Below are 53,917 nucleotides of genomic sequence, written 5' to 3'. Positions count from 1 at the left end.
GTGCGCAGTCCGAGCCGGACGCGCCCGTGCGCATCGGCTACCTGCCCATCACCGACGCCGCGCCGCTGCTTGTGGCGCACAACAATGGCTTGTTCGACAAGGCGGGCGTCAAGGCCGAAAAGCCCGTGCTGCTGCGCAGTTGGGCGCAAGTGATCGAAGCCTTCATCTCCGGTCAGGTGAACGTGGTGCATCTGCTGTCGCCGATGACGGTGTGGGCCCGCTTTGGCAGCAAGGTGCCCGCCAAGGTGGTGGCCTGGAATCACGTTGGCGGCTCCGGCCTGACCGTGGCGCCCGCCGTCAACAGCGTGAAGGAACTGGGCGGCAAGACGGTGGCGATCCCGTTCTGGTATTCCATCCACAACGTCATGCTGCAGTACCTGCTGCGCGAAAACGGCCTGACGCCGGTGGCGCGCAAGGACGGCGCGCCGGCCGCCAACGAAGTGAACCTGGTCGTCATGGCGCCCGCGGACATGCCGCCCGCTTTGGCGCAGCAGCGCATTGCGGGCTACATCGTGGCCGAGCCGTTCAACGCGGCGGCTGAAACCCTGGGCGTGGGCAAGGTGCTGCGCTTCACCGGCGACATCTGGCGCAACCATGCTTGCTGCGTCGTCTTCATGCACGAGCGGGACCTGACGCAGCGGCCGGAATGGTCGCAGAAGGTGGTGGATGCCATCGTGCAGGCGCAGCTCTGGATCCGCGACAACCGGGCCGAGACGGCGCGGCTGCTCTCCAAAGAGGGCATCAACCGCTACACCCCGCACACGCTGCCGGCGTTGTCCAAGGTGCTGGCGCCGCCGCCCGAGGACCGCGAGCAGTACCTGGCCAGCGGCGCGATCCGGCATGCTGATTGGGACGAACGCCGCATCGACTTCCAGCCGTATCCGTTTCCCAGCTACACCGAGGAACTGGTGCGGCGGCTGCGCGACACGCTGATCGAGGCGGACCGCGGATTCCTGGCCGACCTGGATCCGGCGCGTGCGGCGGCCGAACTGGTGGACGATCGCTATGTCCGGCGGGCAATCGAATCGGCCGGTGGCCTGACGCGTTTCGGCTTTCCCGACGCGTACAGCCGGACCGAGCTGGTGCAGGCGTGACGGGGCGCGAGTCCGTGGCGCCGGCGCCGCCCGACGTGCAGCGGCAGGCGGCGGTGCCTTCCCGACGCACAAGGGCGGCTGGCCTGGGTCTGGGCGCTCGCTACGCGCTCGGCCTGGGCGGGTTGGGGCTCCTGCTGGCGCTGTGGTGGCTGGGTACGGAAGTCCTGGCGCCGGCGGGCGGCATGGCCCGGCGCTTTGCGCCCGGACCCACCTTCGTCAGCCTGGGCGAATTGCTGTCCGGCTCGGACCTGCCGCACCACATCCTGGTCAGCCTGCGGCGCATCGCGGTGGGCTTGGGGCTGGCCTTGGCGATCGGCGTGCCGCTGGGCCTGGCGATCGGCAGCTGGCGCCGGCTGGAGGCGGCAGCCTCGCCCGCCATGCAATTCCTGCGCATGATCTCGCCGCTGTCGTGGATGCCGATCGCCGTCATGGTGTTTGGCGTCGGGGACGATCCCGTTTACTTCCTGCTGGCGTTCGCGGCGGTCTGGCCGATCGTGCTGAACACGGCTGCCGGCGTGCAGCAGCTTGATCCGCGCTGGCTGCAATTGGCGCAGAGCGTGGCAGCGACCCGCTGGGAGACGCTGCGCAGCGTCATCCTGCCCGGCGTGATGGGTCACATCTTGACCGGCGTGCGGTTGGCGATCGGCATCCTGTGGATCGTGCTGGTCCCGTGCGAAATGCTGGGCGTGTCGGCCGGCATGGGGTATTTCATTCTGGACACGCGCGACCGGCTGGCGTATTCGGAACTGATGGCGATGGTGCTGATGATCGGCGTGCTGGGGTTCCTGCTGGACGCCGGCGCCCGGGCGTTGTACCGCTACTGGCGCGGCCAGTAGCGACCCGGGGTGGCTACCCCTTTGCCACCCGCTACTTGCGCGCGCTTTTGCCGTTTGCCGCGCACACCAGGTCCCGCAGCCGCCGCTGCACCGGGTCGCGCGTGACGGGCGCGTTGCGGATGCCCGCCACCGGGATGGACTCCACGATCGCCCCGGTGGCGTCGTTGCCCGCGTGGTGCAGAACCTGGGTGACGGTATAGGTGTCGGCGGCGCAGTTCAGCGTCACCGGCTGGGTCACCGAGCCGTAGGGTTGGCCATTGGCCTCGGAGATGCGCGGCTGCGCGTAGAACCAGGCCACCGTCACCGCGCGTACCGTTGGGCTTTCGGACACGGTGCGGATGGAATTGCTGTCGTAGAACACGCCCGGCATCGTCTGCGGGTCGACCGGCACCCAGGCCGGATCGTTGGCGGCGGCGCCATGCGCCATCGGGCCGCCGCTCGCCCCGACAAACAGGGCCAGGGCGAGGAGGGCAGAAGGAGGCCTTGCGGTCATGGGCGATTCCGTGGTGTCGGGGCAGGGGCGCGCGTCCGGTAAGACGTGAGCATGCGTTACGCCAGTATAGAGAACCGGGCGCAACGCGCTATAGTTCCGTCCGTTCGATAAATGTGGCTGGCGGCGTGGGGGGCTGGCATTATGCCCGGCATGCCTGGACCCAAGACCATCAGACTCGTGGCCGCCGGCCTGGCGGTCATCACCGCCGCCGTGCTCGCGCGCGGCATCTACCAGATCATCCCGATGGGCGATCCGCTGCCGCGCAGCGAGGTCGTGGGTGAACTCAATGGCCCGGCGCTGGCGTCTTACTCGCGCGTTGCCATCCAGCGTTACGGCGAACGCCAATTGCTAACCGGCCAGCTTCTGGTCACCGCCAAGGACATTGACGGCCTGGCGCAGGCGCCCGTGCTGGACACGCAGATCCCGGCGCTGAAAGACAGGCTGCAAAAGCAGCGGATCCAGCTCGCGCAGACCGGCGCCATCACCGCCATGGCGCATGGCCACGGCGATCTGGCCCTGACCATGCTGCAGACCGGGCGGTCCACCACCGATACGCGCAACCTGATCTACGGAGGACGGGGCACCGGCGTATTCGAGCTGCTGGGCTCCATCAGCGGCGATACCGGCGTAACGTTGATCGGTGCGCCCGGCGGTGAGCCGCTGTACCTGATCACCAGCACCCTGCGTAGTCCGGGCGAAGGCGATCAGCCCGCGGCCTGGGATGCGCTGCGTTCCGACGACCTGGGCGTCACGTGGACCTACGATCCCGACGTGACGCTGGGCGTGCCGCAGTTGCACACGGCCTTTCTCACCGACCGGCTGGCGATTGCCCTGGAAAACCACGAGATCGGCGTGCGCCTGCTGCATAGCTGCGACGGCGCCAAGCACTGGTCGGCGACGCGGCTGAAAGAGCAGGTGTGGCCCGATTCGGCCGCGTTCGAGCGCAAGTTCGCCGAGATAGCGGAGCGGGATCGCAAGGCGTACGGCACGGAGCAATTGGGCTATGGCTGGTCGCTCTACCCGCTGGACGACACGCGCGCGGTGGGTTGGAGCTGGCGCACCCGCGTGCGGCCAGAAGGCCAGGACGCGCCTGAATTGATCGAGACGCGCCGCTTCGAAGTGCAATTCCAGGAAGGCGCGTCGCCCGCGTTCCGCATTACGCCGGACGTTGCCCGGGTGCCGGCTCAGGACGCCCATGCGCTGCTGACGCGCGATCAACCCGTCTTCGAAACCGAAGGCGACACCATCTACCAACTGGACAAGACCGGCATGGCCTGGGTGAAGCGATCACGCTCGCCGAACGTGCGCGGCGCGGCGTCGTGGATCGGGCAGGCGTGGTTCGGGCGCAATGCGTGGGTCATCAAGACCTACGCTGAACAGCTGTTCTCGGGCAACGAATACACGAAGACCTACTTTTACAGCCGCGACAAGGGCAGGTCCTGGCGGCCATTCCAGTTGTCGCACGAGCAGGAGCGCGGGCTGCTGGGCCTGGACCAGACCGGCGACGCCTTGCTGTCGCTTGCGGAACGCAACGGCAAGACCGTCATTCAGCGGTATCCGCTGGATTGAATCCGAGATAGCGGCACGCCGCCGCGTTCGCCAGCAGGCGTCCGCCAATCGGCCGTCGGTTCATCCTTCAGCCGCAGCGCGCCCTCGGCTAATCGGACACCACATATTCCGGATAACGCTTGCAGATTTCAGCCACCTGGCTGAGCGTGCCCGACAGGTGCTCGCGCAGCACCTGTTGCGCCCAGGCAGGATCCTGCGCGGCGATGGCGTCCACCAGCCGCTGATGATCGTCCAGGATGCGTTCCGCCTTGCCGGCTTCCGGCAGATGCAACCGCCGCAGCCGATCCAGGTGGCCGCTGTAGCGCTGCGCCATTTCCCACAGGCTGGCCACGCCGGCGGCTTCGTGCATGTCGCGGTGAAACGCCTGGTCGGCGTTGATGAATTGCTGGTATTCGCCGGTGGCGTGGGCGGCGCGCTGCAGGTCGATGGAGGCCTGCAGGCGCTGGAGCAGCATCGGGTCGGGCCGCTGCGCCAGCAGATGGACGATTTCCAGTTCCAGCGAGCGGCGCAGGAAATGCGCCTGCCGGGCGGCCGCGATGTCGACGCGGCTGACCACCGTGGTGTGCTGCGGGTAGATTTCGACCAGGGCTTCCTCGGCCAGCCGCATGAGCGCATCGCGGATGGGCGTCTGGCTCAGACCGTAGCATTCGGCCAGGGTGACGCGCGATAGCGGTGCGCCAGGTACGAGTTCGAGCGAAATGATCTGCCGCCGCAGGTGTTCAAAAACCTGTGGGGCCGCGTGGCGGGAGCGATCCAGTCTGAGCTTCTGGCTTTGCATCGAGTAAACATGTCGAGGTTCCGCGCAGGAATGGGCGGATGGCGAATGCCGCAGTGTAGCGGGTTTTCACCTAGCTGACGCACTAATGTATTAGTGTTTAAATGCTTTGACTCTTACTCCGCATCCCTCGTATCCCCATGAAACGCACCTACGAAAGCTTGCGCAGCGCTGCCTGGATGGCCAAGGACGATCTGCGCTCCTTCGGCCACCGTTCCCGCATGATGCAGATGGGCTACGGCCCTGACGATTGGGCCGGTCGCCCCGTCATTGCCATCATCAACACCTGGTCCGACCTGAACCCCTGTCACAGCCATTTCAAGCAGCGCGTCGAAGACGTAAAGCGCGGTGTGTTCCAGGCGGGCGGATTTCCGGTGGAGCTGCCGGCGATTTCCGTGTCGGAGTCTTTCGTCAAACCGACCACCATGCTGTACCGCAACTTCCTGGCCATGGAGACCGAGGAGCTGTTGCGCAGCCACCCCGTGGACGGGGCCGTCCTGATGGGCGGCTGCGACAAGACCACGCCCGGACTCATCATGGGCGCCATCAGCGCCGGCCTGCCGTGCGTCTACGTGCCCGCCGGCCCCATGCTGCGCGGCAACTGGAAGGGCAAGATCCTGGGTTCCGGGTCGGACGCCTGGAAGCTCTGGGACGAACGCCGCGCCGGCAAGATCACGCAGGAACAGTGGACGGAAGTGGAGGGCGGCATCGCCCGCAGCTACGGCACCTGCATGACGATGGGCACCGCCAGCACCATGACCGCCATCGCCGAGGCCATTGGCATGACGCTGCCCGGCGCCTCGTCCATCCCTGCTGCGGATGTGAACCACATGCGCATGTCGGCCGAGTGCGGCCGGCGTGTGGTCGAGATGGTCTGGGACGACCTGACACCGCAGCGCATCCTGAGCGTGGCGTCGTTCAAGAACGCCATCAACGTCGCCATGGCGATGGGCTGTTCCACCAACGCCATCATCCACCTGGTCGCCATGTCGCGCCGGGCGGGCTGCGCCGTGGGCCTGGACGACTTCGACGCGGCCAGCCGCAAGGTGCCCGTCATCGCCAACATCCGGCCCAGCGGCGACACCTACCTGATGGAAGACTTCTACTACGCGGGCGGCCTGCCGGCGCTGATGTCGCGGTTGCAGGATGCCCACCTCGACCTGTCTGCCATGACGGTTACCGGCAAGACGCTGGGCGAGAACATTGCGGGCGCCGAGGTTTACAACGACGACGTCATCCGCAAGCTGGACGAGGCGATCTACGACGAAGGTGCGTTGGCCGTGCTGCGCGGCAACATCGCGCCCGACGGCTGCGTGATCAAGCCCAGCGCGTGCGCTCCGCAATACCTGCGGCACACCGGCCCTGCGCTGGTCTTTGACGACTATCCCAGCATGAAGGCCGCCGTCGAGGACGAGAACCTGGACGTCACCGCCGACCACATCATGATCTTGCGCAATGCCGGTCCGCAGGGCGGTCCCGGCATGCCGGAGTGGGGCATGCTGCCGATCCCGACCAAGCTGGTCAAGCAGGGCGTGCGTGACATGCTGCGCCTGTCGGATGCCCGCATGAGCGGCACCAGCTACGGCGCCTGCATCCTGCACGTCGCGCCCGAAAGCTACATCGGCGGCCCGCTGGCGCTGGTCAAGACCGGCGACACGATCACCGTGGACGTGCCCGCCCGCACCATCAACCTGAACATCAGCGACGAGGAAATGGCCGCGCGCCGCGCCGCCTGGACGCCGCCGCCCAAGCGCTACGAGCGTGGTTACGGCTGGATGTATTCCAAGCACATCCTGCAGGCCAACGACGGCTGCGACCTGGACTTCCTGGAAACGGAATTCGGCGCGCCCGTGCCCGAGCCCGCCATTTTCTGAATCCGCCATTTTTAGATCACCGATCCAATACCCGGAGCCATCGTGTCCCAAATGAATCCCGAAACCCGCGCCCGGCTGGCCGGCGTCAGCACCGCCACCCTGTGCACGGCCCTGTTCAAACGCGGCCTGCGCAACCAGTTCATCCAGGACGTGCGCCCGTTGAACGCCAACCTGCCCAACATGGTCGGCCCGGCCTTCACGCTGCGGTACATCCCCGCGCGCGAAGACCTGAACACGATCAAGGTGTTCGAAGACCGCGCGCATCCGCAGCGCGCCGCGGTCGAGACCTGCCCGGAAGGCGCGGTCTTCGTCATCGACAGCCGCAAGGACGCGCGCGCCGCGTCCGCAGGCTCCATTCTGGTCACCCGCCTGATGAAGCGTGGCGTGGCGGGCGTGGTCACCGACGGGGGCTTTCGCGATTCACCCGAAATTGCCGAGATGGGCTTTCCCGCCTATCACCAGCGTCCGTCCGCACCCACCAACCTCACGTTGCATCAGGCGCTGGACATCAATGCGCCCATCGGCTGCGGCGACGTGGCCGTGTGGCCGGGCGACATCGTCGTGGGCGACCGGGAAGGCGTGGTGGTCATTCCGGCGCACCTGGCTGACGAGATCGCCCTGGAAGCCGTCGAGATGACCGCCTTCGAGGATTTCGTGACCAGCCAGGTGCAAGGCGGCGCGTCCATCCTGGGCCTGTACCCGCCGACCGATCCGGGCACGAAGGACAAGTTCGCCGCCTGGCGCAAAGAACAGGGCCGCTGAGCCTTGCCGCCGGCACGACCGGCACCCCACACATACCTATAAAACAAGGCAGGAGACAACTCATGAACACGCAACGACGTGGCGCGCTTGCCGCGCTTCTGGCCGGCGCGGTCTTCGGGACGCTGGCGTTGCCCGCCAGCGCCGCCGACTGGCCCACGCAAAAGCCGATTTCCTATGTGGTGCCGTTCACCGTGGGCGGTTCGACCGACGTGGTGGGCCGGGTGCTGGCCCAGAAGTTGGGCGACCGCCTGAAACAGAACGTCGTCGTGGAAAACAAGCCGGGCGCCGCCGGCGGCATCGGCGCCACCTACGTCGCCAAGGCGCCGCCCGACGGCTACACCTTGTTCGGGGGCACGATCAGCACCCATGCCATCAACGCCAGCCTGTACAAGAACCTGAAGTACGACCCGGTCAAAGACTTCGAGCCGGTGTCGCTGATCGCCTTCCTGCCCAACGTGCTGCTGGTGGATCCGAATCTGGGCGTGAACTCGGTGGCCGACCTGATCGCGCTGCTCAAGCGCGACCCCACCAAGCGCACGTTCGCGTCCTCGGGGGCCGGAACCTCGACGCACCTGGCTGGTGAGCTGTTCGCCGGCATGATCGGCGTGCCGCTCACGCACGTGCCGTACAAGGGCACGCCGCCCGCCATGGTGGATGTCTCGTCCGGCGCGGTGACGTTCATGTTCGACCAGATGACGGCGGCGCTGCCGCTGCTGCAGACCGGCAAGCTGAAGCTGCTGGCCGTCACCACCAAGGACCGCATCGCCCTCGCGCCCGAGGTCCCGACCATGCAGGAAGCCGGCGTGCCGGGCTTCCAGATGGCGTCCTGGCAGGCGGTGTACGCGCCCAAGGGTACGCCCAAGCCCATTCTGGACAAGCTGGCCGCCGAGATCGCCCTGATCCTGAAAGAGCCGGACGTGCAGGAAAAGCTGGGCAAGACCATGGGCATGGAACTGGTCGGCAGCACGCCGGATCAGCTTCGGGATCTGATGGCGACCGAGATTCCGCGCTGGGCGGAAGTGGTGAAGAAGTCGGGCGCGTCGGTCGAGTAACACGCCGTTTGCCGAAGGCGCGTCGGGGTTCTGGCGCGCGCCTTCGGCGCCTGGTTCATGTGTCACCCGCGTGGGATATGCAGCTAGTGCGCGCGGGGCCGCGCAGCGCTAAGCTGATGAGTCGACGGTGTTAAAGGAGTAGCACCATGACCGACTTCGACAAGGCATTCATCGGTTCGATTCCGAAGCTTTACGACTCCCTGATGGTCCCCATGATCTTCGCGCCCTATGCGGCGGGCATGGCGGAGCGGGTAGCAGGGTTTTCGCCGCGCGCGGTGCTGGAAACGGCGGCCGGCAGCGGCGCGGTGACACGGGCGCTGGCGCCGCGGCTGGGCGCCGGGACGCGCTATGTGGCCACCGACCTCAATCAGCCCATGCTCGATTACGCAGCCGCCCGCCAGGCAGACGGCGACCGTATCGAATGGCGGCAGGCGGATGCCATGCACCTGCCGTTCGAGGACGAAACCTTTGACGTCGTGTGCTGCCAGTTTGGCGCGATGTTTTTTCCTGACCGAATAGGCGCCTATGCCGAGGCGCGCCGGGTCCTGCAGCCGGGCGGGCGCTTTGTCTTCAGCGTGTGGGACAGCGTTCAAGAGAATGAATTTGCTGCCGTTGTCGCACAGGCGGTCGCCGAGATGTTTCCGGAGAACCCCCCAGTCTTTATCGCGCGCACGCCTCATGGTTACTACGACAAGGCGCGAATCCAGGATGACCTGCGCCGGGCGCGCTTTGAAGACGTGCAGATCGAGACGCACGAGGAAGTCAGCCGTGCGCCATCCGCGCAGGAAGCGGCAACCGCCTACTGTCAGGGCACACCTCTGCGCAACGAAATCGAAGCGCGCGACGCGAGTCTGCTGATGCCCACCACGGAGCGAGCGGCGCAGGCTTTGACCGACCGCTACGGCGCCGGTCCGATCACAGGCAAGATCCAGGCGCACGTGGTCACCGCAACAAAATAGGGCAGTCCAAACCCTATTTTTCCGGGGGGCGCGCGTGTTTCACCATGTTTACGATGATCCGGAACAACTCGTCCCGCGCGGCTTGCTGCGAGATCTCGCCTGCGACCGCTGCCTGCGAGAGCGCGTCGGCCGCGCCCAGCATGCCCCACAGACTGGCCAAGGAAACGCCTTGGGAGCCGGCGAACGGCGCCAGGATGTCCTGGCATTTCCTGATGAACGCGTGCTGATATTGCGTCTTTACCGCGGCCAGTTCCGGTGAGCCATTCAACGCAGCCAGCACGCCCGGGATTTCACGCCCTTGCGCCGACACGCATTCCACGTACCGGGTGGCGATGACGTCTGCCTTGTCTTGCAGCGTGGGTTTGCTGGCGGCGATGGCATCGTCGATGATCGTGGTCTGGCGTTGGTCGAAATCCTGATACAGCGCCGCCAGCAGCCCGTTGCGGGTGCCGAAGTGGTCATAGACGACCGGTTTGGATACGCCGGCCTGTTCAGCAAGCCGGCCCAGCGTCAGCGCGTCCGTGCCTTCATCGCGGATCAGCGCCCAGGACACGTCGATGAGCTGGCGTTGCCGCGCGTCTTTGGACAACCGGCGGCGGGGAGAGGGGGCGGATGGGGACGTCATCAAGGGTCTCTTCGAGGTCAAACTCACAACTGTGGGGCAAAGATCCGCTGGCCGATGGCCTGCGCGGCGGTCAGGTGCGCTTCGGGGTATCCGGCGTCGGACGCGACCAGCAGATCGGATGTTGCCACGCGCGCGCCGCAGTAGCCGAAGATACCGTGATCAATTTGCGTCTTCATCGCGCCGAAATAGCCGTGCCGGGCATAGGTGCGCATATCGGCGCCGCCGCTGGCGACCAGATGCACCTGCAGCCGCTGCAGGCGTTTGACGACCTTGCCGTCGGGACGGGCGTCGTAGGCCCAGCCATTGGTGAAGACGCGGTCGATCCAGCCCTTCATCAAGGCGGGAAACGACCACCAATGAACGGGATACACCAGCACCAGCGCATCGGCGCGGTCCAGGCGCGCGTGTTCGGCGGTCACGTCCGCGGGCGCGTTGGAACGGGTCAGGTGCAGGTCGACGTCGGCCTGAGTGAAGCGCGGGTCGAAGCCTTCGGCGGCCAGATCCGCCACCTCGTAAGAATGCGGCGGCCCCGACTGCGGGCCCGCCTGCGCAACCCCTTGCGCGACGTGCTTGGCGATGGCGTGCGTCAGGGACGCCGGGTCGGGATGAGCAACAACGATGAGCGCATGCATGGCAAATTCCTTTGATCGGAAGATTTAACCTACCAAACGTAGTCTACGAATCGTAGCCTACGTTTAGTAGGTAATGCCAGAAGAATCTTCCGCTCCCATAGGTGTCGTCGAACCCAGCCATGCACCGCCCGCGGATCTATACGGTTATCGTGTCGCCAGATCAGTCCCCCACGGAGGAAGCATGACCTCACGAACGGCATTGTTCGACCTGCGCTCGGAGCAGGGCGTGTTGCGGATATCCATCGCGGTCACACTGTGCATCGCCGCCATCGGTATCGGCTTTGGCGTGGCCTCGGGATCGTTTTCCATCGTCTTCGATGGTGTCTATTCGCTGGTCGACGCCAGCATGAGCGCGCTGTCGCTGGTCGTCGTGCGGCTGATCACCTCTTACGCCACGTCCCGCCAACTGCCGCGCAAGCTGCGAGAGCGCTTCACGATGGGGTTCTGGCATCTGGAACCGATGGTGCTTGCCCTGAACGGCATATTGCTCAGCGGCGTGGCGATCTACGCCCTCATCAACGCAATCAGCAGTCTGCTTAAAGGCGGGCGCAATCTGGAGTTTGGCCTGGCGCTTGTCTATGCCGTGCTTACGCTGACCGCCTGCGTGGCAATCGCGCTGGCCGAGGCGCGCGCCAACCGGCGGATCCGGTCGGCATTCCTGCACATGGACCTGAAGGGCTGGATCATGTCGGCCAGCATCACGGCCGCGCTGCTGGTGGCGTTCTGCATCGGGTTTGGCGTACAGGGCACCCGCTGGGAATGGATTTCGCCCTACATCGACCCGGCCGTGCTGGCGGTTGTGTGCGCGGTGATCATCCCCTTGCCGCTGTCGGTCATCCGCCAGGCGTTGTCCGAAATGCTGCTGGTCACGCCGGCCGACCTGAAACAGCACGTGGACTCGGTGGCGCAGGCCTTCGTGCAACGCCATGGCTTTGCGTCGTACCGCGCGTACGTTGCAAAGGTCGGCCGGTCGCAGGAAATCGAGCTGTATTTCATCGTGCCGGCCGACACGCCGGCGCGCGGCATTGAAGCGTGGGACAGCCTGCGTGATGAGATCGGGGAGGCGCTTGGCGCAGACAGCCCCGATCGCTGGCTGACGGTGGTCTTTACGGGTGACCCGGAGTGGGCGGAATAGCGTCAGCGGCCGTGTGTGGTTTCAAAGACACGCCGCCATCAGGAACACCGGCAGCGTTTCCCAGACGACGGCCACGGCCGACAGCCCGCACAACGCGGCACAAAGCCAGGCATGAAATGGCGGCGCATGCTGCGCCCGCACCCGCGCATGCTGGCGCCACGCGGCCAGCGCCATTCCGGCCAGTGCGGCCACGCCACCGGCCACGATGATCCACGACGACACCGGCAGTCCAAGCCACAGGCCGGTCAGCGCCGAACGCGCGCAGGCCAGCGCGTTGACGATGTAGATGAACAGAAAGTGCACCAGCCAGATCAGCGGGCCGGCGATGAGGTACAGCAGTTCTACCGAGAAGCGCGTCTGCATGCCTTACCCCGTCAGCCGCGGAAAGGCGTGCAGCAGCGCCAGCGCGATCAGCCCCTGCGCCACGGTGTAGAACAACATCGCCCGGGTGGTGTCGAACGCCGCGCGGCGCGTGGGGCTGAGCCGTCCGGCAAGCGACCGCGCCACCGTAAAGATGGCCATCACGGCCGAAATTCCGCCAAAGAGCGCCTGCAGGCCCGCGACGGCGTAGGTCGCTGCCGTGTAGGCGGAGGTTTGGGGGCGGAGCCCCGCCTGCCATTGCGCGGTCAGGTCAAGCGCAGGCGCTGCCGTCAGCAACAGCGCCGCGCCTGCGACGCACCAACGCAGCGCGGCTTGCCGGTCCTGCGTCATCAACCGTCCGGCGGCCGCTGCAACGGCGCCGGCCGCCAACAGCATGACGGTCGACAGCATCGGCCACCCGGCCGAGGGTAGCGCGCGGGCAGAGGGCCAGGCCTGCGGATTCGTGGTCCACAGGAACAGATAGCTGAACAGCAACGAGCCAAAAATGCTGGCGCAGACGATCAGCAGCAGCACCATCGCCCACGACGCATGCGACGCGCTGCCCGAACACATCATGGGCAGCCGCAGGCCGCCGCCGATCTCAACCGGGGGGTAATCCGGCCCGGTATCCGCGTCCCACAGCCAGCGCCACAGCGAGACGAGGGCCAGCACACCAAAGGCGGCCGCCAGCGGCATCAGCTTGAAGGTCAGCAGCAGGAAGAATCCCGCGGTGCCCACGGCCGCCAGCAGCGGCGACCACGCGGGGCCAGGCAGCGGCAGCACATAGTCGGGCCGGGCGTCCAGCGCGCTGGTCACCAGCGTGGTGCGCAGGCCAGCCGGTGAATTGGGCAGGTAATGCTGGCCATCGGTGACCTGCCGCGCGAGGCCGGGCTGGTCCCACAACGGCTCGCGGCTGGTGACCGTAGGCACGCTGCGCAGCCCGTAGCTGCCGCTGGGCAGCCACTCCAGCGTGCCGGCGTCCCAGACGTTGCCCGCATTGTTGTCGATGGTCGGCCGGAAGTTGCGCGCCAGATCGATCAGGAAGACGAGCACCCCGGCGGCGATCAGGTAGGCGCCCACGGTCGACAGCAGGTTCAGCGGACCCAGGCCCTGGCTCTCGGCATAGGTGTAGACGCGGCGCGGCATGCCGGCCAGCCCCGTGAAGTGCATCGGAAAGAACGCGACGTTAAAGCCCACGAACATCAGCCAGAAGGCCCAGCGGCCCAGCCGTTCCGACAGCCGCCGCGCGCTGATGAAGGGCGTCCAGTAGTAGAACGCCGCGAATAGCGGGAACACCATCCCGCCGAACAGCACGTAATGCAGGTGCGCGACGACGAAGTAGGTATCGTGCGCCTGCAGGTCGAATGGAATCACGGCCACCATCACACCCGTCAGCCCGCCGATCACGAACACGAAGAAGAATCCCAGGATGAACAGCGTCGGCGTCCTGAGCGGGCGCAGCCGGACGGCGGCGGCAATGGTGGCGATCCACGCGAAGATCTGGATGGCGGTCGGGACCGACACCGCCATGCTGGCGGCCGACGCGAAGCTGAGCGACAGCGCCGGAATGCCGGTCGCGAACATGTGGTGCACCCACAGGCCGAAGCTGAGGAACCCCGTGGACACGACGGCCAGCACCACCAGGCGATAGCCGACCAGCGGCGTGCCGGTCATCGCGGGAATCATCATCGACACCATGCCGGCGGCGGGCAGGAAGATGATGTAGACCTCCGGGTGACCAAAGAACCAGAACAAATGCTGCCAAAGCAGCGGATCGCCGCCGCGCTGCGCAATGAAGAACGGCATATCGAAGGCGCGCTCGAGCTCAAGCAGGGCCGTGGCCACGATGACCGCCGGAAACGCAATGATCACCATGCCGCAGAACACCAGCATCACCCAGGCGAACACCGGGATCTTGTCGAGCGTCATGCCGGGCGCGCGCGTACGCAGGATGCCGACGGCCAGCTCGATGGCGCCCGCAATTGCCGAGATCTCAATGAAGCCGATGCCCAGCAGCCACAGGTCGGCGTTCACCGCGGGCGAGTATTGGGTGCTGGTGAGCGGCGGATACATGAACCAACCGCCATCGGGCGCCAACCCCACGAAGATGCTGCAGAAGAACACCAGCCCGCCGATCGCATAAGCCCAGTAGGCGTAGGCCGACAGCCGTGGAAAAGGCAGGTCGCGCGCGCCCAGCATGTTGGGCAGCAGCAGCACGGCTACGGCTTCGACGGCCGGCACCGCGAACAGGAACATCATCACCGTGCCGTGCATGGTGAAGAGCTGGTTATAGAGTTCGTGGCCGATCAGGTTGCTGTCTGGCGCAGCCAACTGCGTGCGCATCATCAGCCCCAGGACGCCGGCCAGGATGAAAAACAGCAGCGCAGTGGCGATGTACAGCAGGCCGATGGACGTGTTGTTCACGACCGTGAGCGCGCGCCATCCGGTGGGACGCTTCCAGGCGCGTTCAAGCTGCTCGAGTTCGCCTTCGGGCCGCGGCAACGCGTTGGGAAGCTCGGTCGGGGATGTCGGGCGCGTCACTTCAGGCCTTCCAGGTAACGGGCCACGGCGCGCAAGTCCTCGCCCGGCCATTGGTCAAAGGACGGCATGCCATTGCCGGGCTTGATCTGCTGGCTGCCGGCGATCCACCCGCCCATCGCGCCAACGTTGTTCGGCAATATGCCCGCCGCGAGGGACGGGCGGCTGCCCACATGCGTGAGGTCCGGTCCCAGCGTGCCGCGTGCCTCTGTTCCGCGCACCGTGTGGCATTGCGCACAGGCCTGATTGAATAGCTCGGCCGCCGGTTTCAGCGCGGCGTCGGGCGCGGCTGCCGGCTGGCGTTGCGCCTGCACCCAGGCGTCGAAGGCCTCGGCGTCCACCGCCTGCACGTCGAACAGCATCTGCGCGTGTTGCGCGCCGCAATATTCGGCGCAGTGGCCGCGAAACGTGCCCGGCGTCCGAGCCAGCGCGCGCATCCGGTTCACGCGGCCGGGGATCATGTCGAGCTTGCCGCCCAGCTCGGGAATCCAGAAGCTGTGGATCACGTTGTCGGACTTGAGCAGGAATTGCACGGGCTTGCCCGTGGGGATGCGGATCTCGTTGGCAGTCTCGAAGATCACGCCCCCGGACGCATCCAGATAGCGCACGCGCCACCACCACAATTCGCCGGTGACTTCGATGCGCGCGGCAAACGATGCAGCGTCCCGGGCCGCCGATGGGGAAGGCGTCAACACGTAGACGAGCAGGGCGGTCAACGCCACGACGGGAAACGCGATGCCCGCACCGATGATGAGCCCGGGCCGGGAAAGCCGGCGGCGCAGCGTCACCGGACCGAACATCGCGAGCGCCAGCAGCGCGGCCACTACGACGAAGATTGCCGCCGCACCCACGTAAAGGACCCAGCCGATCTCGGCGATGCGCGCGGCATCCTCGCCGCTGGGTTGAGCCGATGCGGCAAAGGGCAACGCGGCGGCGAGCACGATAAGAAGGATTTTCGCCATGTTCTTGTAGTGGATGACCCGGCGCGCGTTGGCCGACAAGGCCGACGGGCCGCCGGCCCGCGAGAGGCATCGTCAGCATCTTTCGTGCCCGCGTCCGCAGCCGAAGCGCAGGCACAGGAGTTGCTGGCGAGTCCAGGTTCTGCGCCAGTCCGCGCGATTCAGGAGACGGCATTGCGCCGGCTAGCCCGACCCAACCGCCTGCTACCGGCCCTGGCTGCGATGTTGCTGCTGGGCGCGTGTCAGGAAGACAAGCCGCCGCTCTTTCCTGCGGACGCGGCGGGCGGGTTGCGCGAACCGGCTGACCCCGACCGAGGCCGCCGGTTGATTGCCGAGCACGGCTGCACCGCGTGTCATTCCGTGCCCGGCGTCAGCGGTCCGGCGTCCCGCATCGGGCCGCCGCTGGGCAACATGGCGCGGCAGGCGTACGTTGCCGGTCTGATGCCCAACACCCCTGAAAATCTGGTGCGCTGGCTGATGGATCCGCCAGCCGTGAATCCCCGTACGGCTATGCCCGACACCGGCCTGCAACAGGCCGACGCCGAGGACATTGCCGCCTATCTGATGCAGCGCGCGGACCGCAAGGCGAGGGCGCCATGAAGCGCTGGAAGCGCACCGCCGCGCTCACGCTCGTTGCCGCTGCCGCCACCGCAGGCGCGGTTGGCGGCGCCTTGGTGTATTTCGGCATGTACGACGTGACGGCCACGTCGCCGCACACCACGCCGGTGCACCACCTGCTGGATGTTGCGTTGACGCGGGCCGTGAAGACGCGGTCGGCGGAGATCATGCCGCCTGAACTGGACGCCGCCGAACGCATTCAGAATGGTTCGCGTCTGTACCGCGCCCACTGCGCCCAGTGCCACGGCGGGCCAGGGGTGGCGCCTCAGCCGTACGCGCTGGGGCTGAATCCGGCGCCCGCCGCGCTGGTCGCCACCGCACGCACGCGCACAGCGGCCGAAATCTTCTGGGTCACGCGACAGGGCATCAAGATGACCGGCATGCCGGCGTGGCAGTATCGGCTGACCGACGACGAGATCTGGGACGTGGTGGCGTTTCTGCGCGTGTTGCCGGGCCTGTCCGCCGACGACTATCGACGTGGCGATGATGGACAACCGGCGGAAAAGCCGCAGGCAAACGCCCAGCCGGCGGCCCGCGTGGGAGACGCGCGGGCCGGGCGCGATGCGCTGCAACAATATCTTTGCGTGACGTGCCATGCAATCCCGGGCGTGCCCGGCGCGTGGAACTACGTGGGCCCGGCGCTGGATCAGATGGGCGAGCGGCCGTACATCGCGGGCGTCATGCCCAATACACCCGCCAACATGGAGCGATGGTTGCGCAACCCGCCGGCCGTCAAACCGGGCACGGCCATGCCCGACCTGGGCGTCAGCGAACAGGATGCAAGGGATATCGCCGCGTTCCTGCGCACATTGAACGAGGGGCCGTGAAGCGTTTGCCCCCGTCATGGGGCGCCGCGTGCAGGAACGGCACTTGCTCGCCTGCCAATCACCGTGATGCACCGGAGCTTTTCCATGACGCAACCGAAATCCGACAACGCCCGAGAATCCATTCCCGGCCAGCCCGACGTCAACAAAGGCGCGTTGCGCCCGTCCGGCCATGCCACGACGCCGGAGCGCGTGCCCGACGTTGACCACCCGCCCCGCGCGCGCAGCCATGACCAGCCGGGCTTCGATCAGGCCGTGGCGCAGGAAGAAGCCGAGGCGCGAAGCGGCACGCTGCCTGGCAGCAACGACACGCGTCCCGCGCCGGATCGCGACGAGGAAGAGAAATGATCGTTGAAGTCTTTCAACGCGCGGATGGCCACTGGGGCTTCCGCGGCATCGCCTTGCTGGGCGTCCAGGAGGATGCCGGCTCCTATCCGACGCGCGACGACGCCGCGGCAGCCGCCCGCGTCGCCTACCCGGGCGAGACGATCTCCGAGGTAGATGCGTCGATGGACACGCCGCCTCAGCCGCACTCGGATTGACGCCGCGCCAATAACGTGGGGCCCGCGTCCGTACCGCGCGCCCCGCGTCAATATCGCCCGGCGGCCAGCATGTCGTGCAGATATCCGTCCGCGTCTGGCCGTTCGGTAAGCATGTGCCGCACCCACGCGTCGCGTTCATGCGCGATCACGGCCAGTTCCCACACACAAGCCAGCGCGGGCGCGTTGACCGGCGCAAATGCGTCCGGCCGGGCCAACGGTGCGGAGAGCATGCGCTGGCACACGATGCCGCCGGAGATCCACCAGTCCACGAGCAGCCACACGGCCTCCTCGCCTACGTGCGCAATGCAGTAGCCAAGACCATGGGTGCGCGGACCGCCAGCGTGTTCGTCCAGGACGTCGCGCACGGCGGCGCGGACTGACGCGTTGACGGGATCGGACAGGATCGGACCCGCAGCGTTCGGGTCTCGATGGATGCCGTACGCCTTGATCGAATGACCTGCCTCGCGCCACACGCCCAGCGTGGCAATGCGGCGGGGGGAATAGGGTTCTGGAGGAAGCGTCATCTCGTGCGTTGCGGTCGGAAGATTGCGCAATTCTACTGGCGCCCGCGCGACCAGCCCAACCGCCGCGCGCCCAGCACGATGCCCGTGGCCGCCACCGCCAGGCCGCCGAGGCTCAAGAGGATAAGCGCTAGGTCCCGGCCCACGCCGGCATTCAGCAGGGCGGGGGTGTCCCAGCTATGCAGGAAGTAAAAGAGCCAGCGCCCGACCCGCTGCGCGCGGGACAGGCTCAGCGCCACCTCGCCCGTGCGCAGGTCAACGTAGACGCGGTCACTGGCCGGGGTGTCGAAATCCATTCGCAGGACTGGCAGGCCCCGTGGTGCGCCGCCGTTCATTGCTTCGGCGTGGCGCGCGTAGTAATAGGCGTCGTAGTGATCGAGCAACGTCGCCTGAACGGTCGCGCCGGGAAACAGCGCGCGCGCGGCGTCAAGGACCGCATCAGGCTGCCACATCGACTGCACCAGCAATGCACCATCCTCCCGGCGAACGATGCGGCTGCCGGCCGTCGCGTCGCGGGCCAGCACGTACGGCTGGCCTGCCATCCGCCGCCATTCGAGCTGAACCGGCTCAAAGCCCGCGGCGTGCAACGCCTGTAATACCGGCTGCGGGTCCGCAATCGGCGCGGCGAGCTGCGCACCCGCCATGGCTTGCCGATCAGGTCCCGGATCGGAGCCGGCGAATAGCCCGCCCGGGTTCATCGACATCAGCCCGCTGAAGATCCACGTGCAGACAATCGCGCTGAAAGCGAGACCGATGATGTGGTGCCAGCGCATCCAGGTCTCGCGGTAGGGCGTGCGCGCGCCCGTCTTGTAGCGGCCGCGAAAACGCCAGCGCCAGACGCCGACGACCGTGCCGCTGACAGCCAGCACGGTGCAGACGGCTGACAGTGCGATCACCATCCAGCTCCACACCGGATCGACGGAGCGGTCGCGCGCCATGTACAGCCAGTGCAGCCACGCGCCGACGTAGTTCCAGCGCTGTTGCGCGATCGGCGCGTCCAGCACGACTTCGCCCGTCGCCGAAGACACATACAGGGTGCCCGGCGCGTCGCCTTCCATGCTCACCTTGTGCAGGGGGCGATGGCGGTCCAGCCCGCGCGAATGCGTCCAGCGGTCCTCGTCGATCAGGCCCGCATACCGGGCCGTGCCCGCAGGCCAGAATGCGTGCGCCGCGGCCACGGCCATGTCCGCTGTCACCACGCCGTCAGGCCGGCCGGTGCGCGCGGACCAGGCGCGCGGGCCGTCCGGAGTTGGGACGATGTAGGTCGGCTCGCCGCGCACCGACGTCAGGACGGCAAGCGCGCCGCCGGGCCGCGCTGCGTCCATCGGCAGATACGCGTCTGCGGCCAGCACAGGCAGGCTGGCAAACCGCTCTTCGGGCGTCAGCTTCGGGTAGCCGACATACAGCATGACGATGCCGCTGAGAAACCACACCAGCATCAGCAGGCAGCCGCCAACCCCCAGCCAGCGATGGGCCAGGTAGGTCAGCCTGCGCAGGCGCGCCTTGGCGTCCATGGTTGCGCCCGCCTCAGAAGCGGTGGCTCAACGTCAGTTCGAACCGGCGGCTCGGCCCATACATCCATTGCGTGTTGGTGTAGTAGGCCGTGGTGAAGTACGCGCGGTCAAAGATGTTGAAGCCCCGGGCCGTGATGGCGGTGTCCTTGTTCACGTCCCAGCGCAGCGCCAGGTCGGTCGTGGTGTAGGACGGCAGCTCGATGGTGTTGGCGCTGTCCGCATAGCGCTTGCCCACGTAGCGCATCCCGCCCATCGCGGTCCAGCCCGGCTGGAAGTTCCAGCTCAACCATAGATTCGCCAGGCGTTGCGGCACGTTGGGCGGCACATTGCCCGCGCGCGACACGGCCGCCCCGCCCACCGATTCGGAGAAATCGTCGTACTTGGCCCGCAGCACGGTGGCATTGGCGTCGATCGTCCAGCCGGGCGCAACCGCCAGCGACAGCGACGTTTCCAGGCCGCGCGACGATTGTTCGCCGACCTGCACCCGCAGGCTCGGGTCGTCGGCGTCGCGCGACAGCAGATTGGTCTTGCGGATTTCGTACGCCGCCAGCGTCCACTCGCCGCGTCCGTCCATGAAGTTCTGCTTCAGGCCGACCTCGATCTGCTTGCCGCGCGACAGGTCGAACGACGCGTTGGACGGGCTGATCATCAGCAGCCCGCTGACCGGATCGGCAGCCTGCGCGTACTGCGCGTAGACGGCAAGATCCGGCGTCACGTCGTACACGGTGCCGATGCGCCAGCCCACGTCGGAAAACGTCTTGGACAAGGCGCGCTGATCGGTGACCAGGTCGTCGCGCGTGACCTTCGAGTGGTCGTAGCGCAGGCCGCCGATGACCGACCACTTGCTGGTCAGCGCCAGGCGGTCTTCCATGAATAAGGCAAACTGATCGGCCTTGTTGCGGTAACGCGGAATGAACGGCACGTCGCTCTGGTAGTGGCCGTGATCCGGGCCATACGGATCCACCGACCCCGAACTGCCTGTGTAGGTGTTGTTGATGTGCTTGAACGTGGCGTGGTTGACGTCAAAGCCCACCGATACCGTGTTCGCCAGGCCGGCCAGCGTGCCCTTGAAGACGGCGCTGGTGGTCAGGCCGGTCTGGGTCTGGTCATGCGTGATCTGCGTGTTGTCGGATCGGTCGATCAGGCTGGTCGTGGGGTTGTACACGTAGCGCTCGGCGTTGCGCCAGTCGCGGTCGCTCTGCACGTGATATAGGCGTGCCCGCACGGTGGTGGCGTCGTTCGGCGTCCAGACGGTGTCCAGCTGGGTCCACTGGTCGCGAAAGCGCATGAAGCTGTCGGCGACGTTGTAGTTCTGCTTGCGCACGGCGTCATCCTGCTCGCCGTTGATCATCGGGGTGCCGAAGTACCGCATCGGGCGCTGGTAGCCGTAGGCGTAACTCAACGTCATGTTCAGGTCCGGCGTGGCGTCCCAGCGCAACGCGCCCGAAAACGTCGCATCGCCCGACTGGCCGCGGTCGACATAACCGTCCGTGTAGTTGCCGCTGACATCCAGGCGATACGACAAGGTGTCGCTCAGTGCGCCGCCGCTGCCCAGTCCCAGCCGCGCCGTATCCTGCGTGCCGATCGTGGCCTGCACTTCGTTCTGGATCGGCCCGCGGGTGGGACGCTTGGGGATCACGTTGACGACGCCGCCGATAGCGCCGTCGCCATAGATGACGGACGCGGGTCCGCGCAGCACCTCGATGCGCTCGACCGACCACGTGTCGAACGGAAACGTCAGGCCGACGCCGCCATACTGGCGCAGTCCGTCGTACAAGCGCATGACCGACGTGCTGTCGGTGAAGCCGCGCACCGACAGGGCGCTATTGCCGTTGCCGGGGTGGGGCGCGGCCGAGTAACCGGGCGCGCGGGTAATCGCTTCGATCACGCTGGCGTCGCCGCGGGACTCGATCTGTTCCCGCGAAATGATGTCGACGCTGGCGGGCGTCTGCATGGGCGTGAGGCCGAGGTTGGAACCCGTGGACGCCTCGGTAGTAAGCGCCGTCTCGGATCCGCCGACCACGGTGATGGGGGCGAGTGTGGCGGGAGCGGTTTGGGCGGCGGCGTTGAAAGCGGCCAGGATCAGCGTCGTGCCGAGGCACGCGCGCGTACGAACGATGGTCAAGATGACCCCTCTTCTTTTGTCTTCGACTGAATCTGCCGCCGGCCTGAAGGCCGGTCGGCAAAGCGCGGGCGAAGAGGGGATGGCCGTGCAGGCAGCGCCGATGCGATGGCGCCATGAAGCTGGTCTACGGGGTTCCCGCTCTTCGCTGCCGTGCGCGGCGTCAGGCGCGCGCGCGGCGGATCAGGAAGACAGGGAAGGCGGGGCGCGTGACCCCAGCGGCGGCCCAAGGGCCGGCAGCGGCGGCGTGGCGCGGTAGACGGGAATCTCGGGCGCGGCGTAGGCGGCGCGCGCCGACAACACAGGTGCGAGCCCGGTGTCCGGCAGAATTGCGTGCGCGGCGAGGGCGCCGAAGGCGCAGGCCTCTGCGGCACCATGCTTGGCGTCCGGCTCGGCCGGCAGGTCGAACGTCACGTTCATCGTGCCGCCGGCTTCGCACAGCGTCAGCATCAGCGAGGTCGTGGACGGCCCCGCCATGTAGCCGGTCGGGATGAAAGCGCGCAGCACAAAGGCGGCCATTGCCAGGCAGACGAGCAAACGCCAAGGCAAGCCGCGGGGCTGAAACGCTGAGTCCCGATGAGTCGACATGGGCGGGATTCTATTACAGAACCTCACGCATTCTGTCCGAATGGAAACGCATGCGGCGTTCGGTCGCAGGGCGCTTACTATCGATCGGGTGTGTGCATTGGAAACCCGACAGGAGTTCGCCAGGATGATGCCCCCATCGAACGACAGCCCGACCGGCACGCCGGATGGCAGGACGCAGTCAGGCTTCCCGTCTCCTTATCCGCAGGCCCCCTGGAAACTGCACGGCCATGCGCTCCTGAGTGCTTGGCGGGTGCCGTTGACCGATCTGCCGCAGCAGGCGCCCGGTGATGCCCGTGTGGTCACGTTGGGACGCCATGCCATCTGCACCACCGTCTGGACCGCTTACGAACCGGGCGGCACGCTCGCCTACAACGAGCTGCTCTTTGCGACGGCGGTGCGTCACGCGGGTTTGCTGGCGCCCGCGTGCACGGTGGGGCCGATCTGGGTGGACGACGAGGCGGCCGCAGAAGGTGGCCGCAAGCTGTGGGGCATCCCGAAGCGCATCGGCGATTTCGAGCCGCTGCCCGCCTTGGGCAAGCCAGGTGAGCCGGCCGCGTTGGCGCAAGCGTCGCTCGTTGCGGAAGGCCGGCCCGCCGCCAGCGTGCAATTCCGACCCGGCCTGCGCGTTGCCTTACCGCTACGATTCGCGGTCTGGACGGTTCAGGATGGGCCGGCAGGGCTGATCCGCACGCGCTGCACGCTGCGAGGAACGCTGCGTTTCGGGACCGCGCACTGGCGCATGGCCGAAGCGGGTCCGCTGGGATTTCTGGCACGGCGTCAACCGGTGGCCAGCGCATGGTTGGAACGGATGTCGGTGTCGTTCGGGGTGTAGGCGCTGCCCGCGCAGGAACACGGCTTGCTGCGCCGCCTCTTACGGGCATCTGCTCGGGCCCGCAACTCACGAGGCGATCCAGTGACCCAACTCATCGAAAATCGGTACGCCCTTACCGTGCGCCCCATGCCGGCGGTATTCCTGGCCGGGATGTTTCCTTTGTTTCTCGGCGCGGCACTCGCGGATGCTGCCTATGCGCAGACTTTTCACATCCAATGGAACAATTTCGCGTCCTGGCTGCTGGTCGGCGGACTGCTGTTTGGCGCGATTGCGCTGCTGTTTGCCATCGTGGACCTGTTCAGGGCCACGCAGCGCGCGCGCGGCATCGTTCCTTATGCCGTCGTGCTGCTGGCAGCCTGGCTGGTAGGCCTGTTCAATGCGTTTATGCACGCCCGCGACGCATGGGCAAGCATGCCCACCGCACTGATTCTGTCTGCAGTCGGCACCGTGCTGGCGCTTGTGGCGCTCTGGCTGGGCTTCCGCACGCCGCACATCAGGGGGCCGCTATGAAGTACATACCACTGATTGCCGGAATTCCGTTGCTGGTGATGGCAGGGGTGTGCAGCGCGCAGGCTGGAGGCCAATATGGGCCTTCGCCTGATCTGCCCAAACCCGAACGCGGCCTGCTGCCCGATATGGTCATCGCCAAGCCTGCCCCGTGGGGCGCCAAGGTGCCGACCGTGCCCGAGGGCTACAAGATTTCGGCCATCGCCACGGATCTGAAGATTCCGCGGCAGACGCTCGTGCTGCCCAATGGCGACATCCTGGTGGCCGAGGGACGCGGCGGCAGCGCGCCCGACCTCAAGCCCAAAGACGTGATCGCGGCCGTCATCAAGGCCCGCGGCACGAGCCCGGTCAAGGGCGGCAACCGCCTGACGCTGCTGCGCGACCCGGACGGCGATGGCACCTACGCGGCCTCCGTCTTTGCCGAGAATCTCAACGCGCCGTACGGGCTGGCGCTGGTCGGGAACCAGCTGTACGTCGCCAATCAGGACGCATTGGTGCGGTTCGACTATCAGCCTGGGCAGACCAAGGCAAACGGGCCGCCCGAAGTCGTCACGCCGCTGCCGTCGGAGATCAACCATCACTGGACGAAGGCGCTGACCGCCAGCGCCGATGGGCAGTATCTGTACGTGGGCATCGGCTCGAACAGCAACATCACCGAACGCGGTATGACGGCTGAAGCCGATCGCGCGCGGATCTGGCGCGTGAATGCCAGCACGGGTGAATACAAGACGTATGCGACCGGCCTGCGCAATCCCACCGCGCTCACGATCCAGCCCGATACCGGCCAATTGTGGGCCGTGGTCAACGAGCGCGACGAAATCGGTCCCGACCTGGTGCCCGACTACCTGACCACCGTCAAGGAAGGCGCCTTCTACGGCTGGCCTTACAGCTATTGGGGCAAGAACGTGGACGATCGCGTCCGGCCGCAGGATCCCGCCAAGGTCGCGTCGGCCATCGCGCCGGACTACGCCTTGGGCTCGCACGTCGCGGCGCTTGGCGTCGATTTCTCAGACGCTTCGATGGGGGATCGTTTTGCCAACGGCGTCTTCGTCGGCGAGCACGGAAGCTGGAACCGCAAGGATCCCGTGGGCTACAAGGTGGTCTTCGTGCCGTTCACGGACGGCCGGCCTTCAGGCCCGCCTGTGGACTTCGTCGCAGGCTTTCGCGACAGCGACGGCACGACGCGCGGGCGTCCGGTTGGCGTGACGGTAGATCCGAAGGGCGCGCTTATCGTGGCCGACGACCTGTCGAACACGATATGGCGAGTCACCCCGGCGCAGCCGGCGCAACCCGCGCAGACGCCCAAGCCGGTCGCTGCGGCGCAGCCCTGACAAGTCATCCCCCAGGCCTCCCGCGCGACGCATCGCATCGTTGGGGGGCCACTTAACAGGAGCACACATGGCAACACTTCAAGACGTCAACATCGCCATTCTGGCCGTCGATGGATTCGAGCAGGTCGAACTCACCGGCCCTCGTCACCGTCTGCACGAGGAGGGCGCGCGCACAGTGCTGGTGTCCGCCCGCACCGATCCGATCCAGGGTTTTCATCACGACAAGCCGGGCGACCGGTTTCCGGTGGATCTGACCTTTCTGCAGGCCGCCTCCGAGCCGGAGGTCTTTGACGCCTTGCTGTTGCCCGGCGGCGTGGTCAATGCGGATGAAATCCGCATGCAGCCCAAGGCGCAGGAGCTGGTGCGCGCATGCTTTGACGCGGGCAAGCCGGTCGCCGTCATTTGCCACGGCGCCTGGCTGCTGATTTCCGCCGGTGTCGTCAAGGGACGCAAGATGACCAGTTGGCCATCGCTGCAGGACGACCTGCGCAACGCGGGCGTTGAGTGGGTGGATGAAGAGGCCGTCGTCGACGGCGTATTGGTGTCCAGCCGCAAGCCCGATGATATTCCCGCGTTCAACGAGGCCTTCATCGGCGTGCTGCGCAAAGCTGTCGAAGGGCGTGACCGCAAATAGGCTGGCCTGGCGCGCGCGCGGGGTTAACAGAAGACGCATCGGGAGGCGCCTCGAAAGGGGCCCTCGAAGCCACCCCATAAGCTGCCGCGGCGGATGAGGCTACGTACGCTTCAAAGCAACAGTCACCAGTACCGACGCGTTCTCCAGCGCAAAAAGCGAATGCGGCGCTCGGCCGGGCAGGTACATCAGGCGGCCGGCGTCCAAGACATGCGTGGCGCCGCCGGTCGAGACCTCCACGCTGCCCTCCAGGCATTGAAGGGTGATTTCGCCCTCGACGTCATGCGAGGGCATTGTCTTGCCCGCCAGCAGCACCAGCCGCATGACCTCCAGATCCTCGGACTTGAAAAGCGCGACCGACTGCTTCTGCGCAAGCGCCGCGCCATAGGGCTTCAGATCGATGACCTGTCCGGGATCCGCGTGTTTCAGGGCCATGATGACTTCCTTCGCTGGGAGATGGATGGACCAACGATACCCCAGGCGAGCGCAGCGCGGCCGATCAGTTGATCTTGATGCCGCGTTCCTTGACCAGGTCCTTCCATTGCGCCGTTTCCTTGGCCAGGTGGTCGCGCAGTGCGTCTGGCGTGCTGCCGATGGACTCGGCCCCGATCGAATCGAGCGTCGCTTTCACCTTGGGATCTGCCAACGCGGCGCGCATGGCATCGTTCAGCTTGGCCACCACATCCGGTGGCGTGCCCGCAGGCGCGAAGGCGGCGAACCAGGGCATCAGCTCATAGCCTGGCACGCCCGCTTCCTGCATGGTCGGCACGTCGGGCAGGGCGGCCGAGCGCTTGGTGGTGGTGACGCCCAACGCACGCAGCTTGCCGGTCGCGATGTGCGGCTTGGCGGACGTGATGCTGTCAAACATGTAGTCCACCTGCCCGCCCAACAGGTCCGCGACGGCCGGGCCGCTGCCCTTGTACGGCACGTGCAGCATGTCCACGCCCGTCATCGATACGAACATTTCACCGGCCAGATGGATCGACGTGCCGACCCCGGCGGAGGCGTACGTGTAGTGCTTGGGCTGCGCCTTTGCCTTGGCGATCACGTCCTGCACGTTCGTCGCGCCGGTGCGTTCAGGATTGGTGACCAACACGTTCGGCACCACGGCCAGCAGCGAGATCGGCGCGAAGTCCTTGATGGGGTCGTAATTCAGGTCCTGGTACAGCGCGGGATTCACGGCCATGCCGTTCGCCACGATCAGGATGGTGTAGCCGTCCGGCTTGGCGCGCGCGACGGCAGCCGCGCCGATATTGCCGCCCGCGCCCGCGCGGTTTTCCACGATGAACGACGTATTCAGCTGCTTGCCCATGGATTCGCCCAGCGTGCGCGCGATGCTGTCCATGGCGCCGCCCGGCGGGAAGGGCACGATCCACTTCACCGGGTGGTCGGGATAGACATCGGCGTGCGCCGCCGCCGCGCCAGCCAGTAGCGACGCGGCCAGCAAGGCGCGGGCGAAGGGTTTGAAGGGGGGGCGCAGGCGCATGAAAGTCTCCGTGTTCTTGATTTATGGGCGGCGATGCGGAACCGATTCATACTCTGGCCGACCGCGCTTGAACGATGGAGGCAGTATCGCTTGCCTTTTTCCAAGGCGTCCAAGACTATATGGGTTTCAATTGATACCTTCAGGGTCTTAATCGTCATGGAACTCAGGCACTTGCGCTATTTCCAGGCCGTGGCCGAGGCCGGCAGTTTCACGCAGGCGGCCGCGCGGCTGCACATCGCGCAGCCGCCGCTCAGCCGCCAGATCAAGCAACTGGAGGAGGAAATGGGCGTGCTGCTGTTCGAACGCACCACGCGCGCCCTACGCCTGACCGAGGCGGGCCGCTTTCTGCTCGAGCAATCGCGCCTGTTGACCGCCCGGCTGGACGAAGTGCTGGAAGGCACGCGCCGGTTGGGTCAAACGGAGCGCCGCTGGTTCGGCATCGGCTTCGTGCCGTCCACGCTGTACGGCTTCGTACCGGAACTGATCCGGCTGCTGCGCAGCGCGGACGAGCGGGTCGAAGTGGGCCTGATGGAAATGAACACCTTGCCGCAGCTCGAAGCGCTGAAGGCAGGCCGCATCGACCTGGGTATCGGCCGCATCCTGCTGGACGACCCCGCGATCGAACGCCGCGTGCTCATGACCGAACCCTTGATGGCCGCCGTGCCGCTGCATCACCCGCTGGCGGGCCAGGGCAGCGTCTCGGTCGACCGGTTGGCGCGCGAGCCCTTCGTCCTGTATCCGGCGCGGCCGCGGCCCAACTACGCGGATCACGTGCTGGGACTCTTTCGCGCCGCCGGCCATTCGCTGCAGGTCGCGCAAGAGGCCAACGAGCTGCAGACCGCCATCGGGCTGGTTGCGGCGGGGCTGGGCGTCACGGTCGTGCCCGCGTCCGTGCAGCGCCTGCAACGCCAGGACGTGGCGCATGTGCGGATCGAAGCCGACGCGTTTGTGTCGCCAGTCATCGTCAGTTATCGCAAGGATGATGCGTCGGTGTTCCTGGCGCGGGCGCTGGAACTGGCGGGGGAGCTTGCAAAGGGGTAGGGGCGGCGGAGGTGACCTGCCGCGCTATCGTCCGCCCGCAGGCGAATACGCGCCCACCAGTTCGATGATCCAGTCGATAAAGGCGCGCAGTTTGGCGCTGACGTGGCGGTTGGGCGGGAACGCCACGTACATCGGCATCGGGTCCATCCGCCAGTCCTCGAACACCGGAACCAATTCGCCCTGCGCAAGATGCGGCGCGGACATGTAATCCGGCAGCCACATCACGCCCATGCCGGCCAGACCGGCCGCCAGGTAGGCATTGCCGTCGTCCACGGCCAGCACGTAACGGCCGTGCACGTTGACGACTTCGCTGCCGCGGCGCATGGCGTAGGGCAGCGCGCGGCCCGTGCGTTGCCACAGAAAGCCGACGATGCGATGGTGCGTGTCCTCAAGCTCGCGCGGGTGTGCAGGCTTGCCGGCCAGTTTCAGATAAGAGGGCGCGGCATAGACGCCCAATCGTAGGTCACCGACACGGCGGGCCATCAAGGATTGATCGGTCAGCTCCCCGCCGCGCACCACGCAGTCGACGTTTTCGCCGATCAGGTCGACGATGCGGTCGCTGACGCCCATGTCGAGCTGGATGTCGGGATAGCGCGCGTGAAAGGCCGGCAAAGCCGGCACCAGCACCATGCGCGCCAGCGGGCTGGGCACGTCCACGCGCAGGCGGCCACGCGGCGCTTCGGCGGCGCTGGACAGGCTGGTCTCGGCGTCGTCCATGTCGGCCAGCAGCTTGATCACACGCTCGTAGTACGCCGCGCCGTCGGCCGTGACGTTGACCTTGCGCGTGGTGCGGTTCAACAGGCGCACGCGCAGCCGCGCTTCCAGCTGCTGCACAAGCTGCGTGACGCTGGTCTTGCTCATGTGCAGGGTTTCGGCCGCCTTGGTGAAGCTGCCGGTCTCCACCACGCGCGCAAACGCGGTCATTGCGTCAAATCGGTCCATGGCTGCTCCGCAGGGTGTTGGGGATTGTTTGGATTCTACAAATAGTGATGGATGAAGTTGACCGTTTATCCGCGCGGCGGGCGCTTTTACAGTTTGCCTATGTCAACGCGGGCGGTCCGAAGCCCCTTCACTTGGAGAATCCCATGAACAACCGTGACGTCGTGTTTCCTCCTCATCGCCACGCGCTTTACGAGCGCAACCGTTATTCGCCGGCCGTGCGTTCCAACGGCTTTCTGTTCGTTTCCGGCCAGGTCGGCAGCCGCGACGACGGCTCGCCCGAGCCCGATCTGCGGCAGCAGGTGCGGCTGGCGTTCCAGAACCTGAACGCCATCCTGCACGCGGCGGGCGCGTCGTTCGACGACGTGGTCGACGTGACGGTCTTCATGGTCGATCCGCAGTCGCAGTTCGAGACCATGTGGGAAGTGGTGCCGGAGTTCTGGGGCGAGGCGCCGTTTCCGAACATCACGGCGGTGGGGGTGACCTGGCTGTATGGATTTCAGTTCGAGATCAAGGTCATCGCCAAACTGCCGGAGGGCGCGACGGCTTGAGCGTGCGGCCGGCCGGCGGCCGGACCGCTGGCCGGATAATGACCGGCCCATGGCGGAATCATGACCGCCTGAAGACGACGACCTTGCTGGTCAGCTTCTGCAGCGGTTCATCCCGCTGGTTCGACGTGACGGATTCCACGACCACGATGGCGCGATCGGGTTTGGAACGGGACGGCGTGATGCTCAGCACCGTGCTCGTCACCTTCACCACGTCGTCGGGGCGGGTGGGCTGCGGCCAGACGACTTCGGCCCCAGCGCCAATCACGCCGCGCGCCACGGGAAAACTTTCGACCAGCAGCTTCATAGTCAGCGCCGCCGTATGCCAGCCGCTGGCCGCCAGACCCTGGAATAGCGTGTCACGCGCGGCGTCCGGATCCAGATGAAAGGGCTGCGGGTCGAATTGCGTGGCAAAGGCAATGATCTGCGCCGCGTCCAGGGCGTGGCTCATACTGACGAAGACGTCTCCGACGGACAAGTCTTCAAGATAGATCAGCGGCGGCTTGCGGGTATCGGTCATGAACAGCTCCGGCGGTCGACAGGTGGGTGGGGCATTATGGGCGCGCGCCCACCACTCCCGCAATGCCGCGGGCGATGACCGTTGCCAAAATCGGGTCCATAATCGGCATGTCCCGTTTTATGGATGTCGCACCATGGCAGAAACCCCCACGTCGTCGCAAGAAATCCGTCCGCTGGAGATCGGCGACATCACCGTCATCGACAACACCAAGCTCAAGAAGGCCGTGACCGCCGCGGCGCTTGGCAATGCGATGGAATGGTTTGACTTCGGCGTCTACGGCTTTGTTGCCTTCGCGCTGGGCAAGGTGTTCTTTCCCGACGCCTCGCCCGCCGTGCAGACCATTGCCGCGCTGGGCACGTTTTCCGTGCCGTTCCTGGTCCGGCCGCTGGGCGGCGTCTTCTTCGGCATCATGGGCGATCGCTTCGGACGCCAGAAGGTGCTGTCGCTCACCATCATCATCATGGCCATCAGCACGTTCTGCATCGGCCTGATTCCCGCCTATGCCACGATCGGCATCTGGGCGCCGATTCTTCTCTTGGCGTGCAAACTGGCGCAGGGCTTTTCCGTGGGGGGCGAATACACCGGCGCGGCCGTGTTCGTGGCCGAATATGCGCCAGACAGGCAGCGCGGCTTCCTGGGAAGCTGGCTGGACTTCGGCTCGATCGCCGGATTCGTCGTAGGGGCGGGCATGGTCGTGCTGCTGCAGACCATGCTGGGCGAGCAGACCTTCCTTGACTGGGGCTGGCGCATCCCGTTCTTCGTGGCCGGACCGCTTGGCCTGCTGGGCTTGTATCTGCGCCACGCGGCCGAGGAAACGCCGGCCTTCACGCAACAGCTTGAACGGATGGAAAAGGAAGACCGCGACGCCGTGCAGGAAAAGCCGACGGTGTCATTCCGCGAGATCTTCAGCAAGTACCGCCGTGCATTGCTGGTCAGCATCGGCATGGTGCTCGTGACCAATGTCACCTATTACATGCTGCTCACCTACATGCCCACGTATCTGTCGGGCAGCCTGGGCTATACCGAAGGGCATGGCGTGCTCATCATCGTCGTTGTGATGGTGGGCATGCTGTTCGTGCAGCCGGTGGTGGGGTTCATCAGCGACAAGATCGGCCGCAAGCCGTTCCTGCTGGCCGGCAGCCTGGGCCTGCTGGTCACGGCGATTCCCTCGTTCTTTCTCATCGGCAGCGATAACACCGCGCTCATCTTTTTGGGACTGTTGCTGATCGCCGTGTTCCTGAACTGCCTGATCGGCATCATGGCGTCGACGCTGCCCGCGCTGTTTCCTACGCGCATCCGCTACAGCGCGCTGGCCAGTTCGTTCAACGTGGCCATCATCTTTGCCGGCCTGACGCCCACGGTTGCTGCATGGCTGGTCGAAGAGACCGAGAACCTGATGATGCCCGCGTACTACCTGATGGCGGCGTCGGTCATCGGGCTTATCACGTCGTTCTTCCTGCCCGAAACGGCCAACCGGCCGCTGCGCGGGGAAACGCCCACGGCGTCCAGCCGCAAGGAGGCCAAGGTGCTCCTGCAGCAGGCGTACGAACACATCGAGCAAAGCGTGCAGGACGTCGATGCCGAGATCGCGGCGCTGGAGGAAAAGCTCGACGCGCTGCGCGTGCGGCGCCAACGGTTGGCCGACAGGCATCCGGATATTGAATAGAGGAGCGGGACATGAGCGTGCCATTCAAACAGGTGGATGTGTTCACCAACGAACCCTATCGCGGCAATCCCGTCGCGGTGGTGCTGCAAGGGCAGGGGCTGTCGGACGAGCAGATGCGGCGCATCGCCAACTGGACGAACCTGTCGGAGACCACCTTCGTGCTGCCGCCCACGCAGCCCGGCGCCGATTACCTGGTGCGCATCTTCACGCCCCAGGCCGAGCTGCCCTTTGCGGGGCATCCCACGCTGGGCACCGCCCATGCGCTGCTCGAGGCGGGCATCGTCGCGGCGCGTGACGGCAGGCTCGTGCAGGAATGTGCCGCCGGCCTGATCGAACTGTCGATCACGGATACGGCGGGTGGCAGCCCGCTTATCGCCTTCACGCTGCCGGAACCCAGCCTGGCCGACCTTGGAGCCGATCTCGTCGACGAAATGGAAGCCATCCTGGGCTCGGCGGTGCTGCACGATCCTGCGCCCAAGTTCGTCAACGTGGGCCCGGTATGGACGATTGCCCAATTGCCCAGCGCGCAGGCGGTGCTGACGTTGGGACCGGACTTCGCACGCATGGCCGATTTCGACCGCCGCAACAATGCCGCGGGCATCGTCGTGTACGGCGCCTACGGCGAAGGCGCGGAAGCGGCCATCGAGGTCCGAGCCTTTGGGCCCAGCCTGGGCGCCAACGAAGACCCGGTCTGCGGCAGCGGCAACGGCTCGGTGGCGGCGTTCATCCGCGACGCCGGACAGGTGCCGCAGTTCGGCACGGAATACCTCAGCACACAGGGCGCCGTGGTCGGGCGGTCGGGCAGGTTGCGCATCTCGTTCGATGCGGGCGGCGCCATTCGCGTGGGCGGGCAGTCCGTGACCTGCATCGACGGGCGCATCGCTGTTTGAGACGGGGGCCGCATGACCGCGATGCGTGCCCGGTTTTCGGCAGGCGCGGCGTGGACTATGCTTGAACGTCGCGCATTGCAGCAAGGTTGAAGCGCATCACTTTCCTGCCAAGGAGGAGCACGATGGCCAGCAAAAACACCGTTTGCCTGTGGTACGACGGCGACGCCCTGGAAGCGGCGACCTTTTATGCAAAGACGTTTCCCGATAGCAAGGTGGGCACGGTCCACCGCGCACCCGGCGACTATCCCTCGGGCCAACAGGGCGACATCCTGATGGTCGACTTCACCGTGATGGGTATCCCCTGCGTCGGCCTGAATGGCGGCGACGCCTTCCAGCACAACGAATCGTTTTCCTTTCAGGTCGCGACCGACGATCAGGCAGAAACCGACCGTCTGTGGGACGCCATCGTCTCGAACGGCGGCCAGGAGAGCGACTGCGGCTGGTGCAAGGATAAATGGGGACTGTCCTGGCAGATCACGCCGCGGGCGCTGCTGGCGGCGGTCACGGACCTGGATCAAGCGGCGGCCAAGCGCGCGTTCGAGGCCATGATGACGATGAAGAAGATCGACATCGCGACGATTGAAGCGGCACGGCGGGGGTGATTTCGCGGCCGGCCAACGTAGGCTGAGGCCCCTGCAAGTTCCAACGGTTGGAAGTCAGCCGGTGTGGCGGCCAGATCAAGAAATGATCTGCTCATGGGACAAATTTTTGGGGTCGGATTACACGCGCTCGTGCGCTGCCGAGCGTGATGCAAAGCGCACCCGGAAAAGGTGAAATGACACGTTTTCACCGTAAAATCCCGCAGCCGCCGCGCTTTTCGGCGAAATCTCCTGACTTTCGAGATGTACGTCGATCTTCTCACTCTGTACCTGCTGGCAGTTGGAACACTGCTTGTCAGCGCCGGCCTCATGTTCTGGGAACAGCGGGCCAACCCCACTCGCAGCAAGGAATTACGCATCCTGGCTTCAGGTTTCGCCACGCTGGCGCTTGGCTGCGCGGCGGCGTTATATCGTCGCGACCTTCCGGGCGTCAGCGGTGCGGCGCTCAGCAACCTCGTTATCCTCGGCGGCTATCTGCTTGTGCTCAATGGCGTTGCTGCGCTGAGCGGACGGCGCTATGTGCGCACGTCGCTCTGCGTGCTGATCGGCATGGGGCTGACCTGGGTGATCGGGGGCGTGCGCTGGCTCGACGTGATGTGGACGTATGTAAGCTCGGTGCCGATTGCGCTCGTCAGCGGATTGACGGCCTGGGAGGTGTACCGCTGCCAGGCGCTCAAGCCGCGCCGGTCTCGGTACATTGTGATGGCCGTTGCGGGCGTGCATACGGCGCTTTACGCCGGCCGGGCGTTCATCCTGCCCTGGTTCGACTCGCAACCCGTCCTGACGCTGGCCGGCAAGCTCACCATCTACGAGGGCGTGCTGTATTCCGTGGTGCTGCCGATGACGCTGCTCAAGCTCATCCGCGACGAAACGCACCGCCAACTGCTGCTGGAGTCGCAGACCGACTACCTGACCCGGCTGGGCAACCGGCGCTGGTTCGTCGAGCAGGGCGCGCGCATGCTGAACGGCAAGGAAGGGCGCGGCGCGGTGTCGGTGCTGGCGTTCGACCTGGATCACTTCAAGTCCGTCAATGACCGCTATGGGCACGCGGCGGGCGACCAGGTGCTCAAGTCCTTTGCCGAAACCGCGCGGGAAGTGCTGGGGCACGACACCATTCTTGCGCGCATCGGCGGCGAGGAATTCGCCGCGCTGCTCTGGGGCGACGACGCAAAGGGTGCCCACACGCTGGGCAAGGCGATGGCCGAGCGCTTTGCCGTGACCGTCTCCAACCGGATCGACAACATCGGCATTGCTGCGACGGTCAGCATCGGGCTTGCGCGTTTCAACGGCGACGCGCCCACCATCATGGATGCGCTGGCCATCGCAGACCAGGCGCTTTACCGCGCCAAATCGCTGGGCGGCAACCGGCTGGAAGTGGCCGGGACCAGGGAGCAAGCTGCGGCCTGAACGGCCGCGTTGCTTCGGGACGGTGATGGTATCGGCTACTGCGCGACGTACTGCTTGCGCGTGGCGTCGTAGGCGTAGATGACGGCGTCGCCGGGGCCCAGCTTGCGGGTCTTGCCGGGACCCGAGATCGTGTTGCCCGTGAACTGCACCGTCACGCGCGGCAGGTCGGCGGTCGCGGTGGCGCTGAAGACCAGTTCACCTTCGCTGCGCGTACACGGCATGACGTCGCCGTCCGCACAGGCCGGCCCGTTGTCCTCGCCTGCGATCACGTTGCCCACGTAGGACCACACATTGCCCGTTTCGTCCTGACGCTTTTCCGGGGGCGTGAAGACAAGCAGGGCGTAGCCGCTGATCGTGATGCCGTTCTCGAAGGTTTCGGTGGGCACCGCCAGCAATAGCTTGCCCGATGCCGTGCGGTACTCCAGCGGCTTGCGCTGCGTGTCGACTTCCGGCGGCCTTTCGTACGCGCCGAATTCGCCGATGGTCGGCTCCATGCCGCGGAATTTCCAGGGACTTTCCGGGGATGCCGGGTCGCGGAGGAAGGTGGCTTCGGCCAGATTCACGGTCGTCATGGGACCGACGTCATCCTCACCCGGCTTGCCATAGCGCTCGGCGGTTTCCCAGATGAAGCCGGTGTAGTAAGGCGTGCCTTCCAGTTCGAACGCATGGCCGAACCAGTAGGTGGCGATGCTGCCGTTGGCGACGTTGGCGGACGGTTCGCCCTTGCTGTCCACTTGATGGATGGCGTAGATGACCGCTGCGGCGTCGGGCGGCGCAACCCGGGCAGCGGCGTTGGCGGCGGGGGCGGGTGCGTTGGCTGCTGGCGTGACGGGGGCAGGGGATGCAGCAGCTGGTGCTGCGGCAGCCGCAGCACCAGCTGTCGATGCTGCGGCGGGCGCCGCCGCCTTTTCCTGCGCGGCATTGCCCGGCGTGGGGCTCATCGCCGCAAACGCGGCCGTGATCGCCGCCACCAGCAGCGCGGCGGCCGCCGCGTTGCCCGTCCGCAAACCTTTTCCTTCTGACTTGCGCGTAGACGCCATGTCCTTCTTCTCTCTCAGTCACGATGTGCAGGCACCGGCGGATGCGGCCGGCGCGCGCCAGTGCTGGGGCGCTTGCCTGCGCCGCAATACGGGCTGCATGGGAATTTCGGGTGCCAAATCGTTGGCGGCCTCGAACATAGAAGGGGGACACAAAGGGTGTCAAGGCAAGTGTGGGCGGGAGCGGCGGCCGTGTAACGAAGCCATCGCCGGCCGATTCACGGCGGCGTTTACGGCGGGGCGCAAAAATACCCGTATTTGCCTGGCATCCACGCCGCAGGACTGGGCAAAACGGCGCTTAACGCCCTGTTACCTTGGCAATATTTCGGGGTTGCGACCGAGATGGAGTTGCGGCGGCCGGCGTAGTGCCGGCCAGGCGCTTGTGCGCCAATAGCGAAAAGGACGCGATCCGGGCTCCATCGGACCGCGTCCCTGCGCGCCCAAAGGGCAACGGCCTAGCCGCGCCCGTTTGCATGCGTGGCGAACATCACTCCGCCTCGATCTTCGCTTCCTTCACCACCTTGCCCCACTTGTCCAGGTCCGACTGGATGACCGCCGCGTATTCCTGCGGCGTGCCGCCCTGGACCTCGATGCCCGCGGCTTCCAGCTTGGCGCGCACGGCGGGTTGCTTGAGGACCGCGTTGATTTCGGTGTTGAGCTTGGCGATGATCTCCTTCGGCGTGCCCGCCGGCGCCAGGAAGCCGCCGTTGGTGTTGGCGTCGTAGCCCTTCAGGCCTTGCTCCTGCGCGGTCGGCACGTCGGGCAGCGCCTTGGTGCGATTGGCAGTCGACACGGCAACGGCGCGCACGTTGCCTGCCTTGACCTGTTCCTGCATCGCGCTCAGCGTGTCGATGTAGAGCACCGTGCGGCCGGCCAGCAGGTCAGGGTGCGCGGCGGACGAACCCTTGTACGGGATCAGCAGCATGGGCGCGCCGCTGACCATGCGGAACATCTCGGCGGCCATTTCCTGCGCGCTGCCTCGGCCCGACGTGGCGACTTTGGCGTCGTCAGGATGCGCCTTCATCCAGTCCACCAATTCCGGCAGCGTCTTGGGCGGGATCTTCGGATAGACCGAGAACACCAGCGGAATTTCATGCGTGTAGATGATGGGCTCGAAACTCTTCTGCGGGTCCCAGCCCAGGTTCTTGAACAGGTATTTGTTGATGTTGTGGCTGCCGCCCACGATGCCGATGGTGTAGCCGTCGGGCTTGGCGTTGGCGAGCAGTGCGGTGCCCAGGTTGTTGGAGGCGCCCGGCCGGTTGTCGACGATGACGGGCTGGCCCAGTGATTGTGAGAGCTTTTCGCCGACGACGCGCGCAATCATGTCGATGCCGCCGCCCGGCGGGGCCGGCACGATGATGCTGATGGGGCGGGTGGGGTAGTTCTGCGCCGCGGCCAGGCCGGGCACGGCGGCAAGGACTGCCGAAAAGGCCAGGGTCTTGGCCAGCGTGTTGAAGGTCATGCTTGTCTCCTCGGGGTGGTCAACTTCAGTCAACTCTGTAAGGCGCCCCGGGTGTGCTGCACCCCGGGGCGCGGATAAGGCCTTAGCCGCGCCCCGCAAAGGGCATGGCGCTGGCCATGACGGTCATGGTCAGGACGTTGGCGTCCAGGGGCAGCGACGCCATGTGGCGCACCGCTTTCGCGACGTGTTCGGCATCCATCATGGGCTCCGGTGCAACCGTGCCATTGGCCTGCAGCACGCCGCGTGTCATGCGTTCGGACAGCTCCGTCATCGCGTTGCCGATGTCGATCTGTCCCGCCACGATGTTGTAGGCGCGGCCGTCCAGCGCCAGCGACTTGGTCAGGCCGGTCACCGCGTGCTTGCTGGCGGTATAGGGCGCGGTAAAGGGGCGCGGCGTGTGCGCGGAGATGGAACCGTTATTGATGATGCGGCCGCCCTGCGGCGTCTGGCGGCGCATCAGCCCGAAGGCGGCGCGCGCGCACAGATAGACGCCCGTCACATTGGTGTTGATGGCGTTGAACCACTTTTCCAGCGGCAGTTCGTCCATCGGCACGGCGGGCGCGTTGACGCCCGCGTTGTTGAACAGCAGGTCCAGCCGGCCGAATCGGCTTTCGATGGTGTTGAACAGCGCTTCGACGCTTTCCGGGCTGGTGACGTCGGTGGGCACGGCCAGCGCGGTCTGACCGCGCGCGGCAGCCTCGGCTTGCAGCGACTGCAAGGGATCGGCGCGGCGGCCGGCCAGCACGACGGTCCAGCCGTCGTTCAGCAAGGCGATGGCGGTGACGCGGCCGACGCCGCTGCCTGCGCCGGTGACCAGGGCAATTTTCTGGGTGGTGCTGTCGTTCAAGGGATGGCTCCTCGGGCGGATTGGATGGTTATTGATGTTGAAAGAATCGGCGCGGCGTCAGGCGGCGCGGGGCGCGGCAACGGTCATGGTCAGGTCCCCGATGCCGGCCACGCCCGCGCTGACGACATCGCCAGGGCCCAAGGGACCGACGCCGGCGGGCGTGCCGGTAAAGACGAGATCGCCGGGCGCCAGGGTCACGGATCGCGAGAGCATCGCCACCAGCTCGGCTACGGACCACAGCAGGCCGGATATGTCGGCCCGCTGGCGGTCTTCTCCGTTCACGGACAGCCACAACGCGCCTTCGCGGGGATGGCCGCAGGCGTCAGCAGGCACGATGGCGGTGCACGGCGCGGAATGATCGAAGGCCTTGGCGGGCTCCCAAGGACCGCCCGCGCGCTTGGCCTGCTGCTGCAGATCGCGCCGGGTCATGTCCAGCCCCGCGGCGTAACCCCAGATATGGCGGGCTTCGACGTCATCTGCAGCGATGTCCTTGCCGCCGCGGCCAATCGCCACGACCAGCTCGATCTCATGGCAGTAGTCCGCCGTGTCCGCGGGATAGGGCAGCGCGCCGGTGGCCGGGAACACGGCGCTGGCGGGCTTCATGAACCAAGCCGGCATCTCGGCCGGACGCGCTTCGTCGGGCAGCCAGCGATAGTTGCGGCCGATGCAGAACACGCGCGCGACGGGAAATCGGGCCGCGCTGCCGGCGATCGGCAACGTGGTTGGTGCAAGGGCGGGAAAGACGAGGTCGGTCATGGCAGTCGTCGAAGATGTGCCTTGCGGCTCAGGTCGTCAGGCTCAACGCCGGACGCTCGCCGGCCAGCGCCTGCGCAATGCTGTCCAGCACCATCTGGCCCATCGCCGCCCGCGTCTCCCACGTGGCGCTGGCGCGGTGCGCCTGCAGGGTGGTGCGATCCGACTGGCGCAGCGCCTGCGGCACACGGGGCTCATCCACAAAGACGTCCAGTCCCGCGCCCGCGATGCGGCCGGCGACCAGCGCCTCGGTCAGGTCGGCCTCATTGACCAGCCGGCCGCGCGCCACGTTGACCAGGAAGCCCTGCGGGCCCAGCGCGTCCAGCACGGCGGCATTGACGATGCCCTCGGCCTTGTCGGCGGCGGCGCAGAGCACCAGCGCGTCGGACGCCCGGGCCAGCGCGACCAGGTCCGGCACGAATTCATGCGGTACGTCGTCCATGGCGCGCAGGTCGGTGTAGCGGATCTGGCAGCCAAAGGCCGCCGCCCGGGTAGCGACGGCGCGGCCCACGCGGCCCATGCCCACGATGCCCACGCGCATGCCGCTGAAGCGGCGCGCCAGCGGGATGGCGCTGGGCGACGGAAACTGCTCCCACAGGCCTTCCCGCACAAAGCGGTCGCCCGCGCAGAGGCTGCGGCAGGCTGCGATCAGCAGGCCGATCGCCAGGTCGGCGACATCTTCGGTCAACGCGCCCAGCGTGGCCGTGACCGGCAGGCCGCGGCCTCGGCAGTACGCCAGGTCCACCGCGTCAGTGCCCACGCCATTGACCGCCACCACCTTCACGCCGGGCAGCTGTTCCAGCATCTCACGCGAGATGCCGGTGTGGCCGCCGGTGATGACGGCTTCGATGCGAGCGCCGTGCTCGCGCAGCCAGGCCGCCTGATCGGAGATCTCGAAGAACTTGTGCACCTGGTACAGCGAGGCAAGCTCGTCGTTGACCGCCGGGATCAGGATGGGATTGAGTTGCAGGACCTGAGGCTTCATGTCGGTTCGGCTCTGGTGGGGGGACCGGCTGCGGGTCCGCGTTGAACATGGATTCCATGGTATTTAATGATTGATTTGTAAAGCAATATTGATCTATAAAATCAACATATAAACTTTGCTACAGAAGATCATGGGTACCTGGATTTCAATGGCCGAAGCGTGCAGCCAGCTTGGCGTGCGGCCGCAGACCATCTACGCCTACGTCAGCCGCGGCAAGCTGGAGGTCATGCCCGACCCCGCCGACACGCGCCGCAGTCTTTACCGCGCCGAAGACGTCGCGGGGCTGGCCAAGCGCAAGCAGGCGGGACGCAAGCACGAAACGCTGGCCACCAACACGCTGTTCGGCGCCGAGCCCAGCATCCCCACTGCCATTTCCACCTTTCATCGCCAACGCCTGTACTACCGCGGACAGGACGCGGTCACGCTGGCCGGTTCGGCCAGCCTGGAAGAGGCCGCGCAATTGCTGTGGAGTTCGGACCAGCAGGCGGACTTCTCTTGCACTGCGCGCGTGGCCTCACCGGGCCGGGTCGCGGCGTTCACGTCATTGGCCGCGCTGGCTGCCACCGGGCACTCCACGCATGGCCGCATGACGCGCGTCCTCCACACCGAATGCCAGAGCCTGGTCGGCCAACTGGCCAACGCGTTTGGCGCGCAGCCCGGCAAGCGGCCGCTGCATCTGCGGTTTGCGCAAGCCTGGAAGCTGTCGCCGCAAGCCGCCGAGTTGCTGCGCACCGCCATGGTCCTGCTCGTCGACCACGAACTGACCAGTTCGGCATTCGCCGCGCGCATTGCGGCCTCGACCGGTGCGTCGCTGCCGGCGTGCCTGCTGTCGGGTCTGACCACGTTGTCCGGGCCGTTGCACGGCGACGCCTCCGGCCGCGTCCGCGCGTTGTTCGACGATGTGGCGCGTCAAGGCGAAGATCAGGTGATCGCGCACTACCTGTCCACGGGCCTGCCGCTGGCGGGCTTCGGCCATCACCTGTATCCCGATGGCGATCCGCGCGCGGCGGCGCTGCTGGCGCAGTTTGAGCCGGCCGAGGTCATCACGCGCTTCATCGATAAGGCCACGCAACTGACCGGCCTGCATCCCAACATCGACGTGGCGCTGGCCGCGCTGTCGGCGCACTGCAAGCTGCCGGAAGATGCGGCCTTCGGACTGTTTGCCACGGCGCGCAGTATCGGCCTGCTCGCGCATTGCCTGGAGCAGCTCAGCGTCGCGCAAGTCATCCGGCCGCGCGGACGCTATGTGGGCATCGTGCCGCAAGCGGCCTAGTCCGGCAATCTTCGGTATGCTGGCTGATCCGGACAGGAGATCAGCCATGACACGTACGCAGAAGCAGAGGATGCTCGCAGGAGAGCTCTACACGGCCGCCGACGACGAGATCCAGGCGGACCAGCTTGCCGCCAGCGCCTGGATGAAGCGGTACAGCGCCTTGCTGGGCGAGCCGCCCGAACAATGGCACGCGCTCCTGCGCGAGCGCCTTGCCAGCGTGGGCGAGGGCGCGCTGATCCGCCCGCCGTTTCATTGCGACTACGGCTACAACATCTCGCTGGGCGCAAACGTGTTCATGAATTTCAACTGCGTGATCCTCGACGTCGTGCAAGTCACGATCGGCGATGGCACGCAGATCGGCCCGGCCGTGCAGATCTACACGGCTGACCATCCGCACGATCCCGAGCAGCGCCGCGCGATGCTGGAATTCGGCCGTCCCGTGCACATCGGCAAACAGGTGTGGATCGGCGGTGGCGCGATCATCCTGCCGGGTGTGACGGTGGGGGATGACGCGATCATCGGCGCGGGCAGCGTGGTCACGCGGGACGTGCCGGCAGGGGCAAAGGTGGTGGGGAATCCGGCGCGGGTAAGGGGATAGAAGGACGCCTTAGCGGTCGTCAGAGGTGGGCTTGCGCGGTCTGCGGGGAGGGTAGCCGGCGCCATCGGTGTGCTCCGTTGCGCCCCGTGTCTTGGCGGCCGCGGCAACCGGTGCAACTGTCAGCGGCGGCGCGCCCGTTACGGCTGGCAGCGCGGGCGCCAGCACGGCGGGAATCCCGGCGGCATTCCGATATGACTGGAGCAGCAGCAGCGCGTCGATCGAGCCCAGATCGTGCTCCGCTTCAGCGCGCGCTTCAAGGCGGGTCTGTTCGTCTTTCACGGCTTGATTCGCCGCTGCCGTCCGTGCGTCCAGCCTTGCCAGCTGCGCATGAAACGCCTGGACGGCAAGCTTCAGGCAGTGCGCCGTGTAATCGTCGTGCAGCAGGTCCGCGGGCGGAGTCAGGTTGTGATCCGCGGGCACCCGGGGGCGCTGCGCCGCATCGGCCGCCAGGGGCAATGCTCGCGCGGCGTAAAGGCGTTGGAACGGCGTCGGCGGCGTGCGCGCGACGCGATCTGCGCGCAACTGGGCGCCCACGCGTTCAGTGCGGTACGCATCCCTGGCATCGTCGGTTCTGACCGCGCCGGGCGAGGCGATTGGGGAAGGGAGCATGGGCGTCTGGGTGGGCTGAGCGATGGGCCAATCTACTAGTTGGTCGGTAGCGTGTCAAGGGTGGATCGGACCGGGGCGGACGGGTAATGCTGAACGGGTTGCGCAGCGCCTGCGGCCGCACGGCGACCGGACAGGCAACCATTCGCGCAGTGTTAAAACCTTCGGGACGGGCGCCGCGAGCCAGCCACGTCAAAGGAGAAGACCATGCCCATGTTCATCACGATCGGTTATGGCGACCAGCAGGGCTATGACCGCACAAACAAAGCCATACGCGATTGTGCTCATGCGCACGATGCCGCGTTGCAGCACGCGGGCGTGCTGATGGGCGTCGCGGGGCCGCCGGTGCAGGTGCGGAATCCGGACGCGGCAGGTGTCCAGACGATGCAGGGACCGTACATGAACGCGCCGTTGCCGCTCGCGGGCTTTGCCGTTATCGAAGCGGTTGATTTGGCCGACGCGATCGAGAAGGTGTCCCGCACGCCGTGTGCCGTGGCGCACGGCGTCGTGGAAGTGTGGCCGCTGGAACAGCGGTAGCGCGCATTATTGGTCGACCGACCGCATGTCGCAAGTCGTCTCGGACGACGCGCACACGCCGCGAAACCACGCGCGTCCGCGCGCGCGGTCCTTCTCGGCCAGCGGTTCAAATGTTGCGCTGTGGCGCATCTCGTAATCCACAAGCAGCCATTCGCCGTCGCACGCGACGATGCCGCGCAAGGCGGCGCGCTCGGTCAACCAGTCGCTGCCCAGGTCCAGCAACCGTTCGCTACCGGCGTCCGGGCGGGCATATCCCCGCGCCGACTGGATGCCGACTTGCGCATCCCCGGCGGCGATCCAGCCTTCACCCTGATAGACGGGCCGCGGCGGGCTGCGGTCGCTGCCGCTCATGGCGTCGCTGGCGTTTCTGATCTTCAGCCAGCCGTCACGCGCCTCCGTCACGTCGAAGGTCACGCTGTAGAGGTCGACTTCGGGATCCGGGCTGTCGCCGCGCGTGGTCGGCAGCGCGCCGAGCTGCTTGGCGCTGGCAGATGCCGACGCGCGCACGGGGATGGCGGGCTCGGCATTGGTCGTCCAGCCCGAAAAGCGGCATGCCGTGGGGCCGGCGGGCGTCCAGGCAGCTGCGTGAGACGCGGTCTGAGCGTGAAGACCCGGCGACAGGGCAAGCGTGGCAAACAGCAATGCAAGCGGTCGGAGCGTCATGGAGGATTCGTCGGCGGAGTGATTGAGGCCGGAAGATCGGCCGGCGAAAAGCCTAACATGACCGCCATCGGGGTCCGGATGCGCGGAGAGACACCGGGCAGCGCAAGGCTGCCCGGCGGTCTTCCTGTGATGGTTTGCGGGCCGGCTACTGCGCGCCGGTGGCGCCCGACACATACTGCGCCAATGCCTGCACGTCCGCGTCACTTAACGCTTCGAATGCCGGCATGACGCCGATCCCATTGCGCACGGCCTGCGTGACGCGATTGGCGTCGGGTTTCAGTTCGTCGAGGTTGGGTCCGATGGTCCCGGCCGCGCCGGCGTCGGCCAGCGTGTGACAGACGGCACAGGCCGGCGTTGTCGACTTCAGGAACAGGGCGCGGCCCGCCTCGGCATTGGGCGGTTCCGCCGCCCATGCCGTGGCGCCGGCCAACAGGCAGGCGCTCGCGGCGAATACGGTGCGGACCCGCCACCCGTTGCGGTAACGGGATGCAGCATGCAGCTTCACTTCACGGCTTTGCATCGATTCCGCCATCCTCAAGACACGTTGATGGCCAGACCGTGGTCGCGCCAACTGCTGTTGATGTAGCCCGGCGCGTTCTCGAACCGGTTCTCCACTTGCACGTTGCCTTGCGTGTCTTCGACGCGGCTGACCAGCATGTGCTGGCCCGCTGTCAGTTCCACCGGCAGCGCGAACTGGCGCCATGCGTATTTGCCGAGGTCCGGTCCGATCAGCGCGGCCTGCTTCCAGGTCTTGCCGCCATCGATGGACACGTCCACGCGCTTGACCGCATGCATGCCCCCAAAGGCAACACCCCGCACCACCACGCGTCCGGCCTTCACGGCCTGACCATTTGCGCCCGGTGCGTTGATCCACGACTTGGGCTCCATCGCCCAGACCGAGGGTTGATCGGGACTGGGCTTGGCATCCATCGGCGTCAGGCGATAGCCGGTCTGCTGGATCTTTGCCGGACTTTGTTCGGCAGTGAACGCCAGCCGCTTGATGTACTTGACGTTGTTCACGCCGGTGTAGCCCGGCACGATCAGCCGCAACGGGCCGCCGTGGGCGAGCGACAACGGCTCGCCGTTCATCTCCCAGGCCAGCATCGCGTCCTGCATGGCCTCGCGTGGCACCGAGCGTTCCACCAGCAGCGATTTCGGATCCAGGCCCTCAGGCAGCACTTCGCCGCCAGTGCCGGTCATGAAGGCGGGCGCGCCATCGAGCCCGCCCAGGTATTCCACGAGCGTGCGGACCGGCACGCCCGTCCACATCACGCAACCCGCCGCACCGACTTCCCACGGCGTGCCGCTAGGTTTGTGAGGAAAGAAGCCGCGCCCATTGCCAGAGCACTGCAGCACCGTCGCGATCGATTCCACGCCCAGCGTCTTCAGGTCGCCCACGGTCAACGTGCGCGGCTGCTTGACGCCCTGGATCTCGACCTTCCAGCCGTCCCGGTCGTTCAGGATGGCCGCGTCCGGCGGCGGCAGGTTGTTGCGGACGTAGAGCTGGCGCGACGGCGTGATGATGCCGTCGCCAAAGGCGCTGCGGCGCGTCTCGATGGTGTTGGCGCTGTGCACGATGACGCTGTCGGCGTCTTTCCAGGCCGCGTAAGGCGGCAGGGGTTTGGCCGTGGATGCGGCGGCCGGTTTCGCTGCGGGCGCAGTTGCAGTTGCAGGGGCGGCGGCGGGTTTGGCGGGCGCATCGCTGGCGCGCGCGATGCCGCTGGCGCCCAGACCGGCCGCGGCCAGGGCGCTGGCGCTGCCGGCCAACAGGCGGCGCCGTGCGGGGTTGCGTGGGGTTGTCTCCATGGCTTGCCTCTCTGGTTGCCGCGTCCCGCAGCGCGAGCGCGGTGTTGTGCTTATGGCGGCCCAGCGCTTGCGGCCTTCCGCATCATCGGCAATGCCCCTCTTTATGTCAACGGGTTCTAAAGAACTATAGGTTTGCGCTCATTTCAGATATAAGAGTTTCGGATATTGGGTTCAGGGCCGCAAAGAACGGAATCTGTCCTGGTGCAAACGAAGCCATTGTTCGGCAGTGCAAACGGCAATACTGCGCAGGGCATTGAACGTCTGTGCTTTGTCCCACGCCACGCCACGGCCCTGCGCGAACACCGCGCGATACTTGCGCATCGCGTCGTCAGGTTCGGCCGCCAGTGCGCGCAGCAGCTCCGGCACCGGCCATTCGCGCCGCGTGACCTTGCGCTCCAGCAGGCGGTCCAAGGTATCCGCGACCGCTCGGTACGTGACGGTGTCGCCCGCGACATGCACGACCTGGTTGGCGATGCGGGGCTGTGTCAACAGGATCTCGGCGGTCAGCGCGCCAATGTCTTCGGCCGTGGTCAGCGTGACCGCATTGTCCAGGCTTCCCAGCGCGTTCACCGTGTTGGCGGCCAGATCCACCACACCGAACGCGGGTTCGAACAGAAAGCTCGTGAACATGCCCGTCGAAACGATGATCCATTCGGTGTTGCGCTGGGCGCGCAGCATGTCGCGCACATCAAGCTGCTCATCGAACAGGTCCTGCGGGCTGCCCCGGCCGATGACGTCGTAGTCCACGCCAAACTGCCACGGCACAAAGCGCTTGACGCGCGCGTCCAGCGCAGCGCGGGCGATCTTGCGTTGAACGCCGGGTCCGCCGACAAAGCCCGTGCATGAGACGACCGTATCGTAGCGGCGGAAGGTGGCTGCGAGCGCCTCCGTCGATTGCTGGGCAAGATCGCCCTCGATGATGCCGACGCCCAGCCCACGCAGCTCAGCAAGATCGCGCTGCTTGGCGGGATCGTTGGAAGCGACGGTCGACGCGCGCAACAGGACCGACAACTGGCCTTTGACGACGCGCGGCGCCAGGTTGCGCAGCACGGCCATGCCGAGCTGGCCCGCGCCCAAAACGAGAATGGCGTTGTGTTGAATCATGGGATGCCTCAAGCAGAAAAGGTGGCTTGCAGTGTAGGAGCGGGCAGGGCATCCATTGTTCGCCGTGACGGAATTCACAACGCGCCGCAGCGCGCATTCGCGGCGGATATGCGTTGGTAATATCGGGACCTTCCCGCCGCATGCGGCGCACGTTCTATCGTCGGGATCGGCTCATGGACAAACTTCAAGCGATGGCGGCATTCATCAGGGTCGCCGAAACGCGCAGCTTCACCAAGGCCGCGCAATCGCTGGCGCTGCCTCGGTCGTCGGTCACGACGATGATCAAGAACCTGGAAGCCCACCTGGGCACGCCGCTCCTGCATCGCAGCACCCGCAGCCTGAGCCTGACCGATGCCGGTGCGCGCTATCTGCAGGCGTGCCAGGCCATCCTGGCCAATATTGCCGACGCCGAGAATGACGTTACCGCCGCGATCCAGGCGCCCCGCGGCCGCGTGCGCGTCGACATGCCCGGCGTGGTTGGCCGCGCGATTGTGGTGCCAGGGCTGGTCGAGTTCGAGGCGCGTTTTCCCGACGTCGAGGTCGTACTGGGCCTGAGCGATCGCCCGGCCGACCTGATCTATGAAGGTATCGACTGCGCCATCCGTAGCGGCGAGCTTGCCGATTCCACGCTCGTGGCGCGCAGCCTTGGTCACCTGGTATGGGTAACCTGCGCGTCGCCCCAATACCTGGGCCGCTTCGGCGAACCGAAATCGGTGGAAGCGCTGTCCGCGCATCGGGTGGTCAACTATCTGTCCAACGCCACCGGCCGGCCGCTGGACTGGCGGTTCCGAGTCGACGGTGAAAACGTGTCGATGGCGTTGCCAAGCCGCTATGCGGTCAACGAGACTGAGGCCTATCTGCACTGCGGCCTGGAGGGTCTGGGCCTGATTCAACTATCGGCGCTGGCGGCGTCTCCGTATCTGCGCAGCGGCCGCCTGCGCGAGGTCTTGGCCGATGCGCGCTGCGAGCCGGTGCAGCTTTCCATTGTCTATCCCCAGGCGCGGGCGACCGCGGCGGTGAAGGCGTTTGTGCAGTGGGTGCTGGAGATCAGCCGGCCCGTGTTGGCGGAGTGATGATCGTCACGGGGCGACACTGCTCGCCATCGCGTCCTGCCGGTACTCATGCGGCGCGACGCCGCTCGCTTTCCTGAACGCCCGGGAAAAATTAGCCGGTGTGGAATAACCAGAATCCATGGCGATCTGCGTGATGGACACGGTGCTTTCGCGTAGCAGGTCTTGAGCACGACGCAGGCGCGCGGTACTGGACAGCTCACGAAAGCTGACGCCGCTGTCGCGGCGCAGTACGCGTTGCAGGGTGCGCACGCTGGTGCCCATCGCCTTGGCCGTGCTGTCGATAGAGACGGCGCCGGCTTGCATCTGGATGCGGATGTGCCAGATGACGGTGGCCAGATAATCGCAGTCCGCGCTTGCGGCTGATTCCGTTGCAGGCCCCTGCACACCGGCAACCGTGCCCGGCGGGACCGGGGTTGGCGTCATATGAGTAGTGGCGTCATTCACTTGTGCTTATTCTTCGCGTGTAGTTGCGAGAATCTGCTAGCGCGCTTCCTGCCTGGCAGAAATCGGAGTGATGTGCCTTCGGATATTACCTAAGCCAACAAAGGGCGAGGCCTCTTTTTATTTGGCTTACAAACCTGACGGAGAATCGCAATGAGACTACACAAAACCATCCTGGCGCTGTGCGTCGTGTTGGCGGTTTCGGGTTGCGTGACCAAGCAGACCTACGACAAAGAGGCGCAACTGGCAGCCGAGTATTCCGCCCTCAATAAGCAGCTCTCGGCCGAACTACGCGGCGACCAAGTGCAGATTACGCAATTGCAGGACGAGTTGAAGGTCACCATGGTGAACGAGATTCTCTTTCCCGAAGGCGGGTGGAGCCTCAGTTCCAACGGCGAGAGGACGCTGGCCAAGATCGCGCCCACGCTTTCCAATCTGCAAGGCAAGCAGATCGTCGTCGAAGGGTTCACCGACAACGAGCCCATCGGGCCGGCATTGAAGCGGCAGTTTCCCTCCAATCTCGAGCTGTCATCGGCGCGGGCGGACAACGTGGCGCGTTATCTGATCGCCAAGGGCGTATCGCCAAACTCGGTGTCCGCGGAGGGGTTCGGTGAGGCGCGGCCGGTAGCCAGCAACTCGACGCCTGAGGGCAGGGCCAAGAACCGGCGAGTGGAGATCGTGATCACAGCCGCGGGTCGTCCTTAAACCGGCTCGTTCGCGGGCGGATTCAAAGCGGCCAGGAGCGCTCCCCCTGGCCCCTTTGCATGACACTCGCCGAGTCACGCGCCGCCGACGCCGCGCACCACTTTGCCCGTTCCGCCGCACGTCGCGCAGCGCGTTTGCCCGATCCTGCCGCTGCCGTGACACGCGGGGCAGGGCACCTGGCCCGTTCCAGGTGTACCAGGCGCGGCGTCGTCGCCGGGGTTGATGTCGCCCGGCACGGCGCCATTCACAACTTTTCGCCCGGCAAGTTGCTGGCTTGCCGGACCCAGTCCGAAAACTGCGCTTCGTCGAATGCACCTTCTTGGATGTCCAGGTAGCGCACCTGCGGATACTTCGATTTTCCAGCGGGGATGGGCCGCAGCGCAGCTCCCTGAAAAAACGTCACCTTGATGTACTTCGTGAAGCAGTGCAGGCTCAGGAACCAGCCTTCGCCCGGGCGTCCGTAGAAAGGCGAATTCCATTTGACCGCCTTGGCGACGCCGGGGACAGCTGCTTCCACCAAGGCGTCGATGCGTTCGCCGATGGGCGATTTCCAGCCGGGCATCGCGGCGATGTAGGCCTGCACGGGTTCGTCGCCATCTCCCTTTGGTATCTGAGGGTTGCCGCCGGAGAGCAGGACGACTTCGCCGGGCGCCGCCTTCGTTGCGGGGTTGCGCGCTCTACCGGTTTTTCCAGCCGGCGCGGAATTTGCATTTTGCGTCATGGATGGTGCTCTCTGTGGCCTGGGAACGGGTCTTCCCGCCCCAGATAATCGTCCACCGCGCTGCCGACCGTCGGGTGAAAATGGTCGTCGCTGAACAGACGGGACAGCTCAAAGCGTTTGAGCTTGTCCCGCACGGGGTCCTTCATCTCCGCGAAGTGCAACGCGATACCTTCGCGCGACAGCGTTTCGCACAGTTCGCGCAGCATGTCCGCGGACGTGACGTCGACGCTCGTGACGGGTTCGGCAGCCACGACCACGCGCCGCACGGGCGAGGGCGATGCCTCGACGGCTTCCAGAAGGCGCTGCTGGAAGAGCTCGGCGTTGGCAAAGAACAGGGGCGCATCCCAACGGAACAGCACCAGTCCGTCGATCAGTGCGGCATTCGGATAGCGCTTCAGGTCGTGATACCCGCGAAGGTTCGGCACGCGGCCCAGCACCGCGAAGTGCGGGCGCCAGCCGTCCCACAGGAATTCAATGACGGCGATGACGACTGCAAGGCAGATGCCGGGTATTGCCCCAAAAACGGCGACCGCGGCAAAGCACAGCATCGACAGCCAGAACTCCCATTGCTGAATGCGGTAGATGCGCCGCAGGTCCTTGAACTCGAAAAGGCCGATGGCGGCGGCGATCACGACCGCGGCCAGCGCGCTGTTGGGCAGGTGGCACAGCAGGTTTGGCGCGGCGATCAGCAGCGCGGCCACGGCCAGCGCGCCGACGACGCCGGTCAGTTGCGTGCGCGAGCCTGCTGCTTCGGCCACCGGCGTGCGCGACGCGCTGCTGCTGATCGGAAAGCCCTGGAAAAACCCCGCCGCCAGGTTCGCCACGCCCAGTCCCACCATTTCCTGGTTCGGATCCACCCGCGTATGGGTGCGCGCGGCATAGGTGCGTGACAGCACGCTGGTGTCGGCAAACGCAATCAGCGCGACCGCGCAGCCGCCCAGCACGATCTTGACGAGATCGGCGTTGCTGAGCCACGGCCAGGCAAGGCTGGGCAGACCCTGCGGAATTTCGCCAAGCACCTTGACGCCTTGCGCGTCCAGGCTGAAAAGCTTGACCGCCAGCGTGGCAAGGATCACCGCAATCAGAATGCCCGGCACGCGATCAAAGCGTTTGAGCAGCAGGATCACCGCCAGGCTTGCCGCGCCGACTGCGAAGCTTGGCCCATGGGTCTGCCCGTCGGCAACGGCCAGCGCCAGTTGCTGCATTTCCTGCAGAGGGCCGGCGTCTTCGATGGAGATGTCGAACAGCTTGGGCAACTGGCTGACCAGCACGGTCAGCGCGATGCCGTTCATGTACCCGTAGCGGATCGGCTTGGACAGAAGCTCGGTGATGAAGCCCAGCCGCATCAGGCCCAGCACAATGCAGAACAGCCCGGAGACGACGGCCATCATGCTGGCCGCGGCGATGGCCCGCATCGGGTCGCCGTTGGAGACGCTGAGCACCACCGCCAGGATGGGCGCGGCCAATGCGGAGTCGGGCCCCAGCACCAGAATGCGGCTTGGGCCGAACAGCGCGTACGCCAGCATGGGAATGATGGTGGCGTACAGACCGTACACACCCGGAACGCCAGAGGCTTCGGCATAGGCGATGCCGACTGGCACGAGCATGGTTGTCAGGACCAGACCGGCCGCGACGTCCTTAGGCAGCCAACCTGCCTGATAGGACTTGAGCATTGCCAGGCCGGGCAGCCAGCGCAACCAGTTCGGCGCGGGCTTGGCAGCGGAGCGGGGCGTCAAGGTGGACATGGAATCCCGGTGCAAACGCGTGCGCTACGGGTTAGGGAATTCTGCGCGCATCATGGCGGAGAAGGGTTGCCGGTATCTTCCAACATCTGTCGCAGGCGAGCGCGGCGGCGCTCGAGGTCGGCGATCTGGCGCTCCACGGATGCCAACCGCTGGCGCTGCACCTCGGACGTCTCCGGGCACGCCGCCGCGCCTTCGATCAGCCGCATGCAATCGGGAAATCCGCGGATCTCCGCCAACGTGAACCCCGAGGCGATCAGGCGCTGGATCTGCCGGACCTGAGTCACAGCGGCGGCGGGAAATGTGCGATACCCATTGTCCGCCCGTGCCGACGCAAGAAGACCGTGGTCGTCGTAGTGGCGCAGCGAACGCAGGCTTGCGCCGGTTTTGCGGGCGAGCTCGCCAATCGACATGGGTGTTTGAGGCGGGGGCGTTTTCATGCGGGAAAGCGTAGCAGATTGGTGCATGACCTTGACATAGGTGTGAGGGTTGAAACTGGCGCTCCCTCCAATCTTCGGGATGCATCATCCATGCAACGCAGAACCTTTTTTCGCCATGTGGCGGCAGCAGCCTTGTTCATGGCAGTCTCCGTGGCCGCCAACGCGCAATCCCGGCATTACACCGTCACGGCGCCTGATGGCGTGGCCCTCGCCGTCCAGGAGGCCGGCAATGCCGATGGCCAGCCGGTCGTTTTCGTACACGGGTTGCTGGGTAGCCACCTGAACTGGGAGGCCCAGCTTGCCAGCCCGGCGCTGCAGCGGTATCGGCTGATAACTTACGACCTGCGGGGCCACGGTCTGTCGGGCAAACCGGTGGACGCGGCGGCGTATACCGATGGCCGGCGCTGGGCGGACGATCTGGCGGCAGTGATCGCGGCGACCGGCGCGCAAAATCCCGTCGTCGTCGGCTGGTCGCTGGGCGCCGCGGTGACGACCAACTACCTTGCCGCTTACGGTGACGCGCAGATTGGGGGCGCCGTCTATGTAGGGGGTGTGATCGAGCTGGATCCCAAGCAGATCGCACCGCATCCTGCCCTATACCGGGACATGGTGTCGCCGGATCTGAAGACCCACCTGGACGCGGAGCGTGAGTTCATCGGCCTGTGCTTTGCGCAAGCGCCCGATGGCGTCACGTTCCAACGGCTCCTGGCCAATGCCGCCATGGCGTCCTTCGACATGCAGGCCGCCGTGCAATCGATGACGGTCGACGCGGCGCGTGGCCTCGGCTCGGCGCGCAAGCCTTTGCTGCTGATCTACGGCGCGAAGGACGCACTGGTACAGCCGGCGCCGTCAATCGACCGGGCGAAGGCGCTGAACCCGCACGTGCGCACCAAGATCTATGCGGCCTCCGGGCACGCGCCGTTCATGGAGAAGGCGGACAGGTTCAACCGGGATCTGGCTGCGTTTGTTGACAGCGTCGTGACACGCTGACGGGATGGATGAATCGGGGGGCTCGCGACAGCTGCTTTTGCCAAATGTTGCTTGTTGCGAAGCAGCATCGCCTGCTATCTTCGACCCCGAAATGCGTTTGCCCCGATTTGGACCGCTTCAATGCCCGCCTCCCAGCTTCTGATTCCCGAACCCGCGCCCGCGCGGTCCACCGACACGCTGGGCTGCTCGGCCAGCAAGCTGGCTGTGAATCAGGAATTCCACGGAGGCGGACTGACGTTCTACCGCAAGCGCACTGAAACCGCGCAATTCGGCAGCGTCGAAACGCCCGCGTCGGATCGCGGGTTTCTGGTGGGCGTGGCGCTGCGGGGCGGCCACCGTCGCCGCATCCTGCAGGGCAATCACGCGTCGACCCATGATTTCGACGCGGGTTCAATCTACATCCGCGACTTCACCGACGATTACCGGGCCGACCTGCAAGGCGGGTTCGATTTCATGTTGGTCGAAATGCCCCGCGCGTTCATCGAACGCATCAACGACGAGAAGGGCGGCCCGCGTGTCAGTAGCCTGCTGCCGCGCAATGGGCAGCCCGATCCGGTGCTGGGCCATCTGTCGCAGGTGCTGGCGGGCGTGGTGGCGAATCCCGCGCAGACGAGTGGACTCTTCGTGGATCATTTGAGTCTGGCCCTGGGCACCCATCTGCTGTCGCAATACGGGGCCGGGGCGACGAGCGGCTGGGCGGACTCGGGCGGGGGCCGCGTGCTGTCCCGCAAGCTGGAGGCGCGCGCCAAGGACATGCTGCTGGCGTCCCTGCGCGAGGACGCGTCCGTGGCAGATATCGCCGAGGCCTGCAATCTGTCCCGCAGCTATTTCATCAAGGCGTTCCGCCAGACAGTTGGCACTACGCCGCATCGGTGGCTGCTGGAACAGCGGGTGCAAAAGGCGCAGGAACTGCTGCGCGCACCGGGCCGGTCCATCACCGACATCGCGCTCTTGTGCGGCTTTGCCGATCAGGCGCATATGACGCGCGTGTTCACCAGTGTGGTCGGGATGGCGCCGGGGGCGTGGCGCAGGGAACACGGGGCTTGAGATAGCGCTAAGCGGCCGGCAGCCCGGCTGGAACAGCTTCGTTGCCGAGGACGCGCGCGTTGCTCTTTCGTGCAAAGCAGGACGCAAGTGGGCAAGACGTGCCCGCGCCATGGCGTTACCGTGATGGAATGCCTTCCCTCTGTCCCCGATGTTCCGAAAGCGTTCCATGAGTGTTCTTGCCGCCGGCCCCGCGCCGGCCAACCTGCCGCCCGATTTGGCCGCCTTGCATGCGCAGGCGTTTCCGATGCTGCCGCGCGCGCTGATCGAGCGCGCGGCCGCCTATGGCGAGGAGATGTCG

The 53,917-nt window shown here is 66.2% G+C and carries 59 protein-coding genes (2 of these 59 running past the window's edge); 30 read left to right on the top strand and 29 right to left on the bottom strand.

The features are described from left to right. Both B3098_RS24040 and B3098_RS24035 read left to right on the top strand, forming a co-directional pair. Positions 1-1,094, top strand: partial view of an ABC transporter substrate-binding protein gene (locus B3098_RS24040; protein ID WP_175183628.1) — the 3' portion only. The gene continues 97 nt to the left of window position 1, outside the view; only the last 1,094 of its 1,191 coding nucleotides appear in the window; its start codon lies beyond the left edge, outside the window; the stop codon is at positions 1,092-1,094. Further along, entirely contained in the window at positions 1,091-1,930 is an 840-nt protein-coding gene (locus B3098_RS24035) for an ABC transporter permease (protein ID WP_414631309.1), read from the top strand. The genes B3098_RS24040 and B3098_RS24035 overlap by 4 nt, the downstream gene beginning before the upstream one ends. A 31-nt stretch (positions 1,931-1,961) precedes the next feature. Here the strand turns inward: B3098_RS24035 and B3098_RS24030 are convergent, their stop codons facing one another. Continuing rightward, a complete protein-coding gene (locus B3098_RS24030; RefSeq protein WP_175183627.1) occupies positions 1,962-2,423 on the bottom strand; it encodes a surface-adhesin E family protein in 462 nt (153 codons plus the stop codon). A gap of 150 nt (positions 2,424-2,573) precedes the next feature. On the opposite strand from B3098_RS24030, the gene B3098_RS24025 reads away from it, so the two are divergent. After that, positions 2,574-3,992 (top strand): hypothetical protein, encoded by a 1,419-nt coding sequence (locus B3098_RS24025; protein WP_286899461.1) that lies wholly within the window; start codon positions 2,574-2,576, stop codon positions 3,990-3,992. A gap of 88 nt (positions 3,993-4,080) precedes the next feature. On the opposite strand, the gene B3098_RS24020 is transcribed toward B3098_RS24025, so the two are convergent. Continuing rightward, entirely contained in the window at positions 4,081-4,770 is a 690-nt protein-coding gene (locus tag B3098_RS24020) for a GntR family transcriptional regulator (protein ID WP_286899460.1), read from the bottom strand. 137 nt (positions 4,771-4,907) lie between these two features. Here B3098_RS24020 and araD point away from each other — a divergent pair, with 137 nt between their 5' ends. From araD to B3098_RS24000, 4 genes are all read left to right on the top strand, one after another. Beyond that, positions 4,908-6,641: an L-arabinonate dehydratase gene (gene araD, locus B3098_RS24015; protein WP_175183625.1), complete on the top strand. Its 1,734-nt coding sequence runs from the start codon at positions 4,908-4,910 to the stop codon at positions 6,639-6,641. A 51-nt stretch (positions 6,642-6,692) separates the two neighbouring features. Next, complete coding sequence (locus B3098_RS24010; RefSeq protein WP_056561707.1) at positions 6,693-7,403, top strand: ribonuclease activity regulator RraA; 711 nt, start codon at positions 6,693-6,695, stop codon at positions 7,401-7,403. A gap of 62 nt (positions 7,404-7,465) precedes the next feature. Continuing rightward, positions 7,466-8,455, top strand: coding sequence for a Bug family tripartite tricarboxylate transporter substrate binding protein (locus tag B3098_RS24005; protein ID WP_286899455.1), 990 nt, complete (start codon positions 7,466-7,468; stop codon positions 8,453-8,455). Positions 8,456-8,601: 146 nt separating this feature from the next. Further along, positions 8,602-9,414, top strand: coding sequence for a class I SAM-dependent methyltransferase (locus tag B3098_RS24000; protein WP_286899452.1), 813 nt, complete (start codon positions 8,602-8,604; stop codon positions 9,412-9,414). Between the two features lie 13 nt (positions 9,415-9,427). On the opposite strand, the gene B3098_RS23995 is transcribed toward B3098_RS24000, so the two are convergent. Both B3098_RS23995 and B3098_RS23990 read right to left on the bottom strand, forming a co-directional pair. Continuing rightward, positions 9,428-10,039 carry a TetR/AcrR family transcriptional regulator gene (locus tag B3098_RS23995; RefSeq protein ID WP_286899449.1) on the bottom strand — a complete coding sequence of 204 codons (612 nt, stop codon included), beginning with the start codon at positions 10,037-10,039 and terminating at the stop codon, positions 9,428-9,430. A 23-nt stretch (positions 10,040-10,062) separates the two neighbouring features. Beyond that, positions 10,063-10,671, bottom strand: a complete 609-nt coding sequence (locus B3098_RS23990; RefSeq protein ID WP_286899447.1) for an NAD(P)H-dependent oxidoreductase — start codon at positions 10,669-10,671, stop codon at positions 10,063-10,065. A gap of 181 nt (positions 10,672-10,852) precedes the next feature. Here B3098_RS23990 and B3098_RS23985 point away from each other — a divergent pair, with 181 nt between their 5' ends. Beyond that, complete coding sequence (locus tag B3098_RS23985) at positions 10,853-11,806, top strand: cation diffusion facilitator family transporter (protein ID WP_286899446.1); 954 nt, start codon at positions 10,853-10,855, stop codon at positions 11,804-11,806. A 21-nt stretch (positions 11,807-11,827) separates the two neighbouring features. Here the strand turns inward: B3098_RS23985 and B3098_RS23980 are convergent, their stop codons facing one another. The 3 genes from B3098_RS23980 to B3098_RS23970 are packed head-to-tail and all read right to left on the bottom strand — an operon-like array spanning position 11,828 to position 15,666. Beyond that, entirely contained in the window at positions 11,828-12,169 is a 342-nt protein-coding gene (locus B3098_RS23980) for a hypothetical protein (RefSeq protein WP_286899444.1), read from the bottom strand. A 3-nt stretch (positions 12,170-12,172) separates the two neighbouring features. After that, on the bottom strand, positions 12,173-14,758 hold the full coding sequence (locus B3098_RS23975) for a cbb3-type cytochrome c oxidase subunit I (RefSeq protein ID WP_414631308.1): 2,586 nt from the start codon (positions 14,756-14,758) through the stop codon (positions 12,173-12,175). Beyond that, positions 14,704-15,666 (bottom strand): cytochrome c oxidase subunit II, encoded by a 963-nt coding sequence (locus B3098_RS23970; RefSeq protein WP_286899440.1) that lies wholly within the window; start codon positions 15,664-15,666, stop codon positions 14,704-14,706. The genes B3098_RS23975 and B3098_RS23970 overlap by 55 nt, the downstream gene beginning before the upstream one ends. A gap of 171 nt (positions 15,667-15,837) precedes the next feature. On the opposite strand from B3098_RS23970, the gene B3098_RS23965 reads away from it, so the two are divergent. The 4 genes from B3098_RS23965 (at position 15,838) to B3098_RS23950 (ending at position 17,647) form a co-directional block, all read left to right on the top strand. Then, complete coding sequence (locus tag B3098_RS23965) at positions 15,838-16,263, top strand: c-type cytochrome (protein WP_286899438.1); 426 nt, start codon at positions 15,838-15,840, stop codon at positions 16,261-16,263. Then, positions 16,260-17,108, top strand: coding sequence for a c-type cytochrome (locus B3098_RS23960; protein ID WP_286899436.1), 849 nt, complete (start codon positions 16,260-16,262; stop codon positions 17,106-17,108). Before B3098_RS23965 ends, B3098_RS23960 begins: the two co-directional genes overlap by 4 nt. Before the next feature lie 84 nt (positions 17,109-17,192). Next, positions 17,193-17,453, top strand: coding sequence for a hypothetical protein (locus B3098_RS23955; RefSeq protein ID WP_286899434.1), 261 nt, complete (start codon positions 17,193-17,195; stop codon positions 17,451-17,453). Further along, complete coding sequence (locus tag B3098_RS23950) at positions 17,450-17,647, top strand: hypothetical protein (protein ID WP_175121331.1); 198 nt, start codon at positions 17,450-17,452, stop codon at positions 17,645-17,647. Before B3098_RS23955 ends, B3098_RS23950 begins: the two co-directional genes overlap by 4 nt. Positions 17,648-17,694: 47 nt before the next feature. Here B3098_RS23950 and B3098_RS23945 read toward each other — a convergent pair whose 3' ends face one another. The 4 genes from B3098_RS23945 to B3098_RS23930 form a co-directional block, all read right to left on the bottom strand. Next, entirely contained in the window at positions 17,695-18,171 is a 477-nt protein-coding gene (locus B3098_RS23945) for a hypothetical protein (protein WP_286899431.1), read from the bottom strand. 32 nt (positions 18,172-18,203) lie between these two features. Continuing rightward, positions 18,204-19,682, bottom strand: a complete 1,479-nt coding sequence (locus B3098_RS23940) for a PepSY domain-containing protein (protein WP_286899429.1) — start codon at positions 19,680-19,682, stop codon at positions 18,204-18,206. 13 nt (positions 19,683-19,695) lie between these two features. Beyond that, the gene (locus B3098_RS23935; RefSeq protein ID WP_414631307.1) at positions 19,696-21,807 is read right to left on the bottom strand and encodes a TonB-dependent receptor; all 2,112 of its coding nucleotides are present in this window, start codon (positions 21,805-21,807) and stop codon (positions 19,696-19,698) included. Positions 21,808-21,987: 180 nt separating this feature from the next. Then, positions 21,988-22,392 carry a DUF2946 family protein gene (locus B3098_RS23930; RefSeq protein ID WP_239212729.1) on the bottom strand — a complete coding sequence of 135 codons (405 nt, stop codon included), beginning with the start codon at positions 22,390-22,392 and terminating at the stop codon, positions 21,988-21,990. Positions 22,393-22,516: 124 nt separating this feature from the next. Between B3098_RS23930 and B3098_RS23925 the strand changes: the two genes are divergently transcribed. The 4 genes from B3098_RS23925 to B3098_RS23910 all read left to right on the top strand — a co-directional run bounded on the left by B3098_RS23925 (position 22,517) and on the right by B3098_RS23910 (position 25,696). Next, positions 22,517-23,224: an acetoacetate decarboxylase family protein gene (locus B3098_RS23925; protein WP_286899426.1), complete on the top strand. Its 708-nt coding sequence runs from the start codon at positions 22,517-22,519 to the stop codon at positions 23,222-23,224. Between the two features lie 24 nt (positions 23,225-23,248). After that, positions 23,249-23,734 (top strand): DUF2231 domain-containing protein, encoded by a 486-nt coding sequence (locus B3098_RS23920; RefSeq protein ID WP_286899425.1) that lies wholly within the window; start codon positions 23,249-23,251, stop codon positions 23,732-23,734. After that, positions 23,731-25,062: a PQQ-dependent sugar dehydrogenase gene (locus B3098_RS23915; RefSeq protein WP_286899424.1), complete on the top strand. Its 1,332-nt coding sequence runs from the start codon at positions 23,731-23,733 to the stop codon at positions 25,060-25,062. Before B3098_RS23920 ends, B3098_RS23915 begins: the two co-directional genes overlap by 4 nt. Before the next feature lie 67 nt (positions 25,063-25,129). Continuing rightward, entirely contained in the window at positions 25,130-25,696 is a 567-nt protein-coding gene (locus B3098_RS23910) for a type 1 glutamine amidotransferase domain-containing protein (protein ID WP_175121343.1), read from the top strand. A 99-nt stretch (positions 25,697-25,795) separates the two neighbouring features. On the opposite strand, the gene B3098_RS23905 is transcribed toward B3098_RS23910, so the two are convergent. Together B3098_RS23905 and B3098_RS23900 are read right to left on the bottom strand one after the other, a co-directional pair. Beyond that, entirely contained in the window at positions 25,796-26,128 is a 333-nt protein-coding gene (locus tag B3098_RS23905) for a cupin domain-containing protein (RefSeq protein WP_239212738.1), read from the bottom strand. A 64-nt stretch (positions 26,129-26,192) separates the two neighbouring features. Beyond that, positions 26,193-27,179 carry a tripartite tricarboxylate transporter substrate binding protein gene (locus B3098_RS23900; RefSeq protein ID WP_279971098.1) on the bottom strand — a complete coding sequence of 329 codons (987 nt, stop codon included), beginning with the start codon at positions 27,177-27,179 and terminating at the stop codon, positions 26,193-26,195. Between the two features lie 156 nt (positions 27,180-27,335). Between B3098_RS23900 and B3098_RS23895 the strand changes: the two genes are divergently transcribed. Then, the gene (locus B3098_RS23895; RefSeq protein WP_286899423.1) at positions 27,336-28,220 is read left to right on the top strand and encodes a LysR family transcriptional regulator; all 885 of its coding nucleotides are present in this window, start codon (positions 27,336-27,338) and stop codon (positions 28,218-28,220) included. 24 nt (positions 28,221-28,244) lie between these two features. Here the strand turns inward: B3098_RS23895 and B3098_RS23890 are convergent, their stop codons facing one another. Next, on the bottom strand, positions 28,245-29,162 hold the full coding sequence (locus B3098_RS23890) for a LysR family transcriptional regulator (RefSeq protein ID WP_286899420.1): 918 nt from the start codon (positions 29,160-29,162) through the stop codon (positions 28,245-28,247). A gap of 143 nt (positions 29,163-29,305) precedes the next feature. Between B3098_RS23890 and B3098_RS23885 the strand changes: the two genes are divergently transcribed. Continuing rightward, positions 29,306-29,710 carry a RidA family protein gene (locus B3098_RS23885; protein WP_175121348.1) on the top strand — a complete coding sequence of 135 codons (405 nt, stop codon included), beginning with the start codon at positions 29,306-29,308 and terminating at the stop codon, positions 29,708-29,710. 58 nt (positions 29,711-29,768) lie between these two features. Here the strand turns inward: B3098_RS23885 and B3098_RS23880 are convergent, their stop codons facing one another. Further along, positions 29,769-30,227: a MaoC family dehydratase gene (locus B3098_RS23880; RefSeq protein ID WP_286899418.1), complete on the bottom strand. Its 459-nt coding sequence runs from the start codon at positions 30,225-30,227 to the stop codon at positions 29,769-29,771. A gap of 133 nt (positions 30,228-30,360) precedes the next feature. Here B3098_RS23880 and proP point away from each other — a divergent pair, with 133 nt between their 5' ends. The 4 genes from proP (at position 30,361) to B3098_RS23860 (ending at position 34,789) form a co-directional block, all read left to right on the top strand. Beyond that, entirely contained in the window at positions 30,361-31,893 is a 1,533-nt protein-coding gene (gene proP, locus B3098_RS23875; RefSeq protein ID WP_175136364.1) for a glycine betaine/L-proline transporter ProP, read from the top strand. 11 nt (positions 31,894-31,904) lie between these two features. Beyond that, the gene (locus tag B3098_RS23870) at positions 31,905-32,783 is read left to right on the top strand and encodes a PhzF family phenazine biosynthesis protein (protein WP_286899417.1); all 879 of its coding nucleotides are present in this window, start codon (positions 31,905-31,907) and stop codon (positions 32,781-32,783) included. A 122-nt stretch (positions 32,784-32,905) separates the two neighbouring features. After that, positions 32,906-33,385 carry a VOC family protein gene (locus B3098_RS23865; protein ID WP_056561644.1) on the top strand — a complete coding sequence of 160 codons (480 nt, stop codon included), beginning with the start codon at positions 32,906-32,908 and terminating at the stop codon, positions 33,383-33,385. Between the two features lie 240 nt (positions 33,386-33,625). Further along, positions 33,626-34,789 carry a GGDEF domain-containing protein gene (locus tag B3098_RS23860; protein WP_286899416.1) on the top strand — a complete coding sequence of 388 codons (1,164 nt, stop codon included), beginning with the start codon at positions 33,626-33,628 and terminating at the stop codon, positions 34,787-34,789. Positions 34,790-34,824: 35 nt separating this feature from the next. Here the strand turns inward: B3098_RS23860 and B3098_RS23855 are convergent, their stop codons facing one another. The 5 genes from B3098_RS23855 to B3098_RS23835 all read right to left on the bottom strand — a co-directional run bounded on the left by B3098_RS23855 (position 34,825) and on the right by B3098_RS23835 (position 39,873). Then, positions 34,825-35,730 (bottom strand): hypothetical protein, encoded by a 906-nt coding sequence (locus tag B3098_RS23855; protein ID WP_414631317.1) that lies wholly within the window; start codon positions 35,728-35,730, stop codon positions 34,825-34,827. Between the two features lie 583 nt (positions 35,731-36,313). Next, a complete protein-coding gene (locus B3098_RS23850) occupies positions 36,314-37,288 on the bottom strand; it encodes a Bug family tripartite tricarboxylate transporter substrate binding protein (protein WP_175121359.1) in 975 nt (324 codons plus the stop codon). A gap of 82 nt (positions 37,289-37,370) precedes the next feature. Next, entirely contained in the window at positions 37,371-38,135 is a 765-nt protein-coding gene (locus B3098_RS23845; protein WP_286899411.1) for an SDR family oxidoreductase, read from the bottom strand. 57 nt (positions 38,136-38,192) lie between these two features. Further along, complete coding sequence (locus B3098_RS23840) at positions 38,193-38,891, bottom strand: fumarylacetoacetate hydrolase family protein (RefSeq protein WP_279971091.1); 699 nt, start codon at positions 38,889-38,891, stop codon at positions 38,193-38,195. A 28-nt stretch (positions 38,892-38,919) separates the two neighbouring features. Continuing rightward, entirely contained in the window at positions 38,920-39,873 is a 954-nt protein-coding gene (locus B3098_RS23835; RefSeq protein ID WP_286899409.1) for a 2-hydroxyacid dehydrogenase, read from the bottom strand. Positions 39,874-40,003: 130 nt separating this feature from the next. On the opposite strand from B3098_RS23835, the gene B3098_RS23830 reads away from it, so the two are divergent. Then, complete coding sequence (locus B3098_RS23830; RefSeq protein WP_286899408.1) at positions 40,004-41,146, top strand: citrate/2-methylcitrate synthase; 1,143 nt, start codon at positions 40,004-40,006, stop codon at positions 41,144-41,146. A 46-nt stretch (positions 41,147-41,192) separates the two neighbouring features. Then, positions 41,193-41,744, top strand: a complete 552-nt coding sequence (locus B3098_RS23825; protein ID WP_286899406.1) for a sugar O-acetyltransferase — start codon at positions 41,193-41,195, stop codon at positions 41,742-41,744. Between the two features lie 9 nt (positions 41,745-41,753). Here B3098_RS23825 and B3098_RS23820 read toward each other — a convergent pair whose 3' ends face one another. Further along, positions 41,754-42,353 (bottom strand): hypothetical protein, encoded by a 600-nt coding sequence (locus B3098_RS23820; protein WP_286899405.1) that lies wholly within the window; start codon positions 42,351-42,353, stop codon positions 41,754-41,756. Positions 42,354-42,557: 204 nt separating this feature from the next. Between B3098_RS23820 and B3098_RS23815 the strand changes: the two genes are divergently transcribed. Continuing rightward, a complete protein-coding gene (locus B3098_RS23815; RefSeq protein ID WP_286899403.1) occupies positions 42,558-42,887 on the top strand; it encodes a transcription initiation protein in 330 nt (109 codons plus the stop codon). Positions 42,888-42,893: 6 nt separating this feature from the next. On the opposite strand, the gene B3098_RS23810 is transcribed toward B3098_RS23815, so the two are convergent. From B3098_RS23810 to B3098_RS23795, 4 genes are all read right to left on the bottom strand, one after another. Further along, positions 42,894-43,550 (bottom strand): hypothetical protein, encoded by a 657-nt coding sequence (locus B3098_RS23810; RefSeq protein WP_286899402.1) that lies wholly within the window; start codon positions 43,548-43,550, stop codon positions 42,894-42,896. A gap of 145 nt (positions 43,551-43,695) precedes the next feature. After that, on the bottom strand, positions 43,696-44,070 hold the full coding sequence (locus tag B3098_RS23805; RefSeq protein WP_286899401.1) for a c-type cytochrome: 375 nt from the start codon (positions 44,068-44,070) through the stop codon (positions 43,696-43,698). Between the two features lie 14 nt (positions 44,071-44,084). Continuing rightward, positions 44,085-45,356 carry a sulfite oxidase gene (locus tag B3098_RS23800; RefSeq protein ID WP_286899400.1) on the bottom strand — a complete coding sequence of 424 codons (1,272 nt, stop codon included), beginning with the start codon at positions 45,354-45,356 and terminating at the stop codon, positions 44,085-44,087. A gap of 171 nt (positions 45,357-45,527) precedes the next feature. Next, positions 45,528-46,460: an aromatic alcohol reductase gene (locus B3098_RS23795; RefSeq protein ID WP_279971081.1), complete on the bottom strand. Its 933-nt coding sequence runs from the start codon at positions 46,458-46,460 to the stop codon at positions 45,528-45,530. Positions 46,461-46,633: 173 nt separating this feature from the next. Between B3098_RS23795 and B3098_RS23790 the strand changes: the two genes are divergently transcribed. Then, a complete protein-coding gene (locus tag B3098_RS23790; RefSeq protein WP_286899397.1) occupies positions 46,634-47,533 on the top strand; it encodes a LysR family transcriptional regulator in 900 nt (299 codons plus the stop codon). 6 nt (positions 47,534-47,539) lie between these two features. Here the strand turns inward: B3098_RS23790 and B3098_RS23785 are convergent, their stop codons facing one another. Continuing rightward, a complete protein-coding gene (locus B3098_RS23785; protein WP_286899395.1) occupies positions 47,540-47,977 on the bottom strand; it encodes a helix-turn-helix domain-containing protein in 438 nt (145 codons plus the stop codon). A 150-nt stretch (positions 47,978-48,127) separates the two neighbouring features. Between B3098_RS23785 and B3098_RS23780 the strand changes: the two genes are divergently transcribed. Beyond that, positions 48,128-48,679 (top strand): OmpA/MotB family protein, encoded by a 552-nt coding sequence (locus tag B3098_RS23780; protein ID WP_175121378.1) that lies wholly within the window; start codon positions 48,128-48,130, stop codon positions 48,677-48,679. A gap of 244 nt (positions 48,680-48,923) precedes the next feature. On the opposite strand, the gene B3098_RS23775 is transcribed toward B3098_RS23780, so the two are convergent. From B3098_RS23775 to B3098_RS23765, 3 genes are read right to left on the bottom strand one after another with little or no spacing between them, the layout of a single operon-like run. Then, positions 48,924-49,400: a DUF1801 domain-containing protein gene (locus tag B3098_RS23775; RefSeq protein ID WP_286899390.1), complete on the bottom strand. Its 477-nt coding sequence runs from the start codon at positions 49,398-49,400 to the stop codon at positions 48,924-48,926. Beyond that, positions 49,397-51,145: a SulP family inorganic anion transporter gene (locus B3098_RS23770; RefSeq protein WP_286899388.1), complete on the bottom strand. Its 1,749-nt coding sequence runs from the start codon at positions 51,143-51,145 to the stop codon at positions 49,397-49,399. Before B3098_RS23770 ends, B3098_RS23775 begins: the two co-directional genes overlap by 4 nt. Positions 51,146-51,195: 50 nt before the next feature. Next, a complete protein-coding gene (locus tag B3098_RS23765) occupies positions 51,196-51,582 on the bottom strand; it encodes a MerR family transcriptional regulator (RefSeq protein ID WP_175121381.1) in 387 nt (128 codons plus the stop codon). A 138-nt stretch (positions 51,583-51,720) separates the two neighbouring features. On the opposite strand from B3098_RS23765, the gene B3098_RS23760 reads away from it, so the two are divergent. From B3098_RS23760 to B3098_RS23750, 3 genes are all read left to right on the top strand, one after another. Beyond that, a complete protein-coding gene (locus B3098_RS23760; protein ID WP_286899386.1) occupies positions 51,721-52,572 on the top strand; it encodes an alpha/beta fold hydrolase in 852 nt (283 codons plus the stop codon). A 120-nt stretch (positions 52,573-52,692) separates the two neighbouring features. Next, positions 52,693-53,619, top strand: a complete 927-nt coding sequence (locus B3098_RS23755; protein WP_286899385.1) for a helix-turn-helix domain-containing protein — start codon at positions 52,693-52,695, stop codon at positions 53,617-53,619. 166 nt (positions 53,620-53,785) lie between these two features. Then, positions 53,786-53,917: the 5' portion of a cyclic nucleotide-binding domain-containing protein gene (locus B3098_RS23750; RefSeq protein ID WP_279971072.1), read on the top strand. It continues 978 nt past the right edge of the window; only the first 132 of its 1,110 coding nucleotides appear in the window; its start codon is at positions 53,786-53,788; the stop codon falls past the right edge of the window.

This window comes from Achromobacter sp. UBA2119 (genome assembly GCF_002331005.1).
Taxonomy (GTDB): domain Bacteria; phylum Pseudomonadota; class Gammaproteobacteria; order Burkholderiales; family Burkholderiaceae_B; genus Achromobacter; species Achromobacter animicus.
Note: the sequence above shows the minus strand (reverse complement) of the source record. Positions and strands in the feature narration are given on the sequence as shown.

What these genes read in the sequence shown, in the direction of transcription:
- B3098_RS24025 (WP_286899461.1), top strand. Translation starts at nt 2,574, where the DNA reads ATGCCTGGACCCAAGACCATCAGACTCGTGGCCGCCGGCCTGGCGGTC.
- B3098_RS23925 (WP_286899426.1), top strand. Translation starts at nt 22,517, where the DNA reads ATGATGCCCCCATCGAACGACAGCCCGACCGGCACGCCGGATGGCAGG.
- B3098_RS23805 (WP_286899401.1), bottom strand. Translation starts at nt 44,070, where the DNA reads ATGCAAAGCCGTGAAGTGAAGCTGCATGCTGCATCCCGTTACCGCAAC.
- B3098_RS23775 (WP_286899390.1), bottom strand. Translation starts at nt 49,400, where the DNA reads ATGACGCAAAATGCAAATTCCGCGCCGGCTGGAAAAACCGGTAGAGCG.
- B3098_RS24005 (WP_286899455.1), top strand. Translation starts at nt 7,466, where the DNA reads ATGAACACGCAACGACGTGGCGCGCTTGCCGCGCTTCTGGCCGGCGCG.
- B3098_RS24010 (WP_056561707.1), top strand. Translation starts at nt 6,693, where the DNA reads ATGAATCCCGAAACCCGCGCCCGGCTGGCCGGCGTCAGCACCGCCACC.
- araD (WP_175183625.1), top strand. Translation starts at nt 4,908, where the DNA reads ATGAAACGCACCTACGAAAGCTTGCGCAGCGCTGCCTGGATGGCCAAG.
- B3098_RS23900 (WP_279971098.1), bottom strand. Translation starts at nt 27,179, where the DNA reads ATGCGCCTGCGCCCCCCCTTCAAACCCTTCGCCCGCGCCTTGCTGGCC.
- B3098_RS23760 (WP_286899386.1), top strand. Translation starts at nt 51,721, where the DNA reads ATGGCAGTCTCCGTGGCCGCCAACGCGCAATCCCGGCATTACACCGTC.
- B3098_RS23985 (WP_286899446.1), top strand. Translation starts at nt 10,853, where the DNA reads ATGACCTCACGAACGGCATTGTTCGACCTGCGCTCGGAGCAGGGCGTG.
- B3098_RS23765 (WP_175121381.1), bottom strand. Translation starts at nt 51,582, where the DNA reads ATGAAAACGCCCCCGCCTCAAACACCCATGTCGATTGGCGAGCTCGCC.
- B3098_RS23905 (WP_239212738.1), bottom strand. Translation starts at nt 26,128, where the DNA reads ATGGCCCTGAAACACGCGGATCCCGGACAGGTCATCGATCTGAAGCCC.
- B3098_RS23950 (WP_175121331.1), top strand. Translation starts at nt 17,450, where the DNA reads ATGATCGTTGAAGTCTTTCAACGCGCGGATGGCCACTGGGGCTTCCGC.
- B3098_RS23815 (WP_286899403.1), top strand. Translation starts at nt 42,558, where the DNA reads ATGCCCATGTTCATCACGATCGGTTATGGCGACCAGCAGGGCTATGAC.
- B3098_RS23770 (WP_286899388.1), bottom strand. Translation starts at nt 51,145, where the DNA reads ATGTCCACCTTGACGCCCCGCTCCGCTGCCAAGCCCGCGCCGAACTGG.
- B3098_RS23960 (WP_286899436.1), top strand. Translation starts at nt 16,260, where the DNA reads ATGAAGCGCTGGAAGCGCACCGCCGCGCTCACGCTCGTTGCCGCTGCC.
- B3098_RS23800 (WP_286899400.1), bottom strand. Translation starts at nt 45,356, where the DNA reads ATGGAGACAACCCCACGCAACCCCGCACGGCGCCGCCTGTTGGCCGGC.
- B3098_RS23945 (WP_286899431.1), bottom strand. Translation starts at nt 18,171, where the DNA reads ATGACGCTTCCTCCAGAACCCTATTCCCCCCGCCGCATTGCCACGCTG.
- B3098_RS23930 (WP_239212729.1), bottom strand. Translation starts at nt 22,392, where the DNA reads ATGTCGACTCATCGGGACTCAGCGTTTCAGCCCCGCGGCTTGCCTTGG.
- B3098_RS23890 (WP_286899420.1), bottom strand. Translation starts at nt 29,162, where the DNA reads ATGGACCGATTTGACGCAATGACCGCGTTTGCGCGCGTGGTGGAGACC.
- B3098_RS23940 (WP_286899429.1), bottom strand. Translation starts at nt 19,682, where the DNA reads ATGGACGCCAAGGCGCGCCTGCGCAGGCTGACCTACCTGGCCCATCGC.
- B3098_RS23990 (WP_286899447.1), bottom strand. Translation starts at nt 10,671, where the DNA reads ATGCATGCGCTCATCGTTGTTGCTCATCCCGACCCGGCGTCCCTGACG.
- proP (WP_175136364.1), top strand. Translation starts at nt 30,361, where the DNA reads ATGGCAGAAACCCCCACGTCGTCGCAAGAAATCCGTCCGCTGGAGATC.
- B3098_RS23915 (WP_286899424.1), top strand. Translation starts at nt 23,731, where the DNA reads ATGAAGTACATACCACTGATTGCCGGAATTCCGTTGCTGGTGATGGCA.
- B3098_RS24020 (WP_286899460.1), bottom strand. Translation starts at nt 4,770, where the DNA reads ATGCAAAGCCAGAAGCTCAGACTGGATCGCTCCCGCCACGCGGCCCCA.
- B3098_RS23825 (WP_286899406.1), top strand. Translation starts at nt 41,193, where the DNA reads ATGACACGTACGCAGAAGCAGAGGATGCTCGCAGGAGAGCTCTACACG.
- B3098_RS23830 (WP_286899408.1), top strand. Translation starts at nt 40,004, where the DNA reads ATGGGTACCTGGATTTCAATGGCCGAAGCGTGCAGCCAGCTTGGCGTG.
- B3098_RS23820 (WP_286899405.1), bottom strand. Translation starts at nt 42,353, where the DNA reads ATGCTCCCTTCCCCAATCGCCTCGCCCGGCGCGGTCAGAACCGACGAT.
- B3098_RS23795 (WP_279971081.1), bottom strand. Translation starts at nt 46,460, where the DNA reads ATGATTCAACACAACGCCATTCTCGTTTTGGGCGCGGGCCAGCTCGGC.
- B3098_RS23885 (WP_175121348.1), top strand. Translation starts at nt 29,306, where the DNA reads ATGAACAACCGTGACGTCGTGTTTCCTCCTCATCGCCACGCGCTTTAC.
- B3098_RS23995 (WP_286899449.1), bottom strand. Translation starts at nt 10,039, where the DNA reads ATGACGTCCCCATCCGCCCCCTCTCCCCGCCGCCGGTTGTCCAAAGAC.
- B3098_RS23840 (WP_279971091.1), bottom strand. Translation starts at nt 38,891, where the DNA reads ATGACCGACCTCGTCTTTCCCGCCCTTGCACCAACCACGTTGCCGATC.
- B3098_RS23955 (WP_286899434.1), top strand. Translation starts at nt 17,193, where the DNA reads ATGACGCAACCGAAATCCGACAACGCCCGAGAATCCATTCCCGGCCAG.
- B3098_RS23975 (WP_414631308.1), bottom strand. Translation starts at nt 14,758, where the DNA reads ATGGCCGGGCGAGGACTTGCGCGCCGTGGCCCGTTACCTGGAAGGCCT.
- B3098_RS23810 (WP_286899402.1), bottom strand. Translation starts at nt 43,550, where the DNA reads ATGACGCTCCGACCGCTTGCATTGCTGTTTGCCACGCTTGCCCTGTCG.
- B3098_RS23755 (WP_286899385.1), top strand. Translation starts at nt 52,693, where the DNA reads ATGCCCGCCTCCCAGCTTCTGATTCCCGAACCCGCGCCCGCGCGGTCC.
- B3098_RS23855 (WP_414631317.1), bottom strand. Translation starts at nt 35,730, where the DNA reads ATGAGCCCCACGCCGGGCAATGCCGCGCAGGAAAAGGCGGCGGCGCCC.
- B3098_RS23870 (WP_286899417.1), top strand. Translation starts at nt 31,905, where the DNA reads ATGAGCGTGCCATTCAAACAGGTGGATGTGTTCACCAACGAACCCTAT.
- B3098_RS23850 (WP_175121359.1), bottom strand. Translation starts at nt 37,288, where the DNA reads ATGACCTTCAACACGCTGGCCAAGACCCTGGCCTTTTCGGCAGTCCTT.
- B3098_RS23970 (WP_286899440.1), bottom strand. Translation starts at nt 15,666, where the DNA reads ATGGCGAAAATCCTTCTTATCGTGCTCGCCGCCGCGTTGCCCTTTGCC.
- B3098_RS23780 (WP_175121378.1), top strand. Translation starts at nt 48,128, where the DNA reads ATGAGACTACACAAAACCATCCTGGCGCTGTGCGTCGTGTTGGCGGTT.
- B3098_RS23880 (WP_286899418.1), bottom strand. Translation starts at nt 30,227, where the DNA reads ATGACCGATACCCGCAAGCCGCCGCTGATCTATCTTGAAGACTTGTCC.
- B3098_RS23865 (WP_056561644.1), top strand. Translation starts at nt 32,906, where the DNA reads ATGGCCAGCAAAAACACCGTTTGCCTGTGGTACGACGGCGACGCCCTG.
- B3098_RS24000 (WP_286899452.1), top strand. Translation starts at nt 8,602, where the DNA reads ATGACCGACTTCGACAAGGCATTCATCGGTTCGATTCCGAAGCTTTAC.
- B3098_RS23910 (WP_175121343.1), top strand. Translation starts at nt 25,130, where the DNA reads ATGGCAACACTTCAAGACGTCAACATCGCCATTCTGGCCGTCGATGGA.
- B3098_RS23835 (WP_286899409.1), bottom strand. Translation starts at nt 39,873, where the DNA reads ATGAAGCCTCAGGTCCTGCAACTCAATCCCATCCTGATCCCGGCGGTC.
- B3098_RS23860 (WP_286899416.1), top strand. Translation starts at nt 33,626, where the DNA reads ATGTACGTCGATCTTCTCACTCTGTACCTGCTGGCAGTTGGAACACTG.
- B3098_RS23980 (WP_286899444.1), bottom strand. Translation starts at nt 12,169, where the DNA reads ATGCAGACGCGCTTCTCGGTAGAACTGCTGTACCTCATCGCCGGCCCG.
- B3098_RS24030 (WP_175183627.1), bottom strand. Translation starts at nt 2,423, where the DNA reads ATGACCGCAAGGCCTCCTTCTGCCCTCCTCGCCCTGGCCCTGTTTGTC.
- B3098_RS23895 (WP_286899423.1), top strand. Translation starts at nt 27,336, where the DNA reads ATGGAACTCAGGCACTTGCGCTATTTCCAGGCCGTGGCCGAGGCCGGC.
- B3098_RS23790 (WP_286899397.1), top strand. Translation starts at nt 46,634, where the DNA reads ATGGACAAACTTCAAGCGATGGCGGCATTCATCAGGGTCGCCGAAACG.